The following is a 57,671-nucleotide window of genomic DNA, read 5'->3' on the forward strand; positions in this document are numbered from 1 at the left end:
TGTTGGGAATTCCTTATTTGTTTAGAGATAAAGAACATTTTTTCAGTGTTTTGGAGGGAAAAATAGGTGAGAAATTATTGGAAAAAGGAGAATATGTATGGTTACGAGGTTTGTGTTTTTACGATGCGGGAAGCCGTAGCTTTTATACTAAAAAGAAACCTGTTAAAAAACCAAGTGACCTTGAGGGGTTAAAAATCAGGGTGATGGGAGATAGAATTTCAGTGTCATTAGTGCAATCTTTGGGGGCGGCTCCTACCCCGATGGCTTTCGGTGAACTTTACACGGCTCTGCAACAAGGAGTTGTTGATGGTGCTGAAAATAATGCCCCGTCATTTGTTACTTCAATGCATTTTGAAGTGTGTAAGTATTATTGTTTGGACGAACATAATTACTTGCCTGATGTGGTTCTGATAGGGACAAAGACGTTGGAGAAACTCACATCTCAAGAACAAAAATGGGTTTTTGAAGCAGCGAAGTTGTCAGCTCAGCAACAAAAGAAGTTTTGGGAAGAAGCTGAAATTGAAAGTATGGAAATTCTAAAAGCATCGGGAGTGGAATTTTTCTTTCCAAATAAGGATTTATTTCGTGCAAAAACAGAATTTTTTAAAACGGATTTCTTCAAAGATGAAAAAAGATTGAAAATTATTGAAGAAATTGAACAGTCAAAATAAAATGATTATGGAAAAATTGTACAAAACAATAAACCATTTTTTAGAAATACTATTAGTGTTTCTGTTCGTTGTTTTGGTTGCAGATGTGTTGTGGCAAGTTTTCTCTCGGTACAGTGTTGGCAAATCTCAGGCTTTTACGGAAGAATTGGCTCGGTACCTTTTAGTTTGGCTTGCAATTCTTGGTACAGCTTACGTGCGAAGTTATAAAGGAGAAATGGCGATTGATTACTTCTTTAATAAATTGAGTGATACGAAAAAACGAGTGATGAATTTCTTGATTGAAATAACGATTTTATTATTTGCTTTGATAATTATGGTTGTTGGAGGGAGTAATTTGATGTATATCACCTTGAAATTAGGGCAAGTATCTGCTACATTGAATATCCCTATCGGGTACATTTACAGCGTAGTACCATTGAGCGGACTTATCATAATTTTCTATTGTGTGTATCATCTTAGGAGTCTATATAAAGAAGGTAAGCAAGAAAATTTAAAATCTTTTTGAGATAAAAACGTATTGATTTATGGAATTGCTTGGAATTGTTTTTCTTTTTGTAGTACTTTTCATTTTACTGTTTTTGAAAATACCAGTGGCGTACAGTGTAGGAATCGCTACGACACTCACTATGTTGCTTCATCTTCCGTTTTTGCCATCGGTTACTACTGTGATGCAACGGATGACTACAGGGGTGGATAGTTTTGCTCTTTTAGCAATTCCTTTTTTTATTCTCGCTGGTGATATTATGAATCAGGGAGGGATAGCTAATAGGTTGATTGACTTTTCAAAATCATTAGTAGGGAGTTTTCCCGGAGGATTGCTGTACGTCAATATTCTGTCGGCAATGTTTTTCGGAGCAGTATCAGGTTCGGCAGTGGCTTCTGCTTCTGCCATCGGAGGAATTTTAAATCATCGAATGGAACAGGAAGGATATAAAAAAACATTTAGTGCTTCAGTAAACATAACGGCTTCAACTGTGGGGCTTATTATTCCGCCTAGCAATGTTCTTATTGTGTTTGCCTTGGCGAGTGGCGGAGCTGCTTCTATTGAAGCTCTTTTTTTGGCTGGGTATGTTCCGGGCATATTATTAGGAATGGGATTGATGCTAGTGGCGGGTTATTTTGCTGTGAAAAACAAATTTCCAAGTGGAGAAACTGTTAGCTTTAGGAGGTTGTTTAGAACATTTTCTCGTTCATTTTTAAGTCTTTTGCTAATTATTATTGTGGTTGGGGGTATCGTTATGGGGGTTTTTACTGCAACCGAAGGGGCTGTTATAGCAGTTGTGTACGCCTTGTTGTTGAGTTTTTTTTATAGGCAAATTCGACTGAAGGATTTACCAAAAATTATTCTTTCGAGTGCGAGAACCACTGCAATTGTAATGTTTTTGATTTGTACGTCAATGGCGTTATCGTGGTTGTTTGCTTTTAACAACGTTCCTGAACTGATTTCAGAACATTTGCTTGGAGATATCAACAATCCGATAATGATTTTGTTAATTATCAATATTATTTTGCTCATTGTAGGAATATTTATGGATATAACTCCTGCGATTTTGATTTTTACACCTATTTTCTTGCCGATTGTAACCTCTTTTGGGGTTCATCCGGTTCATTTTGGGATTGTGATGGTGCTTAATCTGTGTATTGGGCTGTGTACTCCTCCTGTAGGAACGCTTCTTTTTGTAGGAAGTGGGGTGGCTCGTGTTGAAATGACCAAGGTAATCAGACCTTTGCTACCCTTTTTGGCAGTGATGATAGCCGTTTTATTTATTGTAACCTATATTCCAGAACTGGCGATGTACTTGCCAAAACTTTTTGGAGTTATAAAATTAGTTTGACAATTGTAAACTTACATAAAAATGAAAAAAGTAATCACATTCGGAGAAATAATGCTAAGGCTTTCTCCACAAGGATTTTTGAGATTTTCTCAGGCGAATAGCTTTGACGTGGTGTACGGAGGAGGTGAATCCAACGTATCTGTGTCACTGGCAAATTATGGCATTCCTGTTGATTTTGTGACCCGACTTCCTTTGAATGATATCGGGCAGTGTGCTATGATGGAAATGAGAAAACGAGGCGTAGGAGTAGATAAGATTATTTGGGGAGGCGATCGTCTGGGAATTTATTTTTTAGAAACAGGAGCCGTTTCAAGAGGGTCTAAAGTAGTCTATGACAGGGCTTATTCATCAATGGCGACTATACAACCCGGAATGATTGATTGGGATACTGTTTTTCAAGGGGCGAGTTGGTTTCATTGGACGGGGATTACACCTGCCATTTCACAGGGAGCTGCAAGGGCTTGTTTGGAAGCGGTAAAAGTGGCTGCTAAGAAAGGAATTACCATTTCAACCGACCTTAATTATCGGGCAAAACTATGGAAATATTGTGATGATGGGCAACGTAAAGCCATTATGACAGAACTTACATCTTATTGTGATATCATCTTAGGAAATGAGGAAGATGCCGAGATGCATTTTGGTATTAAGCCTCAGGGAATAAACGTACAAACAGAAGGACATAATGTGAAAGCAGGAGCCTTTCTGTCTGTGTGCCAACAAATGATGCAGAAATTCCCTAAAGCTCAGAAAGTTATAACAACTTTGCGAGGCTCTTTATCTGCATCACACAACACGTGGACAGGAGTTTTATATGATGGTGAAAAAATGTATGAGAGCCGTCAGTATCAAATTACACATATTGTTGACCGTGTGGGAGGAGGTGATTCTTTTATGGGAGGTTTGATTTACGGTCTTCTCACGTATCCTGACAATAACCAGAAGGCGTTGGATTTTGCCGTAGCGGCTTCTTGTCTGAAACACACCATAAAAGGTGATGCCAATCTGGTAACCGTAGCAGAGGTAGAAAAATTAATGGGAGGTGATGCTTCCGGAAGAGTTGTACGTTAAAAGCAAAAAGTTATGGCACGATTCTCAAGAATAGAAGTAGCAAATGTGATGCAACAAACGGGGCTTGTTCCTTTGTTTTTTAGCGATGATATTGATAAAAGCAAAAAAATAATCAGAGCTTGTTATGATGGTGGAGCCAGATTATTGGAGTTTACCGCCAGAGGCGATTTTGCTCACGAAATATTTTCTGAATTGATAAAGTACACAATAAAAGAAATGCCACAGATGATTATGGGAGTAGGTTCGGTGGTTGATGCTGCTCAGGCGAGTCTGTATATGTCATTAGGTGCAAATTTTGTAGTTACTCCTGTACTACGTGAGGATATTGCCCTGATTTGCAATAGACGAAAAATTCTTTGGTCGGCAGGGTGTGGTTCTTTGCAAGAAATTGCCAGAGCCGAAGAGTTGGGCTGTGAAATTGTAAAATTGTTCCCTGGAGGCACTTACGGTCCGTCTTTTGTGAAGGCTATAAAAGGTCCTCAACCTTGGACAAGTCTTATGCCTACTGGAGGTGTTTCTCCCGAAAAGGAAAATCTAAAAGCGTGGTTTGAAGCTGGTGTGGCTTGTGTTGGTATGGGCTCTAAACTAATTTCAAAGGAAATTATTCAGAATGAAGATTATGAAAAACTACAAAGGCTGACGGAAAATACCATTGACATAATAAAAGAAGTAAAACAGAAGAAACTCAGAGCTTAATTTGCTTTTTTAAGATTAATGTTTTGTTAATAAGCAGTTTAAATGTGAGTTGATAAAGTGATTCATTTTTTTGTATTTTTGCCCAAAATTTAAACTGTGGGAAGTAAAAATAAATTAAAACGATTCAAAGAAAACGAAACTTTTGCAAACGTATTGCAACCTAAACGCGACGAGTTATTATCTGAACAGTTCTCTTTCAAAGGTAAGTGGCATTCCGATTATTTTAAGAATAACAACCCTATTGTGTTGGAATTGGGATGTGGAAAAGGCGAATACTCTGTGGGATTAGCAAAGAAATATCCAAACAAAAATTTCATAGGAATTGACATAAAGGGGGCACGGTTTTGGCGTGGTGCGAAAACTGCCATTGAAGAAAACATCAACAATGTGGCATTTTTACGTACTCAAATTGAGCTTATTGAACATTGTTTTGTAAAAGGAGAGGTTAGTGAAATTTGGATTACATTCCCTGATCCACAAATAAAATACAAACGCACGAAACATCGGTTAACTAATGCAGAATTTTTGAGTCGATATAAAAATATTCTTGCTGCTGACGGATGCATACACTTGAAAACAGATAGCGAGTTTATGCACGGCTACACACTTGGGCTGTTGCACGGGTTGGGGCATAAAGTACTGTATGCCAACCATAATATTTATAATAGTGACGGTGTTCCTTCTGAAGTGACTGAAATTCAAACTTTCTATGAGAAATTTTATTTGGAACAGAATAAGCCAATAACCTACATTAAATTTCAAATTTAGAAAAACTGTTTATTTTGTAAGTTGCTGATTTACATTTATTTGAATTTAAAATATTGATTTTAAAAAATTCTTTTTATAATTTTTCTTTTTTAAATAAATTTTTTGAATCTCTTGCTTATGTGTTAAATAGGTGAGGTGGCTTGTTATGATTTAACTTTTTTGTTGCTAAAAGATTGGTTTTGATGGGTTTTTGATGAATTTTGTTTATTTTTTTGTGATTTTATTATTTCATAAAATAGTAGTAATTTTGTTTCAGAGATAAGATTAGTGCAAATAATTTAAAATTACTACAAGATGAGAGGGAAAATATTACTACTTGGGGTGTTGTCGTGTTTTGTATTATGTGTTGGATATGCACAAGTTGGCACTCCTGAAAAGCCATTGAGCAGATTGGAAGATTATCAGTTGAGAGGGAAGGTGAATACTTACAAATTAACGCCTTATCACGTGCTTGATTCTTTTGGAATTATAAAGAAAACAGGAAAACCCGGGTTTTGGAAAGGGGATATCCTTTCTACGTTTGATGACAGAGGCTACAAAGTTGAAAGCAATATGTACAACAAACACGGAAATCTTCAAAATAAGATTATATACAAGTATGACGATAAAAATAAGCGTCTTTCCCGTGATGTTTATGGCGAACGTGGCTACATCAAGAATAAGTATGTTTATATATATGATGAGAAAGGGCATAAAATAGCTTATCATTGTTATAATCCCAGAGGCGAGTTGGTAGAGTCTTGGATTTATAATAATGACGAAAGAGGACGTGAAACAGAGGTGATTTATCAAGTTCCAAAGAGTTCTTCAGAAACTCGTAAATTTCTCTACAAGTATGATAAATCAGGGAATGTGGAAGAACTTTCCCAATATTCAAAAGAAGATGTACCTGAAGTTACTTGGAAGTATGTTTACGACAGAAAAGGTTTGGTAACAGAATTGTACACATACAAAGAGGATAAGCTTTTCAGAAAGAGGGTAACCAAATACGATGCTTATGGCAATCCGTTGAAAATGAAAGAGTATGATAGTGATGGACGTTTTATAGAAGAAACAGATTATGAATACGAATTTGATTCTCACGGAAATTGGGTGCAACGCATTGATTATGTGAATAGTTTTCCGAGAATTATGTACGAGAGAGAGATAACGTATTACTAAAATTGATTATTAAAAACTTGATAATAACGAAGCCGCCTTTCGGGTGGCTTCGTTATTATCGAGTTTTCAGGATTGCATCACTTTTTTTAAATATATGCCTGTGTAGCTATCTGTATTTCGGGCGATTTCTTCAGGGGTGCCTTGTGCGATAATCTTTCCGCCTTTGTCGCCACCGTCCTTCCCTAAGTCAATCACATAATCGGCGGACTTTATCATTTCCAGATTATGTTCAATTACGATAATGGAATGCCCCTTTTCTATAAGTGCCTGAAAGGAAGTCAATAACTTGCGAATATCGTGAAAATGCAAGCCCGTAGTAGGTTCGTCAAAGATGAAAAGTACTTTTTCTTTGCTTTCGGATTTCGCCAAGAAAGAAGCCAACTTGATGCGTTGTGCCTCTCCACCCGATAACGTCGAAGAGGATTGCCCAAGAGTAACATAACCCAAACCGACATCTTGTAATGGTTTTAGTTTTGTGATGATTTTCTGTTGTTTATGTTTTTCAAAAAAAACGATGGCATCATCAATGGTGGTGTTTAACAAATCGTCAATGGATTTTCCTTCAAAAGTAACTTCCAACACTTCTTTTTTAAAACGTTTTCCGCCACAAGCCTCGCACGGCAGATGCACGTCCGCCATAAATTGCATCTCAATAGTAACTTCGCCTTCGCCTTTGCAGACCTCACAACGTCCGCCATCTACATTGAATGAAAAGTGTTTCGGTTGAAAGTTCCGCAACTTTGAAAGTTTTTGTGCGGCAAATAAATTCCGAATATCGTCATAAGCTTTTATGTAGGTAATTGGGTTGGAGCGAGATGACTTTCCTATCGGGTTTTGGTCAACAAACTCCACCGACTGAATGTGCTTGTATTTACCTTCGATTTTTGAGAATTGCCCCGCTTTTTCGCTGTTAATCTCCAATTCTTTAAGCATTGCCGGATACAAAATTCGCTTGATGAGCGTGGATTTTCCGCTTCCGGAAACGCCCGTAACTACCGTGAGCATATCCAACGGAAGTGTAACATCAATGTTTTTCAGGTTGTTTTCCCGACAACCAAGAAGCGTGATGTAATGCGGAGAGGTGCGTCTTTCTTTCGGAAGTTCGATTTGCATTCGTCCGCTGAGGTATTTGCCTGTGAGGGAATCTACTCTGAGGATTTCGTCATACGTGCCTTTTGCCACCACTTCGCCACCGTGCGTTCCGGCTTCGGGACCAATATCAATAATGTAGTCGGCGGCTTTCATAATGTCTTCGTCGTGTTCCACCACAATAACGGTATTGCCCAAATCACGCAATGATTTGAGTACGCCGATGAGCTTTTCGGTGTCTTTCGGATGCAGACCAATGCTTGGTTCGTCCAAAATATACATTGAACCTACCAGACTGCTTCCCAGTGAAGTTGCCAAATTGATACGTTGGCTTTCCCCACCTGAGAGTGTGTTTGATTTTCGGTTGAGAGTCAGATAGTTCAGCCCAACGTCGGCAAGAAACTGCAATCGATTTTCGATTTCAAGAAGCAAACGACGAGCAATGTTTTTTTCGTTGTCGGAAAGTTGTAATTCTTTGAAAAAAATTTGTAATTCCTCTACGGAAATATCCACCAAATCTGAAATACTTTTTCCGTTAATCTTTACATAATCAGCTTCTTTGCGTAAGCGTTTTCCGTCGCATTCGTTACATTTAGTTTTTCCGCGATAGCGTGCCAGCATCACCCGATTCTGTATTTTGTAACTTTTTTCTTCCAGTTCTTTGAAAAAATCCGTCAGTCCGGTAAAAAATTTATTGCCTTCCCAAACCAATTTTTTTTGCTCTTTCGTGAGTTCAAACCACGGCTTGTGAATGGGAAAATCGAACTTATAGGCGTTCAAAACCAGCTGGTCGCGATACCAACTCATCGCTTCGCCCCGCCACGGATAGATGCAATTATCATACACGGAAAGAGCTGTATTTGGGACAATTAGTTCTTCGTCAAGTCCGATGGTGTCGCCATATCCGTCGCACTTTGGGCAAGCTCCGTACGGATTGTTGAAGCTGAACAGATGTACGTTCGGTTCGGAAAATTCAATTCCGTCCAACTCAAATTTATTACTGAATGTCTGTTTGTTTTGAGTTTCAACTTCTTCAATGATGCACTCGCCTTTTCCTTCAAAAAAAGCGGTATCGACAGCATCTGCTAACCGATGGCTAAAATCTTCATCGTGTTGTACAATAATTCGGTCGATAACCAGCAGAAAATCACTGTCGATACTGTTTAAATCGGCTTCATCAATGCGGATAATTTCGCCTTTATGCTGAATGCGGACATATCCTTGCTGTAATAATAATTGGAGTACTTGGGGCGTTTTTCTGCCTTCGGCAATATATACGGGAGCCAAAAGCAGTAATTTCGTGCGTTCGGGATAGTTCAAAACCGCATCAACCACATCACTAACGGAATGTTTTTTTACCTCTTTTCCAGAAATGGGCGAGTACGTCTTCCCGATGCGGGCGAATAAAAGTTTCAGATAATCATAGATTTCGGTGGATGTCCCTACGGTAGAATGTGGATTGGAAGTATTGACTTTCTGCTCAATGGCAATAGCCGGAGCAATTCCTACGATATTATCGACTTTGGGTTTATCAAGTCTTCCTAAAAATTGACGTGCGTAGGAGGAGAGGCTTTCCACGTATCGGCGTTGCCCTTCGGCGTAGAGCGTGTCAAAAGCCAAGCTGGATTTGCCCGAACCCGACAAACCCGTAATCACCACCAATTGGTTACGCGGAATCCCAACTGTGATATCCTTTAAATTGTGGAGCTTCGCTCCTTTTATAAGTATTTCTTTGGTTTTCATTTTTTTATTTATGGAAGTTGGAACACAAGGCAGGCAGTGGAAAATCGGAATGACCAATTGCCTTAAAACCAGATACGCACCGGTTTAGCTCCCTTATCCGGCTCTCCGTTTGCAAAGATAACGAAAAAGAGTCTTATTTTTGTTCTGTAAATCAGAATGTTTTTAAGAGGATTTTTCGCTCGTTTGTAATAAAAAATGCAGAAAGTATTTCTTTCATTTTCTCTGAAAACTCATCCGTTTTTACTTCCAAAGGATTATATTTCTGTCAGATTTGACTTATTGCTACCTTTTCGTTTTATCTTCTTGGCTATGAATTTGTGCAAATCTTTACCTTTAACGGTATAAGTATTCAATAGCAACATTGGAGCAATGACCCCAAAGGCAAGCCCTAAAGTGATAAAACCAGTCTGCAAACCTAACTTGATGGTATCGTAAATAACTTGTGTATGCTGAGTTTCTCCACTCTGAACGGTTACGAGTTTGATGAGCCCCATCATAAATTCGTATCCATATTTTCCTGGAATCATATTAATTACAGCCGGAATTGTAAACACCACCGGAGGCGTATGTACTCTGTGGGCAAAGTACATTCCTAAAAATCCAATAGCACAGGCGGCGATAAACGATGTGAGTACAACCTGTTCGTGCATAAACGTATGCAACAAGATGGCTTTCATTCCCCAGCCGATACCTCCCAAAACGCCCGTTATCCATAAGGCACGACGTGGAATATTGAACAACATCGAAAATCCGACAGAAACCCACATCGACCAAAATATACGCTGCGATAATTCCAATAAAATATCAAAGAAGCTCATAACCGAATAAAAATAAAGAAATATAAAAACCTGATGCAATCATAAAAACTAACACTGCCGAATGTAACAGCTTTGCCCCTCCCGAAATGACACTTCCGGTGAGAATGTCGATAAATCCGTTAATGAGTGGTACTCCCGGAATCAACCACAAAACGCACGAAGCCAATGCGTTGCCATATTGTTCAATGCCAAGTAATCGGAATGTATTGACCACCGAAACCGATACAAAAGCAGCCCAAGCCCAACAAATGTACGGATTGAATTTCCGAAGTTGCAGTAGCCTTCTGCTTGCCAATCCTACAAATGTGGCAACGAACGCCATCACGAATTCAGCATAGCTTCCGTTTTTTCCCCCGAAAATAAAAGCCAAAGCTCCGCCTGCCACAGCCACGAAGAACCACATCAGATACATATTGTAATGCGGCTTGTTTTGAATCAGAGTTACCTCTCTTTCAATTTCTTCTATCGAAAGTTTCTCTTCTACCACTTGCCACGAAAGCACACTAATATCCGAAACAACGCTGAAATTTACTCCGTGATGCGTAATTGAACGTACCAACGTTTCTTTCTCCTTCGTAACTTTGTCATAAACGGTCATAATCACTGCCGAATGCGAGTAAAAAATCTCACAATTGTAACCAAGAGCCTCTGCAATGCGTTCCACATTGCGTAAAACTCTACGTGTGTTCGCCCCACTGCTTATCAAAAGCTCACTGATTTCTACAAAAAGTCTTGACGCTCGTTCTATCTTTTTCATATTCTAAAAAATGAGGTGGTGATGTAAAAAGTATGATACCTTTTAAAAAAGAAGTTTTTTGTCAGGCTGAGCGTAGTCGAAGCCCTGTAATTACGAGGCTTCGACTACGCTCAGCCTGACAATCAGAACTGCCATCATACTTTTTATAACACAACCAAAAATGATTCTCTTCACGCAAAATTGTTTGGGGCTGCAAAGGTAGTAAAAACGAATTGAAATGAGGAATTTTTTTCTTTTTTCTTAAAAAACTTACGGAAAAATTGTCATAAGTTTTTTTGACTGCGATGGATTGGAAACCGTAAGAGGTTATTTTGACTTGGCTTAAAGAAAATTCTTTCTATTATATACAAAGAAAAACCACACTTTAAAGATGTACATAAAGTGTGGTTTATTGTATCAAAAGTAACTTATTAAATACAGCTTATAAAAGTTGATATGCCAACATCGCACTAATGTAGGCAATGCCCGTCATAAAGCACCATTGTAGTGCAGTCCACTTCCAACTGTTGGTTTCGCGACGTACTATTGCCATTGTGCTGAGACATTGCATAGCGAAGGCGTAAAATAGAAGTAGCGAGATGCCTGTTGCAAAGGTGTAAACGGGCGTTCCGTCAGGACGAGTTTCGCTTCGTAATTTATCCAAAATGGTGCGTTCGCCTTCCTCTTCTTCCGTATCCAAATCACCGCCCAAACTGTAAATTGATGATAACGTGCTGATAAAAACTTCACGTGCAGCAAAAGAAGAAAGTACACCAATGCTTATTTTCCAATCATAGCCCAATGGCTTGAATACAGGCTCAATTGCCTTGCCGATGTAGCCAAGATACGAATATTCTAATTGTGCAGATTCGATGAAATGTGCTGTTTGAGTTTCATCCCATTGATGTTGTTGAGCCAAAATTGCTGCTTCGTTCTCGATATTGTTGTACTTTTCACCCATTCCGTGCGAGCCTAAAAACCAAAGAATTACAGAAATTGCTAAGATGATTTTCCCTGCTCCCAGTACAAAACTTTTAGTCTTTTCATAAACGGTAATAGCAACGTTTTGCCACAAAGGGACTTTATAATTAGGCATTTCGGCTATAAAAAAACTTTTTCCTTTTTTGATTGTAAGCATTTTATCCAGTACAAAAGCCGAAAGCAACGCCACGACAAAGCCTAAAACATAGAGAGCAAATAACGTAAGAGCTTTATAACTTATGAACAGAAACTCGCCATCGGGAATTACCAAAGCAATGATAATCAAGTAAACCGGTAGCCGAGCGGAACACGTCATAAAGGGCGTTACCAAAATGGTAATAAGTCGTTCTTTCCAACTTTCGATGTTTCGTGCAATCATTACGGCAGGAATGGCACACGCCGCACCTGATATTAATGGGACAACGCTCTTGCCGTTGAGCCCGAAACGTCGCATTATATTATCCATCAAAAATACCACTCTGCTCATATATCCGCTTTCTTCCAGTAAAGAAATAAAGAAGAAAAGAATAGCGATTTGAGGGATAAAAATCAAAATTCCCGTAATTCCCGGAAGAACTCCCTCAGTTAGTAGTTCGGTCAATGCTCCTTCCGGAAGTTTTTCTGCCGTCCAGCTTGTGAATTTTTCTAAGGAACTTTCAATCCAATCCATTGGGTAACTGCTCCAGTCGTACACGGCTTGGAACACAAGTAGTAACACCATTGCAAAGATTACGTATCCGAAAAAATTGTGAAGAAGCACCTTGTCTAATTTTGCTCGCAATGTTTTGGCTTCAGACAGACTTACCGAATAAGTTTTTTTAAGCACTTCGTTAATTTTTTGATACCGCAAGATGGTTTCCCGTTGCTTCATCCGTTTGATTTCGCTCTCGCTTTTGGTGTTTTTTATGCCCGTAAGGTCAATCTCTTTATGACTTTCGATGAAATCTACATTGTGTGAAATGATGAGCCAGAGTTTGTAAGCGTTTTCTTTGGGAAATAGCGTGTTTAGGTTCTGGAAATATGATGCATCCAACCGATTGACATCAAGAAAAGTTTCAGCAGAGAGTTCTCGGTAGTTTGCCAAAGCGTTTTTTAGTTCATCAAGCCCTTTACGTGTGCGTGTACTGGTGAGTATTACTTTGGTTTTCAGCTCCGTTTCAAGTGCAGGAATGTCAATTTTGATGCCTTTTCGCTGTATTTGGTCTGCCATATTCACAACCAAAACCGTAGGTAGATTAAGGTCTTTTATTTGTGTAAATATGAGCAAATTTTGTTTTAAATTTTCAACATCGGTAATAACGGCAACCACATCGGGATAAAGTTCTTCATTCTTATTTAGAAGAATATTCACTGCGACACGCTCATCCATTGAATTGGCGTTGAGGCTGTACGTGCCTGGTAAGTCAATGATTTTAGCTTTGACATTGTTAGTGAGTTTGCAGTATCCTATTTTTTTTTCGACTGTGATTCCAGGATAGTTCCCCACCTTTTGGTTTAATCCTGTAAGTGCATTAAAAATGGAAGTCTTTCCCGTATTCGGATTTCCGATAAGGGCTACTTTTATATCTCTCATCATTGTAATTTCTCAATTTCAATTAGTGAAGCCATTTCTTTGCGTATGGAAAGGTACGAGTTGTTCATATTCACATAAATAGGATCACCGAAAGAAGCCTTTTGAATAACTTCTACCTCGCTGCCCACAAAACATCCCAATTCTATCAGTTTTAACGGAATGTTCTCAATATCAATGTTTTTTATGATTCCCTTTTCGCCTTTTTTCAGCTGGGAAATGGTGAGTTTGCCTTTGGTTGAAACCTTGTCCATAAGGGTTTTTAATTTAGACTGAATTTAAGGGCAAAGATAGTTTTTTTTACAAAAAAGCGAAATTAGTAGCTGTAAAAGTTTTGTTACAAATAGAAAGGAAGCATAAAGAGGAAAAGAACACAGAAACAGAACGTATTAATGAATTGTTGTGTTTATTATTTAAATGCTTGTTAGTTAGTTAGTTGTTAATTTCAATATCTAATTCGAGAAAATATTTGCTGTAAAGATGTTTTTCAATTGTAAAAATTTGTACTTTTGCTCGAATATAAGTCAAAACAAACGACCTTATGGAATATTTAGATTTTGAATTACCAATCAAAGAATTGGAGGAGCAAATGCAGAAGTGTGCTCTTATCGGTGATGAAAGTAATGTAGATATGACCGATGCTTGCAAGAAGATTGAAAAAAAGCTCAACCAAACAAAGAAAGAAATTTACAGTAATTTGACACCTTGGCAACGTGTTCAAATTTCCCGCCACTTGGACAGACCTTACACACTTGATTATATCAGAGCTCTTTGCGGAGACACGTTTTTGGAACTTCACGGGGATAGAACCGTAAAGGACGATAAGGCGATGATAGCTGGTTTTGGAAAGATTGACAACCAAAGTTTCTTGTTTGTAGGACAACAAAAGGGAGTAAATACCAAGATGCGTCAGTACCGTAATTTTGGAATGGCGAATCCTGAGGGCTACCGCAAAGCGTTGCGTTTGATGAAATCGGCGGAGAAGTTCGGGATTCCTATCGTTTGTTTGGTAGATACGCCGGGTGCGTTTCCGGGAATTGAAGCTGAAGAACGTGGTCAAGGTGAGGCAATTGCTCGTAACATATTGGAAATGTCCCGATTGAAAGTTCCGGTAATTGTGTTTATTATCGGTGAAGGAGCCTCAGGCGGAGCTTTGGGTATCGGGATAGGCGACCGCGTGTATATGCTTGAAAACACTTGGTATTCAGTGATATCTCCTGAATCTTGTTCGTCTATTCTTTGGAGAAGTTGGGAGTATAAAAAAGAGGCTGCCGAAGCACTCAAGCTCACGGCTCCCGATATGAAAAAACTCAAACTGATTGATGAAATCATCAAAGAACCTCTCGGAGGAGCTCACCGTGATAGAGAAACTACATTCCTCACTGTCAGAAAAGTAATTTTGGAAACATATGAAGAATTGAAGAAACTTCCGCCAGAGAAACTCGTTGAAAAAAGAATGGATAAATATCTGAATATGGGAGTTTACAAATAATAAAATTACGAAAGGTTGTCTTAAATATGGCAACCTTTTTTATAAGAATTTCCCCAAAATGAGTAGAGTACTAAATGAAAAATAAAGTAAACCTAACTTCTGAAATTTTAAACAGAAAGGGAGCAACGAAAATTGAAAATATTCCCACAGAGGTTATGCGATTGCTTAACTTAGGACACATTGAAACGGTTAATCTGACTGAATGGTTGGCTATTAATCATACAATTTTGATAGCTTCGGTTTTTCCTGAAATGGTTATTTCTGAGGAAGTTATAAGCGAAGTTGTTTCAAAGCTGAAACAACAGAAAAAGCCTCGGCAATGAATAGTATAAAAATTGTGGGTTCAGTTCTTTATGATGGGTATGCAAATTCTGAACAGTACGCTTTGTTGTTTGAAAAACTCGGTTCGCATCTTTCGGATTCAGTACGTTGTTATGCAACTTATTTTTTAGCTTTGAATGATTCTATCTCTTTGAAAAATAAGCTTTTAAAATTGAAACCATTGGTCGCTGATACGCATTTTGGTGTTCGTGAAGTTGTGTGGATGGCGTTACGCAAAGATATTAGTGAAAATCTTGAGTCTTCTATAAAAATTTTATTAAATTGGGCAGAGAGTGAAAATGAAAACATTCGCCGTTTTTGTACGGAATCCATTCGTCCGAGGGGTGTTTGGTGCTCACACATTGATGAGTTGAAAGAAAAACCTCAATTGGCACTGCCTATTTTGGAAAGACTGAAATCCGATTCTTCCAAATATGTGAGAGATAGTGTGGGAAATTGGTTGAATGATGCTTCTAAAACCCGCCCCGATTTTGTTACGCAACTTTGTGAACGTTGGGAAAAAGAAAGTTCAACAAAAAATACACAATATATCATTAAGAAAGCACTCCGCACAATTTCAAAAAAGTGATTTCTTTTGTAAAAACAGAAAGTTTTCATTAGAAAAATAGTTATCAAAAATACTTTGCTTGAATTTGTATTTTTCCTGCCTCTTGATAGTCAGGATTTGTACTGTTTTTGTGTCATTTGTAAACAGGTTATCAACAGTATATTAACAATGGGTGTTCACATATCTTTTTCAAAGAATCGTTTTTTTTCCTAATTTCGCACTATGAAAGAAGCACAAACATATCCATCTTTACAGATAGAAACCACACCAAGCCCTGCTATGATTAATTTGGAGCGAGGAAAAATACCTCCGCAAGATGTTAATATAGAGCAGGTTGTACTTGGGGCGATGATGATTGACAAAAAGGGAGTTGATGATGTTATTGATGTACTCAGCCCTGAGGTTTTTTATCGAAAACAACACCAACTTATTTACCAAGCTATTTTTGAACTTTTTCAACAGTCGCAACCTATTGACTTATTAACAGTTATGGAACAGCTTCGTAAAAATGGAAATTTGGAAGCTGTTGGTGGCGAATTTTATTTGATTCAGCTTACACAACGCGTGTCATCATCGGCACATATTGAGTTTCACGCACGCATTATTATGCAGAAATTCATTCAACGCCGATTGATTCAAATTTCATCGGAAGTAATTGAAGATGCGTATGATGAAACCAAAGATGTTTTTGATTTGTTGGATTCTGCCGAGTCGAAACTTTACGAAGTTACACAAGGAAATTTGAAACGCTCAAGTGAATCGGCTGGAGATTTGGTTATCAAAGCCTTAAAAAAAATTCAAGACCTTTCTAACAAAACCGATGGTTTCAGTGGCGTTCCTTCCGGATTTACCAAGTTAGATCAACTTACGTCGGGTTGGCAAGCGAGTGACCTTATCATTATTGCGGCACGTCCGGGTATGGGGAAAACGGCTTTGACACTTTCTATGGCACGGAATATTGCGGTAGGACAAGGGATTCCGGTGGCTTTCTTTTCATTGGAAATGTCTTCCGTTCAGTTGATTACACGTTTGATTTCTTCCGAAACGGGGCTTTCTTCCGAAAAATTGCGTACAGGAAAATTAGAGCCTCACGAATGGCACGTACTGAGTACCAGAGTGAAAGACCTTGAAAAAGCACCGCTCTATATTGATGATACACCTTCGATATCAATATTTGATTTACGGGCAAAAGCACGCCGACTTTCCTCTCAATATGGAATAAAGCTGATAATCATTGATTATTTGCAACTTATGACGGCAGGAGGAACAAAAGGTGTAGGAAATCGGGAACAAGAAATTTCAACTATCTCCCGAAATTTGAAAGCTTTGGCGAAAGAGTTGGATATTCCTGTGATTGCTCTTTCGCAGTTATCGCGTAATGTGGAATCACGTCCTGGTCATAAGCGTCCTCAACTGTCAGACTTACGTGAATCGGGAGCTATTGAGCAAGATGCTGATATTGTGTCTTTTATATATCGTCCTGAGTATTATAAAATTACGGAATGGGATGATGAGTCTCAATCTCCGACTGAAAATCAAGGGGAATTTATTGTTGCCAAACACCGAAATGGCGGATTGGATAACATTCGTTTGAAATTCTTGGGTCAGTTTGGTAAATTTGACAATTTAGATGAGTTTGATAGTTCCGGATTCCAGTCTTTTACACAAGAAATTGGCTCGAAAATGAACGATGATTTTGACGTTTCCAAATTGCCATCAGCACAAGAAGCTTTTGGAGATGCTCCTCCCAATTTTTCAAACCAAAACATAGATGACATTCCTTTTTAGTACTATAAAAAATTCTCTTTTTGAGAAAGTTAAAATAAAAAAACATCTGAGAGTTAATTCCCAGATGTTTTCTGTTTTTTTAAGGATTCTATTTTTCTATTTCTCGTAAGTTTTCCATTTTTTTCTTCTGTAAGAAACCATAAATATCTTCCAAGTGTTCCGTTACTTTTCCTCCTCCAAACTCATACACTTTGGTTACAAGCCCGTCCAGAAAATCACGGTCGTGTGAAACTACGATGAGCGTTCCGTCAAAATCCAAAAGAGCCTGTTTTAGAATATCTTTGGTACGCATATCAAGGTGATTTGTAGGCTCGTCCAAGATGAGTAAATTTACGGGTTCAAGCAGGAGTTTTATCATCGCAAGCCGAGTTCGCTCACCGCCGGAAAGTACTTTTACTTTCTTTTCGCTTTCTTCTTTGTTAAACATAAAAGCTCCTAAAATATCGCGTATTTTGGTGCGTATGTCTCCAACAGCAATATTATCAATTGTTTGAAAGACAGAAAGTTCTCCGTTTAACAAGGAAGCTTGATTTTGAGCAAAATAACCAATCTGAACATTATGACCTAATGAGAGCGTTCCGCCGTGGTCAATTTCTTGCATAATACATCTTACAAGCGTTGATTTTCCCTCGCCGTTTCGCCCAACAAAGGCTACTTTTTCGCCTCGTTTGATGGTGAAATTTACGTTTGAAAAAATTTGCTTTTCACCGTAGGTTTTTTCCAAATCTTCGGCTGTGACAGGATAATTTCCCGAACGAGGCGAAGGAGGAAATTTTAATTTCAGGGCAGAGGTGTCTTCTTGGTCAACTTCTATAATTTGCAGTTTTTCAAGCATTTTTACTCTTGATTGTACTTGTAAGGTTTTGGAATAAGTGCCTTTGAAACGTTCGATGAATTCTTTTGTTTCGGCAATCATTTTTTGTTGTTCATCGTATTGTTTTTGTTGTTGAGCACGTCGTTCTTTACGAAGTTCAAGATAATGAGAGTATTTCGCTTTGTAGTCATAAATGCGTCCCATTGTAACTTCAATGGTGCGATTAGTTACGTTGTTTACAAAAGCTCTGTCGTGCGAGATAAGCACCACGGCTTTGGCGGAGTTAATCAAAAAATCCTCAAACCACTCGATGGAGTTAATGTCGAGATGATTTGTAGGTTCGTCAAGAAGCAGTAAATCAGGGTTTTGAAGTAATAATTTTCCTAATTCGATACGCATTCGCCACCCGCCACTAAATTCATTGGTTTGTCGGTGAAAATCTTCCCGAGCAAAACCCAAACCAAGTAGCGTTTTCTCGATTTTTTCCTCAAAATTGGTGTCTTCTATTCCGTAAAATTTTTCACTTAAAGATGAAACTTCTTCAATGAGTTTCATATATTCATCGGATTCATAATCGGTGCGAATGGTAAGCTCCTGATTGATTTCTTCAATGCGTTTTTCCATTGATTGAATAGAAGCGAAAGCCTTTGCAACTTGTTCAAAAACAGTGCAATTATCATCCATAATAAGATGCTGTGGCAAATATGCGATTGTAAAATCTTTGGGCATACTAACGTTACCTCTTGTGGCTTCACGTTCTCCGGCTAAGATTTTTAGTAAAGTGGATTTTCCTGCTCCATTCTTACCCATTAAAGCAATGCGGTCATTTGGATTGATGGCAAAAGAAACATCAGAGAAAAGTGTAGTGCCTCCAAATTCAACACATAAGCTATTTACTGTAATCATTTTTTTGTGTTTAAAATATTGTTATTTAGTTGTTTACAAAATGAATAAGATTTTGTAAATCAAGTGGCAAAGATAGTTTTATTATTCGGAATTAAAAATCAATAAGTAATATCAATTTTGGTATAACTTTTTTCTGTATTTGAAGATGGAGAGTTATCAAAATTTCTGTACATTTGCACCTTGTATTTGTAAGTAAGGTAATTATATGTCAAAAGGAGTTTTGTTGGTTAATTTAGGTTCTCCCGATTCAACTAAGGTGTCTGATGTAAGGCGATATTTAGATGAATTTTTGATGGATAGCAGGGTTATTGATGTCCCATATCTGTTGAGAGCTTTTATCGTTCGTGGAATTATTTTAAGGTCAAGACCTAAAAAAACAGCGAAAGCCTATAAAAAAATATGGTGGGAGGAAGGCTCACCGCTCATCGTTATTACAAAACGATTGATAGCCAAACTGCAGAAGCAAGTTTCAGTACCTGTGGAAATGGCAATGCGTTATGGAAATCCAAGTATTGAATTTGGTTTGCAACAACTTAGAATAAAAGGAGTTACTGAAGTTCTTTTGTTGCCACTGTATCCGCAATATGCGATGGCAACTACGGAAACTGTAGAAGTACTAACGGAAAAACTCATCAAAACGAAGTTTAAAGAAATGACTTTGGTGAAATTTCCGGCTTTTTACAATCGTTCTGAGTACGTGGACGCGTTGGCAAAAGTAACCAAAACACATTTGAATGGTTATAATTTTGACCATTTACTCTTTTCGTATCACGGTGTCCCTGAACGACATCTGTGGAAGACAGTAAAAACAGATAATCATAAAAAAATCACTGAGGGAAGATATTGTTGTGACCCAAAATCGGACGAAGCAGAACGTTGTTACAGAACACATTGCTTCGAAACTACTCGTCAGTTGGTTGAACGCTTACAATTGACCAGAAGCCAGTATTCGCAGGCTTTTCAGTCGCGTTTGGGTGTGGATAAATGGTTAGAACCTTTCACATCAGACAAGGTTGTGGAGCTTGCCCGAAATGGAGTGAGAAAATTAGCCGTGATAACACCCGCTTTTGTGGCAGATTGTATTGAAACACTTGAAGAAATAGAAATGGAAGCCGGAAAAGAGTTCTTGGAGAATGGAGGAGAAGAGTTTAAAATGATTCCGTGCTTGAACGATGATGATGCTTGGGTTTATGCCCTTGCAACGTGGATTCATCGATGGGAAAAACGATAAAAATAAGATTTATATATGGAAAAATCAGTAATTATATATGCTTCTGTAGATGGGCAAACGAAAAAGATATGTGAGCATATCAAGGAGGTTTTGTTGTCAAAAAATCAAAAAGCAGAAATAATCCCTATTGCTGATTTTCGCGAAAATCTCAATGATTTTGATAAAATAATTCTTGCTTCGAGCATTCGGTATGGTAAACATAATCAGGATATTGTAAAGTTAATTGATGAAAATCACGAGCTTCTGAATACTAAAAAATCCGTTTTTATTTCAGTAAATTTAGTGGCTCGAAAAGCTGAAAAAAGACAAGCGGATACAAATCCGTATGTGGTTAAATTTTTGAATAAAACAAAGTGGAAACCAACTCTTGTTGAGGTTTTTGCAGGTAAAATTAATTATAAAATTTATGGTTTTTTTGATAAGCTAATCATTAAGTTGATTATGACTATGACCAAAGGACCTACAAATTCCGATGCAGAAATAGAATACACCAATTGGCATAATGTAACCGCCTTTGCAGAAAGATTTTCTAAAATGTAATGCTTTAATCTTCTCATACTTATAAATTAAAATCAAATTCATATTTAAATTAAATCTAAATAACTATATTTGTGCCGTTAATTTTAAATTGAATGGTGATGAAAAAAGTTATCTTCTCCTTATGTTTTTTTGTATCTGGCTTATTATTAGCACAAAAAAACATTTTTCTTAGTAGTGATTACTGGAAAACGAAGCCTACTGTTGAACAAGTAAAGCAAAAAATAATAGAAGGAAATAATCCCGTTGAGTTGAATGAAAGGGCTTATGATGCTGTTTCGTTGGCAATTAATAACGGAGCTCCTTATGAAACCATACTTTTTTTACTTTCTTTAAAAGGAAATGAAATTAATAAACTTACACACGATAAACGCACTTATTTATTCTGGGCAGCATTTCAAAATAATTTGCCGTTAATCAACTACTTATTGCAAAAGGGAGCAGATGTGAATGTAAAAGATTCCCATTTGTACACGCCTCTTCTTTTTGCTGCTGTACGCGGAAACATAAATCCCGAACTTTATGATATTCTGATAAAAAAAGGTGCGGACATCAAGGAGAAAAATGAAAACGGGGCTAATGCATTGCTTTTGGCAATTCCACATATGAAAGATTTGAAAGAAGCTCAATATTTTACAAGAAAAGGATTGTCGCTTAAAAGTGTTGATAATAACGGAGATAATGCTATTTTCTATGCTGCAAGAAATGGGAATAAAAAAGTAATTGGTCAGTTGATTGAAAAAGGATTAAGTCCAAAGATATTAAACAATAAAGGACAGAATTTGATGTTTGCAGCGGCTGAAGGCTTGAGAATGAAAGTCAATGACTTAGAATTTTTTAAATATATTGAAAGTTTGGGAGTTAATCCTAACCAAAAAGATAAGCAAGGATTAACGCCTCTTTTTATACTTTCAGGTCGTCATAAGGAACTTGCTGTGATAAATCATTTTATTAGCAAAGGAAATTCTGTAAATCAATCAGATAAGGAAGGGAATACACCTTTGATTAATGCTTCTTCCAGAAATACGCTTGAGGTTGTTTCTCTTTTGGCAGATAAAACATCTAATATAAATGAGGTTGATAATCAAGGACGTTCAGCTTTAACTTTGGCTGTTAGCAGAAATATTCCTGATGTAGTTTCTTTTCTGATTAAAAAGGGTGCAGACATAAATATTAAAGATTCCAAAGGAAATTCATTAGTTTATTATTTGTTAGATAGCTATGTGCCAAGAGAAGCTAAAAAATTTGACGAAAAGTGGACTATTTTAGCCGAAAACGGATTGAATTTTACTCAAAATCAGGCAAAAGGGAATAATTTGTATCATTTGGCAGTCGATAAAGGAGACTTAAATTTATTACAAAAAGTAGCCTCATTGAATATTGACATCAATGCAAAAAATCAAGACGGACTTACGCCACTGCACAAAGCCGTGATGATAGCTAAGGATTTTGACATAATAAAATTCTTGATAGAAAAAGGTGCAGACAAAACCATTACAACAGATTTTGACGAAAACGTGTATGATTTAGCCAAAGAGAATGAGGCTTTAAAAGGGAAGAATATTAATTTTTTAAAATAGAAATATATGAAAATCAAATACTTTTTATGGATTTTAGCAGTTATTTTTGTTGGTTTTTCTTTTACAAAACAACAACCTTCCACCAAGTATAAATGTATGATTCAGCTTACAAATTATGACGGTGAGGGAGCTTACATTGTGGCTTCGTTAATCAATCCGCAAGGGAAATATGAAAAAACGTTGCAAGTTTTGGGAGATGACCCCGAATGGTATAGCGATTTGATTGAATGGTGGAAGTTTTATGGCAAGCGTGAAACCATTGATGCTATTACAGGAGCTACAATCAGCGGAGGAGAGAGAGCAGTTAAGGTTATTGAAATTGAAGACGATAAGATTGATAAAGGATATAAAATTCGTTTTGAAACTGCGGTTGAAGATCAAAAATATTACGCAACAGATGTGGAATTTGAACTCACTTCTGAAAGTGTAAAAAGCAAAGTTAACGGGAAAGGTTATATCCGTTATGTGAGAATGATGCCAAACTAAAATTTGAAAAATAAAAAAAATGGGAGCCAAAAATTCAGGACTCCCATTTTTTATTTAACCACCAATAATTATTTTACAAATGTAATAGATTTTATAATAGATTCTAATTCAAATAGATAATCTCTTTTTTCGGTCATAGGAGCCGATACAAAGCCTTCAACAACTACTAATCGGTTATTGGGTTTATCTTCTATAATGTAATTTATGTAAGGACCTCCCAATAGGAAATTTTTAACTTCCCATAAGCCTTTGCTTTCAATAGTTTTTCGGTCTTTAATTGTAGTGTTATAAATGCTTGGTGCGAAAGCAGATTCCGAAACCATATACATTCCTTCCTCTCTTCCAGGGATATAGCGTTTCCCGATGGAATCTCGCATTTTAACAATTCCTTCGGAACGGGCATCGCCCTCAGGAATGCTGTTAGGAGGCATTTCGTAAATGATGATATTGGCTGTCCCTCCTTTGATTTGTCGTTCTATCCAAAAGAAATTGTTTTCTTTTTTTACAATTTTATAAACGGAAGGCATTGTCAGTTTAAAACCTAATTTTTCTTCAATATCTTTTTCTTTATTCAGAGATTTTTGGAAGCGAAGTTGATTTTCTCTAATATCATTTTCTTTAAATTCTCTGACGATTTTTGCAAAATGTTCCTGAATTTCGCACGTAATATCACGGTTTGTTCTTCCTCGAATTACGCCAATTCGCTGAGGTTTGGCAAAAAGGTTTTCTTTTATTACCACGTTATTGATGGAGTCTTTCTCTATGATTAGGATATTTCTGCTATTTCGGGTATTATCAGTAAAAATTTGTGGCGGAATTTGATGTAGCGAAAAAATGGGTTCTTCTGTGGAAAGTCCGTCCACTGGCGAAGCAAAGTATTTACGAATAGTGTCTCCTACCGAGCCTTTCCATAAAGTGTTGTCTATCACTACGGCAAGCGAATTTATTTGTCCGTTGGATTGAGGCAGATAAATCTCCCCGTTGTTTTTATTTTTGTTTGATGTATTTTGGCAGGAAATTAGCAAAAATGTCCCGATGATAAAAAGTACTAATTGTTTCATAAGAGGTCGTTAATTTTATATATTTTTCATAGCTAAAATCGTTCCAAAGTTGATTTTTTGACCCATAATTTACAAAAAAAGTTGCACAAAATATTTTTTTTAATGTTAATTGCTGATTGTTAATTATTTCCTATCTTTGCAGAGTTTGAAAAATAATATAATTTTAGCTGTTTACTGATGAAGATATTACATTCACAGGTTATTGGTCAGGGCAAGCCTCTTTTTATTTTGCACGGTTTTTTAGGAATGTCCGATAATTGGAAAACTTTGGGAATCAAATATGCCGAAGAAGGGTTTCAAGTACATCTGATTGACCAACGAAATCACGGTCATAGTTTTCATTCAGAGGAGTTTAACTACCCTGTTTTAGCTCAGGATTTAAAGGTGTATGCACAATCAAAATCCATTTCTGAATTTGATTTGATGGGACATTCAATGGGAGGAAAAACAGCAATGCTTTTCGCTACGGAAAATCCGCAAATGATTAAGTCGTTGGTTGTAGCCGATATTGCACCAAAATATTATCCGCCACATCACAACGGAATTTTAGAAGGATTGAATTCTATTGATTTCGAAGTGGTTAAATCGCGTTCTGAGGCTGATAGTCAATTGTCTTTGTATGTTAGTGATGCTTCAGTTCGTCAGTTTTTGCTAAAAAATTTGTATTGGAAAACTCGTGAGAAATTAGGATTGCGAATGAATTTGGAGGCTTTGATGGAAAATGAATCCGAAATTGGTGTGGAGTTGCCTGAAAAAAATACCTTTTCAGGAAGAACGCTATTCTTAAAAGGTGAATTTTCAGAATATGTAATGCCTGAAGACGAATCACTTATAAAAGCTCATTTCCCGAATGCAGAAATTGATATGATTTCAAAATCAGGACATTGGCTTCACGCTCAAAATCCAACCGAATTTTTGGCAAGAACTTTGAGGTTTTTCAATTCTTAAACTAAAAAATATTTGATTATGAAGTATGTTGTAAGTTTACTTATCACGGCTGTTATTGTATTTTTATTGGGAAATATTCTTCCCGTTGCCGAAATTTCGGACTATTTTTCAGCTATTTTGGTAGCTTTTGTGCTATCCATTTTAAATGTTTTGGTAAAGCCTGTTTTACAGATTATTTCTATTCCTATCACAATCATTACGTTAGGTCTTTTTCTGTTTGTTATCAATGCAGTGATTATTCTGTTAGCTGCAGAATTGGTACGTGGTTTTGAGGTAAGCGGATTTTTTGGTGCTTTACTTTTTAGTCTTTGTTTGTCATTGGTGCAATCGGTTGCGTTCAAGTTGATGGATAATGATAAATAATGCAGATAAAAAAACAATTTTCTGCCTAAAAAATTAGATTATATGTTAAAAAACATTGTAAAAAATCCAAAGGTAAAAAATGTATTTTTCCATTTGTCTTTGGCTGTTTTGGCTCTTGTGGTTTTAGGATTTCTGGTATTGAAATTCTTGAAAGTATGGACAAATCACGGAGAATACGTAGTGGTTCCTGATTTAACAAAGAAAACACTAACCGAAGTTGAATTTATTTTGAAAGAAAATAATTTGCGTTACGAGGTTCTTGATTCAACAAATTATGACCCGAAATTTCCGGCTTTTTCGGTAATTAGCCAAAGTCCTGAAGCTACCGAACACGTGAAGGAAAACAGAAAAATTTATCTGACAATTAATCCTTCAGGTTACCGGAAAGTAACTGTCCCGAAAGTAATCCAGATTACGCGTCGTAGTGCTGAAGCTACTTTGAAGTCTGTTGGGCTTGATGTAGGGAAGATTACGTATGTTGATGATATAGGGAAAGATATGGTTCTTGAACTTTCATACAAAGGTAAAAAAATCGAGCCGGGGGAGCAACTGATGAAAACCTCAAAAATTGACTTGGTTTGTGGCAATGGGCTGGAAAATATGGGAATTTCGGATTCAATTCCTCCTGCCAATGAAGTTGTTATCCCAATTGAAGATTTAGAATAATGCAAACATTCGACGGAGAATTAGAAAAAGAAGACGAACTTTACGAACATTACAGTTTTAAAGCCGGAAAAGGACAAGAACCACTCAGAGTAGATAAATTCCTGATGAATTTTGTAGAGAATGCTACTCGAAACAAAGTGCAACAAGCGGCAAAGCAAGGAAACATATTCGTGAACGGAGTTGCGGTAAAGTCAAACCATCGCGTAAAAGCTAACGATGAAGTAAAGGTAATGTTCGCCCATCCGCCGCACGAGTATTTATTAACTCCTGAAAATATTCCTATTGATATCGTTTATGAAGATGACCAATTATTGGTAGTTAATAAACCGGCAGGAATGGTGGTGCATCCCGGACACGGAAATTACAGCGGCACACTCATCAATGCTCTGATATATCACTTTGAAAATCTGCCTAATAACAGTAGCAATCGCCCCGGATTGGTACATCGTATAGATAAGGACACCAGCGGACTGTTAGTAATTGCCAAAACCGAAGAAGCGATGCTTCATTTATCTCAACAGTTTTTCTTAAAAACTTCTGAGCGAGAATATGTTGCATTAGTATGGGGAGATGTACAGCAAGATGAAGGAACGGTGGAAGGACACATTGGGAGGCATTTGAAAGACCGCCTTCAAATGGATGTTTTCCCTGACGGAAGCCACGGAAAGGAAGCCATAACACACTACAAAGTATTGGAAAGATTCGGGTATGTAACGCTGATTTCGTGTAAGTTGGAAACAGGACGTACGCATCAAATACGTGTGCATATGAAGCACATTGGGCATACGCTTTTTAACGATGAACGTTATGGGGGCAATAAAATATTAAAAGGCACAACTTTTACAAAGTACAAGCAGTTTGTCGAAAATTGTTTTGAAGTGTTGCCGCGACAAGCTCTGCACGCCAAAACATTAGGTTTTGAACATCCTGTAACAGGTCAGTTTTTACGTTTTGATTCTGAACTACCTGAAGATATGGTTCAATGTATTGAAAAATGGAGAAAATACAAGGCAGGAAATGAGTTTGCAAAATAAAAATTGTTAAAAAAAATTGCTGCTTTACGTTTTTGATTACCTTTGGGGAAAAATTAAATATTATATGAAACTAAGAAAATTTATTCCTATGGCAGCACTACTTCTCTCAGGTGTTGTGTTTTCATCAGGAGAGCTTTATGCTCAGGTTAAAAAGAAAGAAAAGAGCTGTTCAAAAAAAGAATCTTGTGCGAAATCGTGTTCTAAAACAGCAGATTACGGTAAGCCAAGCGATGTAAAAGCCAATGACGGAGCTTTTAAATTAATTCCGCTGAAATACGATTACAATGCGGTAGATTCCTACATTGATGCACAAACTATGTTTGTTCACTTTTCAAAACACTATGTGGGATACCTTAACAATTTAAACAAAGCTGTAGAAGGAAAACCTCAAGCAGGACAATCTATCGAGCAAGTACTTAAAGGCTTGGATATGAGTAACGCTACGCTGAGAAATAATGCGGGAGGATATTACAATCACAATATGTATTTCGATGTCATTTCACCCAATGGGGGCGGACAACCAACGGGAGCTTTAGCCGAAGCCATCAATCGTGATTTTGGTAGTTTTGAAAATTTTAAAAAGTTATTTTCAGAAGCTGGTGCAAAACGTTTCGGTTCCGGATGGGCTTGGTTGGTGGTAAAAGATGGCAAATTGCAAGTAGGAAGCACAGCTAATCAGGATAATCCATTAATGCCGGGTATGGAAATTTCAGGACAACCCATTTTAGGAATGGACGTTTGGGAACACGCCTATTATTTGAAATATCAAAATAAACGCGGTGATTATGTAGCCAATTTCTTTAACGTAATTGATTGGAATAGAGTAGCGGAATTATACAAAGAAGCAAAATAAAAAGTAAAAAAGCGAAAAGAAATTTCTTTTCGCTTTTTTACTTTTAACCTATGATATCCATTTCTTTTCGAGGAAAACGTTACGTCCTCCTTTGGTTTAGTAGGTTTATAAGAACGGATAATCATCACAAGAAAATCATATGTCAAGTTTGCTAATTGATTTATGTGAGTTGATGAAGCGTTTTACCACATTGATATATTATTTTTTATGTTAATGACTCATTTTATTGATAGATATATTTAACTTGTTAGTTGTAATCTAATTAAATAAGTTGCTAATTCCCTAAAAAATAATTATTGTAAAAAATATCGACCTCACGATTATCTATCTCTTCACTCATTTTATCGAAGACTGATTTGTCAAAAATGCTATTCGTTTTTAATATAGTTTTTATCTTGCTATTTTTATCTAACCATTCATTATTCCATAATTCTATATCTACATCTTGTTTCACTATTTTGCATAATTTGTCATCAAATTCAAAATGTTGTAAACTATCTTTCAACATTCTCTGTAGCCAAATTTGTGCAAGTTCAGAGTTAGGAGAGTTCTTTAGCTTTTTATGAATTTTAGTGGATATTTCTAATTTTAATGGATTTTTAATATTCTTTAAAATCTTGCTTATAATAGAGCAACTAATAGGTATTGTTTTAGGATTTCGCTTCATCAAATCTACTAATATACATATGATTTGAATTGAACTTTCATTATCGTCTATTTGCTTATTAAACTCAGATAATGCTTTTACAATACTACCAGAATTAGGATATTCTAAACTATGCTGATAAATTAATAACATCTTTTTTTGAGAATTATGAAAAGTCTCTTTGATTCTAAAATCTAATACTTCATCCTTATTACATTGTAGTTTTAACACTTTCAGATTTAACCATTCAAACTTCAACCATTCCAATTTGTCTTTCTTTACAGAATTCACAATAACATTTTCAGTCTCTTTTGTTTTTGATGAATTTAACTTTAAACCAAATGGAATTAGAATTTCGGATAATGACTTCAATATAGTTTTTCCTACATTGGGATCATTTACGAATATTCTGTAATCATCTCTATATCTTAAAATCTGATAATCGTTTATATCTTTAATCTTCTCTAATAATAGCTCATCTACATACCCCAGAACTATCTCAGCTATAAAATCCATAAGAACAGACCCTTGTGGTATTCCATTGGTTTGACCATATTGAGCCATTTGGATACAGGAATCTATCTTATTTCCTAATAATGATTTAGTATTTTTTTGTTGTTTAGCAACTTCTTTTGTTTCAACAGCCCAAGCTATAGAGTGAGTATAAATTGAACCATAACAATCAGCAATATCTGTATCAAACATATATTCGTATTCCAATGATAGATTTATAGATTCTTGCTCTACTCCTTCCCACCATTGTAAAATTTGTTCTGCTTGATCTGATTGATGAGTCTCTGACTTTACAGGAATACTCAAACACTTAATTTTAGAATTTTCTTGAAACTTTCGAAATCTTTCCAAAAGTTTGTTCCAATTTCCATTTTCAGTTATTTCTCTTACTATAACCAAATAAACAAAGGGATGTATAATCTGTAAAGGACGCCAAGATAAATTTCCATCTTTATTGGCATACAAAGTATAATTTACATTTTCACTCTCTTTGAGTTTTGTAAAATTATACAAATCACTAATATTTGAATATTCATTGCATTTTTCATCCAATTTTTTCAATATATTAGAAAAATTAAAATATTCAGGTAAATTGATATTACAATAAGTTTTTTGTTCTAAAAAAAAATCTTTAGCCTCAATAGCTGACATATCAAGAATTGACTTTTTACTCATAAAGAAAATGTTAATTTATTTATTTCTAATTTCTGATACATAAATGGGTTTGTATTTTTCACAATAAACCTCAATGCCAAACTTGGTAATTAATGCTATAATAGAAGCTATAAGCATTTTAATGCCTATTCCCATATTCATTAAAATTGATACTACTGTACTGATAATATACTTTTTACCCAAAACGACACTCATTCCATTCGTATACCAGATTTTATAGATTTCACTCTCTTGGCTACATAAGGAATTATATATAACCCTTTTAACAGATTCAAAAATAGTTATTCCAACTTCTTTATCTTTAATTTTTTGCTCAGGACTTGGTAATGATAATTTCTCTTTATATGGTAGTTGTTTTAATGAATAGTCGTGTATTAGATATATCAAATCCTTTGTTGAATTAGGAGTTTTTTCTCCCATACTTGCAAAAATTTCATCATCAGATAATGTTTGAATTATCCTTATAACTTCTTTTTCTATCTCTTCTTCATTTATATCATCTGTACCTGAGTTTATTAATGTTACAAGAGCCACTTCTTCATTAAATCTATTGATAATTTCTGAATGAAATATACTTCTTGTTCTTTGTGTTTTGATTACAGTATCATTTTCAAGAACTTCTTTTATATATATCTTTGCATTAATTATATCTCTCATTCTTAAATAACAAATGGCAATCAAAGATATTGTTTCAAGATAAATACGCGTATTGTTATTCAATACCTTTTGATTAGCTAATAACCCTTGCAAAGCTACATCATATTTACTCTGCTCTATTGCTAATTCATAAAGCTTATTTTTTGATTGTATTAGCCTTACAAAATGCCCTGATGGTCTTAAAAGATATTGAAGGTCTAAAACTATTTTTTTTGCTTCTTCAAATTGTTTTGAGTCAATAGCTTTATTGAGTTTTGGTTCTAAAATTCTTAATCTTCCTTTTTGTTTTTCAGTTAGTTTTATCATACTTACTATACATTAACTAATCCACTGATTCTCCCCAAAGTCAGGTTTTCGTTTTTCGAGGAAGGCATTGCGTCCTTCTTTGGCTTCGTCGGTCATATAGGCAAGGCGGGTGGCTTCTCCGGCGAAAACTTGTTGCCCTACCATTCCGTCGTCGGTGAGGTTCATAGCAAATTTGAGCATACGGATAGAGGTCGGGGATTTGGCAAGGATTTCCTGTGCCCACTGGTAGGCAGTCGCTTCAAGCTCAGCGTGAGGCACTACCTCGTTGACCATTCCCATATCGAAAGCCTCCTGAGCGGTATAATTTCTGCCTAAGAAGAATATCTCGCGTGCCTTTTTTTGTCCTACCATTTTTGCCAAATATGCCGAACCGTAACCGCCATCAAAGCTGGTAACATCGGCATCGGTTTGTTTGAAAATGGCGTGTTCTTTGCTTGCCAGAGTAAGGTCGCACACCACGTGAAGCGAGTGTCCGCCACCTACTGCCCAACCGTTTACGGCAGCAATGACCACTTTGGGCATAAAACGGATAAGTCGTTGTACTTCAAGGATATTTAGCCGATGTCTGCCGTCTTCGCCCACATAGCCTTGATGCCCGCGTGCTTTTTGGTCGCCACCGCTGCAAAAAGCGTGTCCGCCGTCCTTTGGGCTGGGACCTTCGCCTGTGAGAATTACAACCCCGATACTTGCATCTTCATACACGTGATAGAAAGCATCATAAAGTTCCGATGTGGTTTTCGGGCGGAAGGCATTACGCACTTCGGGGCGGTTAAAGGCAATGCGAGCTACGCCGTTACATTTTTTATAAGTGATATCTTCGTATTCTTTTACTGTTTCCCAATTCATATTTTTCAGTTAATAATGAACAATTTACAATTAATTTATAATTTAATCAACAATTTTAAGAAGTTATTCTTTATAAAATTGTTCATTGTTAGTTAATTTCCTTTTTTGTAATCTGCTAAAAATTGTGCTAAACCACTGTCAGTTAGCGGATGTTTTAATAAGCCCAAGATAGCCGAAAGAGGTGCGGTAACCACGTCTGCTCCGATTTTGGCACAGTGCATAATGTGCATCGTATGGCGGACAGAGGCAGCCAAGATTTCTGTTTCAAAACTATAATTGTCATAAATCAATCGGATGTCCTCAATGAGATTTAATCCATCGGTTGAAATGTCGTCCAATCTTCCGATGAAAGGCGAAACGTACGTAGCTCCGGCTTTGGCTGCCAATAGAGCTTGTCCGGCAGAAAATACAAGCGTACAGTTAGTTCGTATGCCTTTATCCGAAAAATATTTAATGGCTTTTATGCCGTCTTTTATCATCGGAACTTTTACTACAATTTGCTCGTGCAATGATGCCAGCATTTCTCCTTCTTTTATAATGCCTTCAAAATCTGTGGCGATTACTTCGGCAGAGACATCTCCGTCCACAATGTTACAAATATCAACATAATGTTTGAGAATGTTGTTCGTGCCGGTGATTCCTTCTTTTGCCATAAGCGACGGATTCGTAGTAACGCCGTCCAAAATGCCTAAATCCTGTGCTTCACGGATTTGACTTAAATTAGCTGTATCAATAAAAAATTTCATAATGAATTAGTATATTAGGTAATGTTACTTTGAGTGCATTGCCAAGCGAAGGTAAAATCTCTTTTCAGGGAGATGTAACTTCGCTCAGCCAATGTACTCACTTATATGGATACTTAAAAATTTTTAAAATTTCTATTTAAATGATGAATAGTTCTGCAAATATATTCCTTTTGTTGAGAAAAATACAAGTCGGTTTTGAAATATTCATACACAAAAAGTTAAAATCTGCTTCCTGAAAATGTAAAACAGAGCTTACCTTACTTGTTCAATTTCTTTGTTAATATTGTCGATTAAGTTCTTGTACTTTTCTATCCCATTGATAGTCGCCAAAGCATTGATGTACTGCACTAATTTTTTAAAGCTATCGTACGTTTTTACACGTAATTTCTTAGCCAGCCCTGGTTCGGTGCCAGAAGTTTCATACGTGCGTTCGTTGTAGAGCTTTTCAAACTCCGTGTTCGTTTGGGCAAGATATTTCACCCAGCCGTCAGCCCCAATGTTGCTTAAGTTTTGTTTGTGCGTAGGCGTATCAAGGTCTTTGAGAAGTGAGTTGATAATGGCAGTTTGCTCGGCACGAGGTTTGTCTTGCGGAGATTTGCCAAACTTATCAATTTCAGCTAATAATTCCTTTGCAGAATTCGATTTTTCAGCTTCGGGGAAGAAAACGAACGTGCGGCAATGTTGTGTGAAGTTCACTAAAATCTTGTCGCGTTGATTGTCGGCTTCTTCAATTTTTTCAGTAAGCAAACTTTTTTGCAAAGGTTTGAGAGCTTCTTCAAAAGCTTCTAAATCGGTAACAAATTCAGCTTGAACTGCTTCCAAGCCTAATGAAGTTGCATCTTCTTTCGCTAAATGATTCTTGACGTTGGTCATATGTGCCAAGAATGCCATCTGTGGGATTCTTCCCAAATTAAAATTTCTAATCATATTAATTGTGAATTAAAATTTATATTCTTTTTTTAAGATGTTTTCTTATATTCTATGCCGAAAACTGACAAAATTTACAAGTTTTTGTAAGGTTATGTACTTGTTTCTTGTTATTTTCTGACGGATTATTTCAATTTAAGCTGAAAATACTCTGTTTTTTACGAGCAACAGCTCCAACCGATGCCGGTTCTTACTGTTGATTGCGAACAACAGCGTCTTTAGGTGCCGTTTTTGCCTGTTGTCTGCAAAAAACACTTCTATCGACTGCAGGTTTAGTCTGTTTTTCACGAGCAACACCTTCAACCGCCACTGGTTGGAGCTGTTATCTGAAATATTTGCTTCTTTTTGTGAAAATAAAGTACTAATCTGGGGTAAATGTACAAAAAAAGTCGATAAGTTCATATTATTTTGAATGAATTATCGACCTTTAAGACAAGCATTATTGGTAAATTTTGCCGAAAATCTTTAAAAAGGAGCTTACATTTTATAGTGATTCATCAGCATTTTTTCGTACGTTTTGCTCGGTAAGATACGCTTTAGAACGATGGAGAATTTCTGTAAGAAACTTCCCTGTTTGTAATGCACGTCGGGATGTTTTGTGCATATGATTTGAAAGATTTTTTCAGCCATTTCTATCGGATTGCCTCCTGAATCCACGTGCTGGTTCATCAAATCCAATGACTTTTGGTAGATTTCCGCATACGCTGAATTTTCCTTCACGGGAGCGTGGTATCTGCGTGAAGCGATGTCGGTGGCGTAATCACCCGGAGCTACTGTAGTTACTTCAATCCCAAAGTTTTTGACTTCCATACGCAGGGCTTCGGATATGAGCATTAAGGCACCTTTACTGGCGGAATAAGCTCCCCGAAACGGCAGCCCCATATATCCCGCAATGGAGGTAACATTGATGATGCGTCCGCTTTTTTGTTCCCGCATCGATGGTAAAATGGCTTGCATCAGGGCGATGGCTCCGTAAAAATTTGTGGCGAACACATTTTGGAGTTCTTCCATAGGAATTTCCTCAACGGCTCCGGTAATGCCCACGCCGGCATTGTTGATAAGGATGTCTATCTTTCCGGCTTCTGCGAGAATGGTTTTCACGGCTTGCGAGATGCTCTCTTGGTTGCGTACGTCCATTGCGAGCAACTTAAAGGGCAGTTTTTTGCCTTCAATGTTTCGGGCTGTACCGTAAACAGTGAAGCCTTTTTCTGTGAGCAACAAGGCTGTTTCTTTCCCAATCCCCGAAGTAGCTCCCGTAATTAGAACAATTTTTGAACGATTCATCGAATTTCTTTTTTGGGCAAAGATAGAAATATTAAAGGAGAGAACGAAAAGTATTTATTTCAGTTCAAACTCCAGCTCGTTGGTATTGTCGGCAGCGTGTTGAGCTACCCACAGCTTAAATTTCCCTGCTTCGGCTTTTCGTTCCATCGTAATATCGAAAAACGCCAAATCTTTTTCAGTAAGGCTGAACTGAATTTGTTTGGATTCTCCTGCTTTCAGAGCGGTTTTCTGAAAGCCTTTCAGCTCTTTTACCGGACGCGTTACGCTGGCTACCAAATCCCGAATGTATAGCTGCGTAACCAATTCGCCGTCAACGTTTCCTGTGTTGGTGATTTTGGCTGTTATCGTGATTTTTCCGCCACGCTCCATAACGGTTTTGTCTAATTTTACATCGGAAATGGAAAAAGTAGTGTAACTTAACCCATAACCGAACGGATACAGAGGTGTAATGGGAGAGTCCTCATACTTGGAGCGGTAATCTCCTTGCGGATTATCAAAATTTACGGGTCGCCCTGTATTTTTTTGATTATAATAGACGGGAATTTGCCCCACATTTCGAGGGAAAGACATTACCAAACGTCCCGACGGATTGTAATCGCCTGCCAAAACATCGGCAATCCCTCTTCCTGCCTGTGTGCCGGGAAACCAAGCCTGCAGAATGGCATCGATGTTTTCATTTTCCCAGCTCAAATCCAACGGACGACCACTGAACAATACCAATGCAATCGGTTTTCCCGTATTTTTTAAAGCCTGAAGCAGCTCGCGTTGCGCGGCGTGCAAACGAATGTCAGTCAGACAAGCAGCTTCGCCCGACCAATTGAAATCTTCTCCTAAGGCTACTAAAATTAAGTCCGAATTTTTAGCAACGGCAACTGCTTCGTTAATACTTTTTGAGGAAATTTCATTAAGCGTACAACCTTGTGCATACGAAAATTGCACGGCACTATTCTGATAGACTTCCTGAAGACCTTTAAAAAGAGAGACGGATTGATTACGGTCGCCTCTACCTTGCCATTCTCCGTTAAGATTGATGGAATCCTTCATCATTGCCCCGATGAGAGCTACTTTTTTTGGAGAATCCTTTCTGATGGGGAGCAAATTGTTGTTATTTTTCAAAAGCACCGCTGACTCGGATACTGCTTTTCGTGCAGTTTTCATAAATTCAGGCTTCTGGATGGTAGCTTTGGAACGATTTTCATCTAAATATCGGTACGGGTCATCAAATAATCCGAGCAAAAATTTCATTTCCAGAATCCTGCGAGCGGCATTATCAATAGTTTTTTCAGAAACCTTTCCTTCTTCTACCAATTCTTTGAGATATTTGATGTACGTGGAGCCCGTCATATCCATTTCAACGCCTGCATTTACGGCTAATTGAGCTGCGTGTTTGTCGTCTTCGGCAACACCGTGCGGAACGAGTTCATTAATCCCCGTGTAATCGGAAACTACAAAGCCTCTGAAATCCCATTCTTTGCGTAATATGTCGGTCATCAGCCATTTGCTGGCTGTTGCCGGCACGCCGTTCATATCATTGAATGAAGCCATATAGGTTGCCACATTCGCCTCTTTGGCTGCTTCATATGGAGGAAGATAGACGTTGCGTAGTGTGTGTTCGGAAAGTTCGGCAGTGTTGTAATCTCGCCCTGACTCGGCGGCACCATAAGCGGCAAAATGTTTTGCACACGCCAATACGGTATTTGTTTCTTTCAGTGAACGCCAATCGGTTCCGCCTTGAAATCCTTCAACTCGGGCCTTGGCGATGGCACTGCCTAAGAAAGGGTCTTCACCGGCACCCTCCATTACGCGTCCCCAACGAGGATCGCGACTAATATCGACCATCGGAGCAAAAGTCCAATGCAGACCATCGGCTGCGGCTTCTTCGGCTGCAATTTGTGCAGTTCGTTTTATTAATTCCAGATTCCAAGAACAGGCTTCGCCCATCGGCATTGGAAAAATGGTTTTATATCCGTGAATAACGTCATAAGCGAACAAGATGGGGATTCCCAAACGAGTTTTTTCAACAGCAATTTCTTGCATTTTCCGAATGCCATCAATTGTAACGGCATTGAAAATACTTCCAACCAGCCCTTTTTCCAAATACGGTTGAAAATCATCAGGCATCACGGGACCTGTTACCGACCAATTAGCCGAAAATTGTGACATTTGCCCGATTTTTTCTTCCAAAGTCATCAAACTTAGCACAGAATCAACCTTATGCTCAATATTTTTGTCTCCACTGAAGCTTTTCCAGCCTGACTTTGGCGATGATGAATCTGTACTACAATTAACTAATATTACAGTTAAGATGAGAATGTTTATGAATTTTAGTTTTGCCATAACTATTTGTGTTTTTTTAATGAAAGACATACGAGAAACAAAGATATGAAAAATTATATTGATGAAACGTTGAATCCCAGTTTCTTTAATCCTTCTTGTACTTCAGGACAGCTCATAAATAACCTCCATAAAAGTCCCGTGCGATGATTTTCAATCATTGGGGCAATGGTAAGCTGGTCAATGGCTAAATACCGATTAGGAAACCAATTGTGTTGTTCACTAAAAGCATCGTAAAAGCCGTATTTTCCCCAGATTTTATCTCCTAAATTAAAGTAGAAATGTTTTAATGCCTCCATAGATTCTTCGGGAGTGTACGGAAAACTGGAAAGTGCCGCAGTAGGCGTAATTACTGCTTTATCATTAACTACCGGATGATGAGCGGAGTATCCGTTTATTGAATAGCTGGCAGTAAGTCCCCAGCAGTTTTTTCCATAGCCTTTAAATTTATTCGGATTCTCGACGCAATAATTATAGTTTATCAAAGTGTGATTTCGGTTTAGTTGCCAATAGTCGGCATATTTGTCGGTCAATCCCTTTGGATTTAGCCCAATGTAGGAATAATGAGCCCAAAAAAGCGGTCCTCCGTAGGATTCAGCTCCGTTGTGTTTGAGTATTAGTGGTAGGTTGTAGGCTTTTTTGTCGGTTTTTATGCCTCCGGCACGAGCCCAACCGTTGTGATACGCCGATGCGGGAATGGTGTGTGTAGGAGAGGAAGCCGCTAAAATGTACGTTATCAGACATTCATTATAACCTTCCAGAGGAAAATTTATTTGCCAATCATACTCAGGACTCCAGTGCCAATAAAGAACATCTTTATTATTCAAGTACCACGTCCAGTTCATTTCTTTCCAAAGTGTATCGATGCGATTAGCAAGTTGTTTTTCTGTACTGTTGCCATTTTTGAAATATTGCCGAGCACAAAGTAGCCCTTGCATCAGAAAGGCACTTTCTACTATGTCGCCTCCATTGTCTTTGGTTCCGAAAGGTTTGGTTTTTCCTGTTTTTCCGTCAATCCAATGTGACCAAATTCCGTGATAACGATCGGCTTTTTCTAAAAAGGAGACGATTTTAAGCAAGCGTTCCACAGCTTGTTCCCGTGTAATAAAGCCTCTTTCGATGCCTACCAAAATTCCGGCTATCCCGAAACCACTTCCTCCCGTAGTAATAATATGTTGGTCGTTTGTTGGGTAATTACCGTCAATGTGAATACGTTCGCACGCCAAGCCCGAATTTTCCTCAGCTCCTTCCCACATATAGTTGAAGTGTGTTTTCTGAATGAAATCAAGAAAGTCACTGTCTGAGGCGAATTCCATCGGTCTGTTAGTTTCGTTTTTGGGTGTTTCAATTGGCTCAGGAGTATTTTTCTTTTTGTGATTACATCCTATAAAGCCCAATAACAGAAGTCCTATAAGTATTGTATATCTTTGAGAATTCATAAGCATTCTATATTAATCATTTATAAAATGTTCTTTTTTTGGAAAGATTATTTTTTATTCTGGTATAGCCAAAGTAAAAAATCAGGAGTGTTGAAGGCGGGATGCCAACTGTTATGGTCTGTGCCATAAAACTCGATGTACTCAACCTCTTTTCCGGCGTCTTTTAGAGCTTTGTATGCTTCACGTGAAAAATTAACAGAAACTACAGAATCAAGGTCTCCGTGATAGATTCGAATACGAGTTTTTCCTTTAAATTCTCGAAGTCTGTCGGTATTTACGGCACCACAAATAGCTATCGCTGCTGCAAATCGATTTGGATGACGACAGACAAAATCAAGCGTTCCCATACCGCCCATTGAAAGTCCCATAATGTAAATTTGACTTTCATCTACGGGGTTTTTCTTGATGAAATCGGTAAGTAGCTCTTCAACCAATTTGAGTTGCGTTGAAATCGGAGGATTTTTCTGAAACGGATTTTGGTTTTTGAAGCCTTCTGCGGGGCGTTTATCGATTGGCCAATAAAAATCAGGAGGGCACTGCGGAAACAGAACAAATGAAGGGAATTTTTCTCGATTTACAGGATTTGAGAAAAGCGTACCTCCGTGACGAAGTTGGCTTTCATTATCCGTGCCTCGTTCGCCTGCCCCGTGCAGAAATAACACCAACGGATATTTTTTATTTCGTTCCAATTTTTCAGGACTTAGAAGCCTGTATTTCAAAGAGTCTTTAGTTTTACTGATAAACACTCCTTTGGAATAAGGGTCGTTTTGTGCAAAAAATGATTTCGGAATAATCATCAAAAACAATATTATTATGTACATTTTCATATGAATTATTTTTCAGTTACTATTTTTTTAATTTCAGAATCAGATATGGCTTTGTTATAAAAGAGAAACTCATCTAACAACCCCACGTAATTTTTCGCCCAATTTTGTGCTTCTGTGGCAGAAGTTAAACTTGGTTTGGTTTGGAATTGTAGAGTTCCGATAACTAATTGTCCCATATTGTTATATGTGATTTTACCAAAATCAGGAAAATTTTGATTTATGACGAGTTCTCCGTTTTTGAAAATATTGAGTGATTCGGTTTTAGCATCATACCGGAAAGCTAAGTGTACCCAATTGCCTATGGCTCCTGCTATTTTTGCGTTGCCTACCCATTTTTCGGTGTTTCCGTTGTAAAGGTGCATTTTGAAAAAAGCCTCATCTCCGGTTGATTTTTCCATAAAAATATCCAAGTTTCCCCAAAATTTTTTAGTGTTTGAAATCGAAAAGATACCCGTAGCTGCTTCGGGCTGTTCAGCTTTCATCCAAAAAGCAACCGTGAAACTTCCTAAATTGGCAATTGTGTCACGAACGCTTATATCACCGGGATAAGTGGCAGGATTTGGTGTTATCAAGATGTAAGCATCTTCAGCTCCTTGATAGGCTTTTCCCTTTTTTCCGTCAGCGAAAGTAACTTTTCCAAATGTTTCTGTTTGAATTTTGTAGTTACTTCCGTCTTTGACTCCATCTTCAAAACTTAATGCCAACTTTTGAGGACTATACGCAGGTGGCGGTGGTTGTTGTGGATAGTTAAAGTCGGGATTTTGTTCCAAATCTTGAAAACAAGATTGCGTTGTTAAGGCAATTATAAAGACGATGTAATATATGAGCTTTTTCATTTTGTCTAACGTTTAAAGATTAATAATTCGGATTTTGGATTAATACGCCGTTAGAGCGGTCTATCTCTTTTTGAGGGAGAGGTAAAAATTCGTGTTTGGGCTGATAATTTGTTTTTCCGGCGGCGTGGAGTACTTCTTGAGCGATACCCCAACGCACCAAATCGTAAAAGCGGTCAAACTCCATACCAAGTTCCACGCGGCGTTCGTGACGTATGGCGTTACGTAAATCTACCTGATTAGTGGTAGTTACCTCAGGAAGTATGGAATTGTTTTCCGCTCTGGCTCTGGCTCTTACTTGCTCCAAATAGATAAGTGCTTGTGCCGAATTTCCCAATTCGTTTGCCGCCTCAGCAGCCATAAGAACCACATCGGCATAGCGAATCAGTCGGATATTATGCCAATGTCCAAAACGAGTATATGTATTTCGAAGTGTAGGATTTGTATATACTTTTTTGTTGTAATATTTGTTTACTACCGCGGCATTTGCAATAGGTTTTTCGTTATATGGGGTATTTGCAGGAATGGAGTTTGGGTCTTCTCCTGTTTTGATGAAATACAGTAGTGTTTCGTCCTTTCTTGGGTCATCTTTTTCAAAAGCATCTGCCAACAGTTGTGTGGGAGTATGCCATCCCCAACCCAAATTCCATTCACCAGCACCTCGAACTCCTTGTACTTGAGCAAATTGACTTCCAACTTCATTGGAGCCAGGATGTGTGGCATTGGCAGTGCATTGAATCTCGAAGATGGAACCACTGTTGTTTTCCCCTTCTTCTCTAAAAATCTGATTGTAAGGAGTATTTAGATTGTACAGACCAGAATTGATAACATCAGAGGCTGCGGTAAAAGTATTTTGCCAATCGTTTCGCATTAAATAAGTTTTGGCGTGGAGTGCACGAGCAGCCCCCCAAGTAAGTCTTCCGACATAAATAGATGACCAGTTTTTGGGTAAAAATTCCTCGGCTATTGTTAAGTCTTTATCAATCAGTTTATAAATCTCTGATGTTTGTACTTTCGGTTTGTTGGCTTCTTCTGCGTTTTTCACAGGGAAATCAATCAAAGGAACTTCGCCAAAGGCACGAACCAAGTTGAAATAGGCGAAAGCACGGAAAAAATGAGCTTCAGCCTTATTTATTTTATCGCCGTCAGTGAGCGTATTTTGGTCGGCTTTTTTGATTTTGTCAATTATAGTATTTGTCAGATGAATCACTTCGTAATTTGCAGTATAATAACCGGCAATCATTCCGTTAGTTGCTACATATTCAAAATTATCGAATGTTTTTGCTTGCTCAGCACCATCGGAAGCCGTTGAGCCTTTCTCGGCATCTTCTGAGCGAAATCCGTGTATAGCCAAAGGAGGTAAGCCTGCCGTGAGGTTGTATCCACGTAATTTTCCATAAATAGTAAATACATCGGCTTCGTATGAACCTGCCTTTTGGTCTCCATCAATCCATTCACCTTGAGGTTCTTGGTCTAATAATCCGGAACAATTGATTGAAAGTGAAATTGATATGAGCAATGTTGCTATGGGTAAGATATATTTTTTCATCTTTTTAATTTTTAGAAAGTTATGTTGATTCCGTAAGTCATAATCATCGGCATTGGATAGGTTCCTGTATCAATACCGAAAGCCAAAGCTGAACCGCCTATTTCCGGTGTGTAACCCGTGTTTTTACGCCAAGTTTTCAGATTTTGAATATTAGCATATATGCGGAATTTTTTAAGTTTGAGTTGTTGTGAATATTCTTTCGGAAGGCTGTATCCTAACTGTATATTTCGAATTCTAAAAAAGCTTCCGTCTTCAATGAAATAACTGGAATTCATTCGGTTAATAGCTCGTGAAGGGTCTATAATTGGTTCCCAGTTTGAGGTGCCTTCGCCTCGCCATCTGTTCATTCTTTTGCTCATATAGTTCAAAGTAGCATAACCGACTTCTCCCCAACCTCTGTATATTTCATTACCATAAACTCCCATAAATTCCATTCCGAAATCGAAATTTTTATAACCTACATTTAAATTGAATCCATAGGTAAAATCAGGAGTAGGATTTCCAATCATTTCACGGTCATCAGGTGTGATTTTGCCATCATTGTTGGTGTCGGCAAACTTTAAATCACCGGGAGCAACTGTTTGAAGTTTGTTAGCAGGAGAAGTGGCAATGTCTTGAAAATTTTGATATACGCCTATGACTTTGTATCCAAAGAAATGCCCGATAGGATGCCCTTCCAAAGAGCGGGAAACATCGCCGCTTCCAGCGTAAATAGCATCATCGGGACCTCTTCCTAATGACAGTACCTTATTATCAATCGTTGTGAAATTTCCTGAAATAGAATAATTGAAATCCGAATTTTTCTTTTGGTCAGCCCAAGTTACAGAAAATTCCCAACCCTTATTTCGTATTTCACCCAAGTTTTCCAATGCGTTATTGGCTCCTGCAATTCCTGACAGAAGTACAATTAAATCTTTTGTGTTTTTGTTGTAATATGTTGGTTCTAATGTAAGTCTATTTTTAAACATACGTATTTCCAAGCCGGCTTCCCAAGCGTGAGTTTTCTCCCAACCCAAATTTTGAACAAGATATTTTGGAGCATATCCCGTGATAACTCGGTCACCAAAAACGGCACTTCCGGAATTAATCAGCAGAGGATAAGTAGGATAATTGTATCCGCCCGTATTTTGGCTTCCTAATATTCCCCAAGAGCCTTTAATCTTCAGATAATCAATAAGATTTTGATTTTGCATAAAATTTTCTTGACTTACTACCCAACCGGCTCCGAAAGAATAAAAATTATCCCACGTGTTACCTGATTTTCGGAATACGGAAGCTCCATCACGGCGGAAAGAGGCATTCAATAAGTAGCGATTGTCATAACTGTACAAAACTCGGAATAAGTAGGACATCGTAAAGCGTTTAAACTGAGAAGAACCATTTTCTGAACGGGTTTTATCAATGGAAGAAAGCCACCATTTGTCATCATTATCAGGAATGGAGAAAATGATGTCGTTAAAGTGTTGGCTTCGGCTTCCTGAAATAGAAGAGTGTTCAATATAATTGGTTGTAATTCCGGTAATTGCTGTCAGATTATGCTTTTCTATCTGCTTTTTGTAAGATAAAATATAATCCGATTGAGCGGTTGTTGTAGTTGCTTTGGATTGCGAAATTGATTCATAATCCGAAATTCGCTCTTTTCCTAAAATATCCGGATTATAAACCCAAATAATTGGGCTAAAAGAACGACTTTCACCAACTCGATAATCCATTGAAAAAGTAGTTTTGAATGAAAAATCTTTTAGAAAATCCACTTCACCATATACATTTCCGGCAATCCGATGATTCGTAGCTTTGGTATGATTGGCTTTTGTTTCAACCTCAATAAGTGGATTCCATACTTGAGCTCTTTGAAAATCAGGAAGTGTGTGTAGAAGTCCGCTCGAAGCATCAGATACGGGAGCAATTGGGGCGGCTCTTAAGGCTTCGGAAACACCTTTAGCATCTGCAGGTAGAGTTCTTGCACCATTGATTTGAAAACCTACTCTAAGGAAATTAGTGAGATTATATTCGCTATTGAGATTGAGCGTAATACGTGAGAGTTTTTCGTGCTTGATAGACCCTTCTTCTTTCAAGTAACCAGCACCTAAATAGAATCTGTTTCGTTCACTTGAACCTGAAACGCTAAAATTCTGATTTGAAATCCAAGCTTGCTGAAAAATCTCATCTTGCCAGTTTGTATCTGCTGCCCAACGTGAAAAATCAAATGCAGCCGCTTTTTGGTTAATTAGTTGTTCAGCGTATAATTCTCTAAACTGAGAACCATTTGCCATTTCTATTCGGTCATTGATTGTCTTTAAGCCTAATGATGAATTAATATTTACCGTGGTTTGTCCTTTTTTGGCTTTTTTGGTTGTGATGATTATGACGCCGTTGGCACCACGAACCCCGAAAATAGCCAGAGAAGAAGGGTCCTTTAAAACTTCCATAGACTCAATGTCAGAAGGGTTAAGGTAATTGATATTATCGGTAAACAATCCATCTACTACATAAAGTGGAGCATATCCGTTAATGGAATTTGTACCACGAATCCGGATTTCGGGGTCTTGTCCGGCACGTCCTGTGTTCACGACCTGTACGCCCGCTATTTTTCCCTGTACTGATGCCAAAGGGTTGGTTGAAGGTCGGTTAGCAATTTCTTCTGCTTTTACACTAACTATTGACCCTGTTAAATCGCGTTTTTGGGCAGTTCCATAACCAATAACAATTACCTCTGTGAGTTCTTGAGTGTCTTCGGTAAGGAAAACATCTATTTGAGAACGCCCATTTATAGGGATTTCTTGCGTAACTCTCCCTACATAACTGAACACCAAAACACCGTTAATTGGAACATTTGGTAGCCTATAATTTCCTTCGAAATCGGTTGTTACTCCGATACTGGTACCTTTAATCACTACATTAGCCCCTAAAATGGGCATATTCGTTTCTTTCTCACGTACTACTCCGCTCACTTCTACCTGTTTTTGAGCAAACAAAGAAAGTAGAGAAAAACAAAACGAAAGCATTAGAAGAAATGTTTTTGATTTCATACGCTTCTGTATTTAATGGGTTTATCCTCCGACAAAGTTCGTCATAATAAGGAAAAAGTCAAAAAAAATAGCCTCTTCTAAAATACTTCAATAACAATAAATTACTTTTAAAAGGTACGTCAAAAATACTACATTGAATCATAATTATTTTAAAGTCAATGGGTTGAATTGAAAGTCTTGTGCAAGTAATTTCTCAATCAGGACAGATGAAAGTCTGCAAAATTTTAATCGGATTGCCTTAAAAAGAATGATGATTTAAAAAGAGATTAAAAAATCGGTTAAGGTGTCATTTTCATTAAGGTTGAGCTTTTTGCGTAAGCGATAACGAGCCGTTTCAATACCACGAATTGAAATACCTTGCATAGCAGCAATCTCTTTGGTTGAATAATTTAAGCGAATCAATACGCATAATCTTAAATCTGAGGAAGTAAGATGAGGAAATTCTGATTTTAAATTTCGGAAGAAATTCTTGTGAATCATATCAAAATTTTCTTGAAAAACCAACCATTCATCTTCTTTTGAAATGTTTTCACGGATATGTTGTATAATCGGTTTACTTTGTAATTTTGAAATCTTGTGTTCTTGCATAAAATTTTCCAAGTCGATTATTAATTTTTTTAAAAAATCATCGTGCTTAATGTTCATCATTGTTGCTCCTGCCAAAGCTTTACTTTTGTGTTGCAGTTCTGCTTCAAGCATTTTGTTTTGTAGCTTTGTGATTTCCTTTTCTCGTCCTTCAAGAAGTTGTCCTTTTTTCTTTAGTTTGTACTTGAAATAAAAGAGAATGAGAGAGATACATAGCAAAACGCTAATACACACATATATGACAGAAGCCACAGCGGACTTGTACCAAGGAGTAGTTATCTTGAAAGGAATTTCAATTTCGGAAAGTTTATTTCCCAAATTATCAGTAACTTTTGCTTTTAACATATATTCTCCTTGTGGGAGGTTTTGGTAGCTAACTTTGAAATCGGTTGAAGACTTGTTCCAGTGTCTGTCATAATTTTTTAAATAATACGTCAGTTGTGGAGATTCTTTTGAAAAATGCGGATATGTGAAATTAAAAACTAAACTATTTTGGTTGTAATCTATTGATAAAAAGGAATCTAAATCTTCAAGGTTAAATCTGTCTAACTTACGGTTGTAAGAGCCTATTGACTTAAGAGAGAGTTTATAAGGATTTACTTTTTCAGCTTTGGCAGGATTGTACTTTGCAATACATCCGTTAAGGCAAAAGAAAGATTCGCTTTTTTCACTCACGAAAACGGTAGCACGTTCTTCGTTAGAAGGTTTTTTCAAACTTTTGAAAGCAATTTTGTCTTTAATTTGGTATTTTCCATTTTCATACAAAACTAAATAATAATTTTTGTCGGTGATGAACCAAAATAAATCATTGTTGATGGGGATTATTTTATGGGTTTTTGCAAGGCTGTTTAGGTTTTGGTTTAATGATTTGCACGCAATGATATTTTGTTTTTCTTCGTCATATATGTAGAATTGATTTCCATCGGTAAAAATGATTTTCCCTCTGATTTTCAGTAATCTAAATATGCCTGATTCTTTCTTTGTCTCAAAATGATTGTATAATTTAATTTTCTTGATTTTTTTTAAATCTTCTTCCAGTTCAATGTGATATACGCCTTTATGAACGTGGTCAGCCCAGATGTTTCCCGCGTGGTCTATTTCAATATGTTTAATTAAATCCGAAAAACCTTCAACTATATGGGAATCAATCCATTCTCCATTTGTAGCCTTTTTATAAACCGTTAGAAAAGTGTACGAAGAACCAATCAAAACTTCCTGTCCGTGGATAATCCCTTTTTTAATATCCATTCCTCCAACTCCCACATTTTTAAGTAGTTGCAGTTTATTATTGCTGATGACAGAAATCCCTTTGTTGTGCCCTACAAAAAGCTGATTATCAAATCTTTTTACAAACCAAATCTGTTGGTTGAAATCAGGGATTTTTCGTATGGAATTTTCACTTAAAAAGTAAAGACCCTTGTTTGATGCCAAGTAGATTTTCCCTTCAAAAAACTCCATATCTTCTACTAATTCAATGTCCGAAAGTAAGTTAAAGAAAGATAATTTCGATTGAGTTTCTATGTGTGAAATTCCATTGTCAAGAGCAACCCAAATATTTTTTTCTGAGTCCTCATACAACCCCAGAACGGTATTATTATTCAGTCCGTTTGATTTGTCAATATTCCAAATTCCTTTTCTGTCTTCGAAGTTTATAGCAAAAATACCTTTGTTTAAGCTGCCTAAAATCAGTGTAGTATCAGAGGTTTTTAAAGCTCTATTTAAGGAAATTTTCTTGAATTGTTCATCAAAATCTGTTTTGAAAGGTTTGATTTCTTTGTTTTCAGGGTCGTAAATGAACAATCCGTTCCTAATTGTGATTAAAATTAACTTTTCCTTTCGTGGAAAAACGCCTATGATGTGGTCAAAGTTTATTTTTTCTTTTTCAATGATGGGGATTGGTGTATTTTCGTTATCCAATTTGTAAAAATCATCATTAATTCCTTGCATATATAATGTTCCATTAACAGAATACATCCCAAATGGAGCAGGTTGCGGTTTAAAAGCCGTTATTTTTTTTCCGTCAAAAGTAAAATAGGAAGAAAATGTTTGAAAATAAATAACTTCTTTGTGTTTGAATATTTTCCAAACTTCGTCATTTTGAAATTTGTAATTTGGTACTTTTTCTTTTAGAGAGGTGTATTTCATTGTACCGCGTGCACTTTGTTCAAAATAACCAAATTCTTCAAACGAACCTACATAAATACGGTTTTTGTCTATAAAAATGGAACGAGCAATTTTTTTCTCAGGTAAGTAATGTAATTCCCATTCAGTTCCATTGAATGATAAAACCCCTTGGTTATTAGCTGTGTATATAATTCCGTTTGAATCCTGTGTGATGTCCCAATTCTGTGTGCCTGCATTGTATTCTTTCTGTAAATAACTATGTACGGGAGGAACAAACGGAAGTTTACTCATTTGTGCAAACGAAACCGAATCCACTAAAGCGGAGAAAAATAGTAGAATTAGTAAATGTTGCTTCATTGTTCTTTTAAAGTTTACTATTCTCGGACTCTACAAAAATACAAAAACATTTTGTAAAAATTAGCAAGATGAATGTTGCGGACAAATAAATTTTTCGGAAGTTAGTGTATAAAAAAGTTTAAATGTATAGCGTGATTTTTTCAAAATAATTTGGTTTTTTGAAAAAAATGTGTATCTTTGCAAAGGTAAAACAATTAAATATTAACAAATGAAGAAATTTATTTTAGGAGTTGCTCTTGTATTAGGAGCAGTAATTTTTAACAATGCGAATGCACAAATCCAAAAAGGAAACTGGATGGTAGGTGGTCAGGTGGCTAATATGAAATTCACTAACGGATTGAATATTCATTTGACTCCTCAGGCTGGTTATTTTGTAGCCGATAACTTCGTAGTGGGCGGACTTGTAGATTTAAATGTGTTTAAAGTGAAGGGTTCAAGCGATACACAAACTAACTGGAATGTAGGTGGTTTTGGACGTTACTATGTAGGTAAAGATCATCTAAATCTTTTGAAAAACGGACGTTTCTTCGGAGAAGGAAGTTTTGGTTTTGGAGGAAATAATTCAAGTTCAGGAAGCACTACTAATGGTGTGGATTTGGGAATAGGAGCTGGTTATGCTTACTTCATTACACGTAATGTAAGTTTGGACGCTATGCTTAAATTCAATGCTGTTGTAGGTGGAGGAAACACAAGCGGACAAGGAGATTTAGGACTAAGAATTGGTTTCCAAATTTTCCTTCCTACTTCAAAAGTGAAAGCTGCTTTGAATGACAAATAAGATAATAAGTAGCTCTGAAAAAGAGTAAAACAATTGCCCGATTATGATTAATCGGGCAATTGTTATTTTTAAAATTAATTATGATAGAATCATTTCGTTATAAGAAATAATCGTTGAAAAACCTTTGGCTGAAAAATATTCTTTTACGTATGAAGCCTCACCCACAGCCAGCACAAAATCTCCGCCCCAAGCTCCCAGACTTTTTACAGTCCCCTTAAAGTACGGAAATTCCAAGCTTCTAACAGTAGGAATGTCCAGAAAATTAGCTAAAATTTCTTCGTGTTGCTCCAATAAGGTACAAAATTCTTTTTCGGAAGGAAACCGTAAAAGCTCTTCGGTAATTTCGGTGAGTTGGGAGCAAAGTTTTGCCTTGCCTTTTTTGATGGTTTTGTAATGTGTAATGCCTTCTTTACTATTTTGTTTTCTGTTTAAATGTATAAAAAATAGTTTATTACTAAAAGAAGGATGGAAGTTTATGGGATAAGTTTTTGGCTTTCCTGCTTCTAACTTGTACAAAATGGGCGTGTTGTGTTTTGCACAGGCGATATCATATCCGCTTCCTCCAAAGCTTCTGAATAACAACTCAAACGGACAAACTTCAGCCCATTGTGCAATGTTGTTAATCAGTGTAGAAGAAGAGCCCAATCCCCAATTTCGTTCAAATTCCAAATGCGTTTGAGCCAAGCAATTATTCATTTTTTTTAAAAACGAAGGGTTCATTTCACTCGCTACTTTCAAAATTTTCTTTAAGGTATCAACAATTGGAATGAATTTAACGTTATTTGTTTCCAAGTTTTGAGTTTCGAACCAAATTTTGTTATGAACATCGTAGCTTTTCCAAGTAAATCCATCTGTTTGAGGAATGATATTTAATGTTTGTCCTTGTTTTGTGGGTAAGGCAAGGCTCAAAGCTCCGTCTAAAACAGCATATTCACCTGTAATTAAAAGCTTTCCGTTACTGCGGTATGTTTCCATTTTTTAGAAAATTTTGTTGATTTGAAGTTTTTAAACTTTTTAAATTACGTTTTTTTTGTACTTTTGTTCCCTTGTATTCCACAAATATATAAAATACACGGAATATAATACTTTTTAGAACTATGTATTGCATTTCTTTTTGTTTAATAAATTGATTATTAATTAATAAGAAAGTGATAAAAAATGCGTTTTTATGAAAGATAATTTGGTAAAAGTGGGAATCTCCATTGGTGATATGAATGGAGTAGGGTTGGAAGTAATTCTTAAAACATTTGAAGATTCAAAGATGTTGGAGTTGTGTACGCCAATTATTTTTGCGTCAAATAAAACGGTTTCTTTTCAGCGAAAATATTTTAATGTAAACACAAATTTTCAAGGAATTGATAAAATCGAAAATGCAATACCTGGAAAGCTTAACGTGCTGAATTGCTGGAAAGAATCTCCCAATGTAACCTTTGGTCAAGTTACGGAAGATGGAGGAAAATACGCCTTTATTTCTTTGAAAAAAGCAGTTGAAGCCTTAAAAGAAGGTTTGATTGATGTGTTAGTAACCGCTCCGATTAACAAAAATAATATTCAGTCAGAGGAATTTAACTTTCCCGGACATACGGATTATTTAGCAAAGGAATTGGAAGGGCAAAGCTTGATGTTTATGGTAAGTGAGGGGCTTAGGGTAGGGCTTTTTACTGACCACGTTCCGCTTAAAGATGTTAGTTCACATATTACGGAAGACCTTATTTTTAATAAAATACGTTTAATGAACGAATCATTGAAAAAGGATTTTCGTTTGCAACGTCCTAAGATTGCTGTGCTGGGGCTCAATCCTCATTGTGGCGATGGAGGAGTAATTGGTTCGGAAGATGATGAGGTTATTCGTCCGGCATTGAGAAAATTATTTGAAGAAGACATTTTGGTTTTTGGACCATTTTCTGCCGATAGTTTTTTTGGAACACAAAATTATTGCAATTACGATGCAGTAATAGCACCATATCACGACCAAGGATTAATCCCTTTTAAAACGCTATCTTTTGGAAATGGAGTGAATTACACTGCAGGGCTCAGCAAGGTACGCACTTCGCCCGACCACGGAACGGCTTATGAAATTGCAGGGAAAGGCATTGCTGATGCAGATTCGTTTCGGCACGCAGTTTTTATGGCAATTGATGTTTTTAGAAATAGACTTGAGTATGATTCATTGATGGAAAATCCTCTAAAAACAAAAATTTTAGAAGCAGAGAAATAGTTATTAAAACAGTAAAATTAAGAATAATTTTAAATAGATGTTTTTTTGACTTTTAATAATTCTTTTTTCTTTAATAATCAATTTGTTACAGATATTAACATTTGATGTTTGAAAAAAATATTCTGAAAATTTTCTTAATTCCGTCTGAAAATGTAAATTTGCCGAATTAAGAAAAATATTGTACTGTACTTTTATTAAACCATAATGATAACAAGGAACATAATTCAACATTTTATTTTATCTTTATTATTTTTTCTGCCTTTTCAAGGATTTTCTGCTGAAACTAAGGAGGGAGAGTCTTTTGATCCTGTGGGAATGATTATGCATCACATTGCTGATTCACACGAATTTCATATTTATGGAGAAGGAGAGTCTTCAATTTCATTGCCACTTCCGGTTATTCTTTGGACGGAAAACGGATTAGTAACATTTATGTCAAGTGAGTTTCATCACGATAACGAAGGTAAGGTAATAGTTGAACGTAACGGAATGAAATTCGCTCGTTTTCACGAAGAAATTTTCTATACAAATGTTGACGGAACGCTTAATTTTGATGAAACTGGTCACGTAACTAATAATCGTCCGTGGAATTTTTCAATTACAAAGAACGTATTTTCAATGATTTTGGTTTCATTGTTATTGTTGGCAGTTTTCATCCCGATGGCAAAATCTTACAAAAAGAATCAAAGAGCTCCGAAGGGTGTTACGGCTTTCTTGGAACCGATAGTTCTTTTTGTGCGTGATGACATTGCTATTCCTCAGATAGGAGAGAAAAAGTATGTCCGTTATATGCCTTATTTATTGACGATTTTCTTTCTGATTTGGTTCGGAAATCTTTTTGGATTGATTCCTTTCTTCCCGTTTGCAGGCACTTTAACTAATGATATATTGTTTACCGGATTTTTGGCGGTGGTAACCTTTTTGGTAACATTGTTTAGTAGTAATAAAAATTATTGGAAACATATTTTTGCTACTCCCGGCGTTCCTGTTTGGTTATCTCCAATTATGATTCCTGTTGAGATTTTAGGAATGTTCACCAAGCCATTTGCGTTGATGGTGCGTTTGTTTGCTAACATTACAGCAGGTCACATCATTATTTTGAGTTTAGTGTCTTTAATTTTTATATTTAAAACGCTTGCGGTGTCGCCAGTGTCTGTAGCTTTTGCTTTATTTATCAATGTATTGGAATTATTAGTTGCAGTTTTACAGGCTTATGTATTTACCTTGTTGTCAGCTTTGTTTATAGGACAGGCAGTTGAAGAGGAGCATCATTAACAGTTACACAGATTTGAAGATTTTTTATAATTATATATTTTTTATTAACACTTAATTTTTTTATTATGACTTTAGCTTTAGGAGGAATTGGGGCTGCTATTGCAGCTTTAGCAGCAGGTTTCGGTATTGGTAAAATTGGAGCAGCCGCAATGGAAGGTATTGCTCGTCAGCCAGAAGCTGCTTCAAAAATTCAAACAGCTATGATTATCGCTGCCGCTCTTATTGAGGGTGTTGCCCTTTTTGCTGTGGTAGTTGCGTTAATCGCGAAGTAATTAAAATCAAAAATCATCTTGCAACGGTTGGTTGCAAGGTGGTTTTTATGTAAAAAAGAAATCTAATCACTAAATAAATATTTTTTAAATAATGAATTTTACACATCCTGAAAGTTTCTTGTTTTGGGCAACTGTGATTTTTATCATTTTGCTTTTTTTGTTGTCAAAATTCGCTTGGAAACCAATCCTTTCGGCAGTTAAACAACGTGAAGATTCCATCAACAGTGCATTGGACGCCGCCGAAGAAGCTCGTAAGCAAATGGCGAACCTTAAAGCTGACAATGAGCGTTTGCTTGCTGAGGCACGTGCCGAGCGTGATGCAATGCTCAAAGAAGCGAAAGAATTGAAAGACAAAATCGTTGCTGAAGCAAAAGAAGAGGCTCAAAAAGAAGGTCAAAAGCTAATTGAACAAGCCAGACAAACTATTGATTCTGAGAAAAAAGTGGCTGTGGCTCAGCTCAAAGACCAAGTAGCTTCTCTGTCTATCGAAATTGCTGAAAAAGTAATGAGAAGTGAGCTTTCTGACCAGAAGAAGCAAACCGCCCTAATTGATGAATATTTAAAAGGAGCTACTTTAAATTAAGAAAATATGTACGGATTTAGAGTAGCTAACAGATACGCAAAAGCACTTTTGGAATATGCCTTACAGCAAAATTCTGCTGAAAGAGTATTTCAGGATATGACTTTGATTCACAAAACGATAAGTGCAAACAAGGAGCTGGGTCATCTCTTAGATTCTCCTATTGTAAAAACCGTTGTGAAGAAAAATGTTTTGGAAAAAATTTTTGTGGACATCTCTCCTGAGGTACGCAGATTATTTAAATTACTGATTGAAAATAGACGTTTGTCTATTTTAAATCAGGTTGCTCAAAAGTTTATAATTCAGTATGATGGACATAAAAATAACAAAACGGCAATCGTAACAACAGCAGTTCCTCTTACTGAAACTATGAGAAGTGAGGTACTTCGTAAGATTGAAAGTTTGACACAAAATAGAAATATTACTCTTGAAAATAAGGTAGATGAAAATATCATTGGAGGGTTTATTCTTCGTATAGGAGATATTCAGTACAATGCGAGTATTGCCTATAAACTGAATAAACTAAAACAAGATTTTCAAGAAAAACTTTTTGCTTAATTGTAAACATTTTGCAATTAACATTACTAAAAATGATTTTTTATTATTAAAAGATATAACTTTAAGAAATGGCAGAAATTAAAGCCGCTGAGATTTCAGCAATTTTAAAAGAACAATTAGGAAACTTTGATGCTACGGCTTCACTGGAAGAAGTAGGGACGGTGTTGCAAGTGGGAGACGGTATTGCCCGTATCTTTGGTTTGTCAAACGCACAATACGGAGAATTGGTACAGTTTGATAATGGTTTGAGAGGCATCGTATTAAATCTGGAAGAAGATAACGTGGGTATCACTTTGTTGGGACCCTCTACCGATATTAAAGAAGGGGATACGGTTAAGCGTACAGGGCTTATTGCATCAATAAAAGTAGGAGACGGTATCGTGGGGCGTGTGGTAGATACGCTCGGAAATCCGATAGACGGAAAAGGACCTATTGCAGGGAAGCTCTATGAAATGCCTTTGGAGCGTAAAGCACCCGGAGTTATTTTCCGTCAGCCGGTAAATGAACCTTTGCAAACGGGAATTAAATCGGTAGATGCGATGATCCCTATCGGACGCGGACAACGTGAGTTAGTTATCGGTGACCGCCAAACCGGAAAAACTACCGTTTGTATTGATACCATTTTGAATCAGAAAGAATTTTACGACGCAGGCAAACCTGTGTACTGTATATATGTGGCTATCGGGCAGAAAGCCTCTACCGTAGCGGCAATTTCAAAAACGTTGGAAGACCACGGAGCGTTGGCTTATACCACTATTGTGGCAGCAAATGCCTCTGATCCGGCACCGATGCAGGTGTATGCACCTTTTGCGGGGGCTGCTATTGGGGAGTATTTCCGTGATACGGGGCGTCCGGCTTTGATTATTTATGACGACTTGTCAAAACAAGCGGTGGCCTATCGTGAGGTGTCGTTATTGCTTAGAAGACCGCCAGGACGTGAGGCGTATCCTGGAGACGTATTCTACTTGCACTCTCGTTTGTTGGAAAGAGCTGCTAAAATAATTGCCGATGACAAAATTGCACAGGGGATGAACGACTTACCCGAGAGCATCAAGCATTTGGTAAAAGGAGGCGGTTCGCTTACGGCTTTGCCAATCATTGAAACTCAGGCGGGAGACGTTTCGGCATATATTCCAACCAACGTAATTTCAATTACTGACGGTCAGATTTTCTTGGAGTCCGATTTGTTTAACTCTGGGGTACGTCCGGCGATTAACGTAGGTATTTCCGTATCGCGTGTGGGTGGTTCGGCACAAATTAAGTCGATGAAAAAAGTTGCGGGGACATTGAAACTTGATCAAGCTCAATACCGCGAATTGGAGGCGTTCGCTAAGTTCGGTTCTGATTTGGACGCTGCCACAATGAACGTTATCGAAAAAGGAAAACGTAACGTGGAGATTTTGAAACAATCGCAAAATGACCCATATACGGTTGAAAATCAAATTGCAATTATTTACGTAGGTTCTAAAAACTTGCTTCGTCAAGTACCTGTAAATAAGGTAAAAGAATTCGAAAAAGAATATTTGGAATTTTTGAATCTGCAACATCGTGATATTTTAGATGAGTTGAAAGCAGGTCAGTTTAACGACAAAATCACAGAAATTCTGGAAAAAACAGCCAAAGAAATTGCTGAGAAATACGTGAAATAGTTTTTATACAGACTGATAATGAAAAAAATAATATCTTTAATTTTCTTATTTATTAGTATTTTAACACTACAAGCCCAAAGCAAAAGTTTTGCTATTAAGGGAGGATTAGCTCAGTCTTGGTTACGAGGAAAAGAATTAAATGCAGATTCTTTCGAAAGACGTAATGGTTTCTATATTGGAGCTTTTATGGATCTTATAATAACAGAACAAAGGAATGTAACAATACAACCAGAGGTTATATTTTCAACTGAAGGAGGAACTATTGTTAAAAAGAATTCAGAAAATGATCATTCTTATGAAATAGATATACATTCGAACGTTTTAAGAATTCCTGTTTTGGTCAAAATAATGCCACTCCCAAAATTTTCAATTGAAGGAGGGCCTCAAATAACATACAGATTTTCAGCAAAATCGCTTGATTTTTCAAATGTAAGTGTAAAATCAACTCATAACACTATGGATTTTGGTATTGATTTGGGTGCTACATATCATTTTTCAATGCCTTTTAAACCAGCTTTTTTCATACAAGTTCGTTGGACAAATAATTTTCTTAAAATGCTGGATACTTCAAAAATTGATTCAAGAATTGATTTAAGTGAAAGTAATATTTTGAGAAGTTCGATAGGACAAATAGGAGTTGGGTATAGATTTTAAAAAGAATTATGGCAAATTTAAAAGAAATACGAAGCAGGATTTCATCGGTTAGTTCCACGATGCAAATTACGGGAGCGATGAAAATGGTGTCGGCAGCAAAACTCAAAAAAGCCCAAGATGCTATTTTGGCGATGAAACCCTATGCTTATAAGTTGAAACAATTGCTGGAACAATTGAGTTCGGCTTTGGGAAATGAAAGCGTTTATAATGAACGTTCTGAGGGAGCGAAAAATGTGCTTATAGTTCCAATTACTTCGAACAGAGGTTTGTGCGGAGCATTCAATTCCAATATTATCAAGAAAGTGGTAGAACTTGAAACTGAAGTGTACAAAAATCTGAATGTACGGTTTTACACTATCGGTAAAAAAGGAAATGATGTTTTGAAAAAAACAGAAAAAATATACAAGCACGAAACACATATTTTTGATAATCTGAATTTTGCAGCTGTCTCTGAGTTGGCTTCGGAGTTGATGGAGTTGTACGCTTCGGGTCAATTTGACAAAATTGTATTGGTTTACAATAGTTTTAAAAATGCAGCAACTCAGATTGTTACGGAAGAAACATTTTTGCCGATTCAATCAGTAGAAACAGATAAGGAACAATCATCGGTAGATTATCTTTATGAACCTTCTAAAGAAGAAATCGTAAAGGAACTTATTCCGCGTTCGTTAAAAATACAGATTTTCAAAGCCTTGCGTGATTCGGTTGCGTCTGAACACGGAGCACGAATGACGGCGATGCATAAGGCAACGGATAATGCGAACGAACTCAGAAGTCAGCTTAAGCTAACCTATAACAAAGCACGTCAGGCAGCCATTACAGGCGAAATTCTGGAGATTGTAGGAGGAGCAGAGGCTTTGAGTTAATTTTAAGAGCGGTTGAAATAGTTTATTTGTTTAAAATTTATATTAAGAAAAGGGAGTATTTATTAAATATTCCCTTTTTTTATAAAGTAAAAATGCCTATAATCATTAACTAAGAATTTCATTAATGATTACAATTTTTATTAGTTTAGTTACTTGGAGTAAATTAATTTTGAAAACATTAACAAAGCTTTGGGTTTCTCTTTCCTTTTTTCACTTTTTTTGTCTAACTTTGTCGCTTAAATCCATAAATCAATGATACACTTCTTTAAAAATCCGAAGCAAAATTTATATGCGGTGCAAACCACCGAAAACTTGTCTGAGCAAACAATTTCTAAACTAAATTGGCTTTTTGGTGGAGCTGAAAAAATTGACCAACAGGCACTTAACGGATTCTTTGTGGGGCCTCGTGCAGCGATGATTACTCCGTGGAGTACCAATGCGGTTGAAATTACGCAAAATATGGATATTCAAGGAATTGTTCGTATTGAAGAATTTTCAGAGGTAAATGAAGATTTCACGGATTTTGACCCGATGCTCTTCCAAAAATATAACGGACTACATCAATCTATTTTTACCATAAATATTACACCAGAACCTGTTCTGGAAATTGATGATATAGAAGCTTATAATCAGAAAGAGGGATTAGCTTTAAGTTCGGAAGAAGTAACATATTTACAAAATCTATCTAAAAAATTGGGTAGAAAACTTACTGATTCTGAGGTTTTTGGTTTTTCTCAAATTAATTCGGAACACTGTCGCCATAAGATTTTTAACGGAACTTTTATCATTGATGGAGAAGAGAAACCAAGCTCACTCTTTAAACTTATCAAGAAAACTTCTGAAACAAATCCCAACGAAATTGTATCTGCTTACAAAGATAATGTTGCTTTTATTCAAGGTCCTGTGGTAGAGCAATTTGCTCCAAAAACTTCGGACAAGCCTGACTTTTTTGAAACTAAGAAATTTGAATCTGTTATTTCGCTCAAAGCAGAAACACATAATTTTCCGACAACGGTTGAGCCTTTCAACGGAGCTGCTACGGGTTCAGGAGGTGAAATTCGCGACCGATTGGCAGGCGGACAAGGTTCGTTACCGCTCGCAGGAACAGCCGTTTATATGACGTCTTATTCTCGTTTGGAAGAAAATCGCCCTTGGGAAAAAGCAATGGACGAACGCAAGTGGCTGTATCAAACCCCGATGGATATTCTTATCAAAGCTTCAAACGGGGCTTCCGATTTTGGAAATAAATTCGGACAACCACTCATCGCGGGTTCTCTCTTAACCTTTGAACACGAGGAAACACCCATCTCCTTCGGAGAGGAGAAGGGGGTGAGGCTTGGATTCGATAAAGTAATTATGT

At 36.9% G+C, this 57,671-nt stretch carries 49 protein-coding genes and 1 pseudogene (2 of these 50 cut by a window edge); 29 read left to right on the forward strand and 21 right to left on the reverse strand.

The genetic code is table 11. The features are described from left to right. The 7 genes from GN105_RS09665 to GN105_RS09695 form a co-directional block, all read left to right on the forward strand. Positions 1 to 671, forward strand: partial view of a TRAP transporter substrate-binding protein gene (locus GN105_RS09665; protein ID WP_173014995.1) — the 3' portion only. It extends 319 nt beyond the left edge of the window; only the last 671 of its 990 coding nucleotides appear in the window; the start codon falls outside the window, past its left edge; it ends in the stop codon at positions 669 to 671. A gap of 7 nt (positions 672 to 678) precedes the next feature. Next, positions 679 to 1,176, forward strand: coding sequence for a TRAP transporter small permease (locus GN105_RS09670; RefSeq protein WP_155285191.1), 498 nt, complete (start codon positions 679 to 681; stop codon positions 1,174 to 1,176). Between the two features lie 19 nt (positions 1,177 to 1,195). Next, positions 1,196 to 2,506, forward strand: coding sequence for a TRAP transporter large permease (locus GN105_RS09675; protein ID WP_155285192.1), 1,311 nt, complete (start codon positions 1,196 to 1,198; stop codon positions 2,504 to 2,506). 21 nt (positions 2,507 to 2,527) lie between these two features. Further along, positions 2,528 to 3,574, forward strand: coding sequence for a sugar kinase (locus tag GN105_RS09680; RefSeq protein WP_155285193.1), 1,047 nt, complete (start codon positions 2,528 to 2,530; stop codon positions 3,572 to 3,574). A 12-nt stretch (positions 3,575 to 3,586) separates the two neighbouring features. Next, complete coding sequence (locus tag GN105_RS09685) at positions 3,587 to 4,270, forward strand: bifunctional 4-hydroxy-2-oxoglutarate aldolase/2-dehydro-3-deoxy-phosphogluconate aldolase (RefSeq protein WP_155285194.1); 684 nt, start codon at positions 3,587 to 3,589, stop codon at positions 4,268 to 4,270. A gap of 96 nt (positions 4,271 to 4,366) precedes the next feature. After that, positions 4,367 to 5,038 (forward strand): tRNA (guanosine(46)-N7)-methyltransferase TrmB, encoded by a 672-nt coding sequence (gene trmB, locus GN105_RS09690; protein WP_155285195.1) that lies wholly within the window; start codon positions 4,367 to 4,369, stop codon positions 5,036 to 5,038. A 294-nt stretch (positions 5,039 to 5,332) separates the two neighbouring features. Then, a complete protein-coding gene (locus GN105_RS09695; RefSeq protein WP_155285196.1) occupies positions 5,333 to 6,199 on the forward strand; it encodes a sugar-binding protein in 867 nt (288 codons plus the stop codon). A 66-nt stretch (positions 6,200 to 6,265) separates the two neighbouring features. Here the strand turns inward: GN105_RS09695 and uvrA are convergent, their stop codons facing one another. The 5 genes from uvrA to GN105_RS09720 all read right to left on the reverse strand — a co-directional run bounded on the left by uvrA (position 6,266) and on the right by GN105_RS09720 (position 13,390). After that, positions 6,266 to 9,031: an excinuclease ABC subunit UvrA gene (uvrA, locus tag GN105_RS09700; protein WP_155285197.1), complete on the reverse strand. Its 2,766-nt coding sequence runs from the start codon at positions 9,029 to 9,031 to the stop codon at positions 6,266 to 6,268. A gap of 254 nt (positions 9,032 to 9,285) precedes the next feature. Next, a complete protein-coding gene (locus GN105_RS09705) occupies positions 9,286 to 9,849 on the reverse strand; it encodes a threonine/serine exporter family protein (protein WP_155285198.1) in 564 nt (187 codons plus the stop codon). Beyond that, on the reverse strand, positions 9,836 to 10,606 hold the full coding sequence (locus GN105_RS09710) for a threonine/serine exporter family protein (RefSeq protein WP_155285199.1): 771 nt from the start codon (positions 10,604 to 10,606) through the stop codon (positions 9,836 to 9,838). Before GN105_RS09710 ends, GN105_RS09705 begins: the two co-directional genes overlap by 14 nt. A gap of 421 nt (positions 10,607 to 11,027) precedes the next feature. After that, positions 11,028 to 13,139 carry a ferrous iron transport protein B gene (gene feoB, locus GN105_RS09715; protein WP_227977403.1) on the reverse strand — a complete coding sequence of 704 codons (2,112 nt, stop codon included), beginning with the start codon at positions 13,137 to 13,139 and terminating at the stop codon, positions 11,028 to 11,030. Further along, positions 13,139 to 13,390, reverse strand: a complete 252-nt coding sequence (locus GN105_RS09720; protein ID WP_155285201.1) for a FeoA family protein — start codon at positions 13,388 to 13,390, stop codon at positions 13,139 to 13,141. The genes feoB and GN105_RS09720 overlap by 1 nt, the downstream gene beginning before the upstream one ends. A 287-nt stretch (positions 13,391 to 13,677) precedes the next feature. Here GN105_RS09720 and GN105_RS09725 point away from each other — a divergent pair, with 287 nt between their 5' ends. The 3 genes and pseudogenes from GN105_RS09725 to dnaB all read left to right on the forward strand — a co-directional run bounded on the left by GN105_RS09725 (position 13,678) and on the right by dnaB (position 17,305). Further along, a complete protein-coding gene (locus GN105_RS09725; protein WP_155285202.1) occupies positions 13,678 to 14,628 on the forward strand; it encodes an acetyl-CoA carboxylase carboxyltransferase subunit alpha in 951 nt (316 codons plus the stop codon). 74 nt (positions 14,629 to 14,702) lie between these two features. Then, positions 14,703 to 15,538 (forward strand): annotated as a pseudogene (locus GN105_RS09730) (DNA alkylation repair protein). Positions 15,539 to 15,796: 258 nt separating this feature from the next. After that, the gene (gene dnaB, locus GN105_RS09735; RefSeq protein ID WP_373279400.1) at positions 15,797 to 17,305 is read left to right on the forward strand and encodes a replicative DNA helicase; all 1,509 of its coding nucleotides are present in this window, start codon (positions 15,797 to 15,799) and stop codon (positions 17,303 to 17,305) included. Between the two features lie 88 nt (positions 17,306 to 17,393). On the opposite strand, the gene GN105_RS09740 is transcribed toward dnaB, so the two are convergent. After that, positions 17,394 to 19,025, reverse strand: a complete 1,632-nt coding sequence (locus tag GN105_RS09740) for an ABC-F family ATP-binding cassette domain-containing protein (RefSeq protein WP_155285204.1) — start codon at positions 19,023 to 19,025, stop codon at positions 17,394 to 17,396. Positions 19,026 to 19,230: 205 nt separating this feature from the next. On the opposite strand from GN105_RS09740, the gene hemH reads away from it, so the two are divergent. From hemH to GN105_RS09760, 4 genes are all read left to right on the forward strand, one after another. Next, positions 19,231 to 20,256 carry a ferrochelatase gene (gene hemH, locus GN105_RS09745; RefSeq protein WP_155285205.1) on the forward strand — a complete coding sequence of 342 codons (1,026 nt, stop codon included), beginning with the start codon at positions 19,231 to 19,233 and terminating at the stop codon, positions 20,254 to 20,256. 15 nt (positions 20,257 to 20,271) lie between these two features. Continuing rightward, positions 20,272 to 20,796: a menaquinone-dependent protoporphyrinogen IX dehydrogenase gene (gene hemG, locus GN105_RS09750; protein WP_155285206.1), complete on the forward strand. Its 525-nt coding sequence runs from the start codon at positions 20,272 to 20,274 to the stop codon at positions 20,794 to 20,796. A gap of 98 nt (positions 20,797 to 20,894) precedes the next feature. Continuing rightward, positions 20,895 to 22,373 carry an ankyrin repeat domain-containing protein gene (locus GN105_RS09755; protein ID WP_227977401.1) on the forward strand — a complete coding sequence of 493 codons (1,479 nt, stop codon included), beginning with the start codon at positions 20,895 to 20,897 and terminating at the stop codon, positions 22,371 to 22,373. A 6-nt stretch (positions 22,374 to 22,379) separates the two neighbouring features. Then, entirely contained in the window at positions 22,380 to 22,859 is a 480-nt protein-coding gene (locus tag GN105_RS09760; protein WP_155285208.1) for a DUF2271 domain-containing protein, read from the forward strand. Positions 22,860 to 22,927: 68 nt separating this feature from the next. Here the strand turns inward: GN105_RS09760 and GN105_RS09765 are convergent, their stop codons facing one another. Then, entirely contained in the window at positions 22,928 to 23,920 is a 993-nt protein-coding gene (locus tag GN105_RS09765) for a DUF4837 family protein (protein ID WP_155285209.1), read from the reverse strand. 177 nt (positions 23,921 to 24,097) lie between these two features. On the opposite strand from GN105_RS09765, the gene GN105_RS09770 reads away from it, so the two are divergent. The 5 genes from GN105_RS09770 (at position 24,098) to GN105_RS09790 (ending at position 27,784) form a co-directional block, all read left to right on the forward strand. Further along, a complete protein-coding gene (locus GN105_RS09770) occupies positions 24,098 to 24,868 on the forward strand; it encodes an alpha/beta fold hydrolase (RefSeq protein ID WP_155285210.1) in 771 nt (256 codons plus the stop codon). An 18-nt stretch (positions 24,869 to 24,886) separates the two neighbouring features. Continuing rightward, positions 24,887 to 25,231, forward strand: coding sequence for a phage holin family protein (locus GN105_RS09775; protein ID WP_155285211.1), 345 nt, complete (start codon positions 24,887 to 24,889; stop codon positions 25,229 to 25,231). 42 nt (positions 25,232 to 25,273) lie between these two features. Then, positions 25,274 to 25,897, forward strand: a complete 624-nt coding sequence (locus tag GN105_RS09780) for a PASTA domain-containing protein (RefSeq protein ID WP_155285212.1) — start codon at positions 25,274 to 25,276, stop codon at positions 25,895 to 25,897. Next, entirely contained in the window at positions 25,897 to 26,931 is a 1,035-nt protein-coding gene (locus tag GN105_RS09785; RefSeq protein WP_155285213.1) for an RluA family pseudouridine synthase, read from the forward strand. Before GN105_RS09780 ends, GN105_RS09785 begins: the two co-directional genes overlap by 1 nt. Positions 26,932 to 26,995: 64 nt before the next feature. Continuing rightward, positions 26,996 to 27,784 (forward strand): superoxide dismutase, encoded by a 789-nt coding sequence (locus GN105_RS09790; RefSeq protein WP_306452387.1) that lies wholly within the window; start codon positions 26,996 to 26,998, stop codon positions 27,782 to 27,784. A gap of 274 nt (positions 27,785 to 28,058) precedes the next feature. Here the strand turns inward: GN105_RS09790 and GN105_RS09795 are convergent, their stop codons facing one another. The 13 genes from GN105_RS09795 to GN105_RS09855 all read right to left on the reverse strand — a co-directional run bounded on the left by GN105_RS09795 (position 28,059) and on the right by GN105_RS09855 (position 47,461). Further along, the gene (locus GN105_RS09795; RefSeq protein WP_155285214.1) at positions 28,059 to 29,618 is read right to left on the reverse strand and encodes an RNA-directed DNA polymerase; all 1,560 of its coding nucleotides are present in this window, start codon (positions 29,616 to 29,618) and stop codon (positions 28,059 to 28,061) included. Between the two features lie 15 nt (positions 29,619 to 29,633). After that, on the reverse strand, positions 29,634 to 30,581 hold the full coding sequence (locus GN105_RS09800) for a hypothetical protein (RefSeq protein ID WP_155285215.1): 948 nt from the start codon (positions 30,579 to 30,581) through the stop codon (positions 29,634 to 29,636). A 12-nt stretch (positions 30,582 to 30,593) separates the two neighbouring features. Beyond that, positions 30,594 to 31,427, reverse strand: a complete 834-nt coding sequence (locus tag GN105_RS09805; protein WP_155285216.1) for a 1,4-dihydroxy-2-naphthoyl-CoA synthase — start codon at positions 31,425 to 31,427, stop codon at positions 30,594 to 30,596. A 92-nt stretch (positions 31,428 to 31,519) separates the two neighbouring features. After that, positions 31,520 to 32,173 (reverse strand): fructose-6-phosphate aldolase, encoded by a 654-nt coding sequence (gene fsa / locus GN105_RS09810; RefSeq protein WP_155285217.1) that lies wholly within the window; start codon positions 32,171 to 32,173, stop codon positions 31,520 to 31,522. 252 nt (positions 32,174 to 32,425) lie between these two features. Then, entirely contained in the window at positions 32,426 to 33,100 is a 675-nt protein-coding gene (locus GN105_RS09815) for a DUF6261 family protein (protein WP_155285218.1), read from the reverse strand. 477 nt (positions 33,101 to 33,577) lie between these two features. After that, positions 33,578 to 34,384, reverse strand: a complete 807-nt coding sequence (locus GN105_RS09820; RefSeq protein ID WP_155285219.1) for an SDR family oxidoreductase — start codon at positions 34,382 to 34,384, stop codon at positions 33,578 to 33,580. A 54-nt stretch (positions 34,385 to 34,438) separates the two neighbouring features. Then, the gene (bglX, locus tag GN105_RS09825; protein ID WP_155285220.1) at positions 34,439 to 36,721 is read right to left on the reverse strand and encodes a beta-glucosidase BglX; all 2,283 of its coding nucleotides are present in this window, start codon (positions 36,719 to 36,721) and stop codon (positions 34,439 to 34,441) included. Between the two features lie 53 nt (positions 36,722 to 36,774). Then, positions 36,775 to 38,157 carry a glucoamylase family protein gene (locus GN105_RS09830; RefSeq protein WP_155285221.1) on the reverse strand — a complete coding sequence of 461 codons (1,383 nt, stop codon included), beginning with the start codon at positions 38,155 to 38,157 and terminating at the stop codon, positions 36,775 to 36,777. 47 nt (positions 38,158 to 38,204) lie between these two features. Further along, entirely contained in the window at positions 38,205 to 38,978 is a 774-nt protein-coding gene (locus GN105_RS09835) for a carboxylesterase family protein (protein WP_227977402.1), read from the reverse strand. An 11-nt stretch (positions 38,979 to 38,989) separates the two neighbouring features. After that, the gene (locus GN105_RS09840) at positions 38,990 to 39,820 is read right to left on the reverse strand and encodes a LamG domain-containing protein (protein WP_155285222.1); all 831 of its coding nucleotides are present in this window, start codon (positions 39,818 to 39,820) and stop codon (positions 38,990 to 38,992) included. A 19-nt stretch (positions 39,821 to 39,839) separates the two neighbouring features. Next, on the reverse strand, positions 39,840 to 41,375 hold the full coding sequence (locus GN105_RS09845; protein ID WP_155285223.1) for a RagB/SusD family nutrient uptake outer membrane protein: 1,536 nt from the start codon (positions 41,373 to 41,375) through the stop codon (positions 39,840 to 39,842). A 2-nt stretch (positions 41,376 to 41,377) separates the two neighbouring features. Continuing rightward, a complete protein-coding gene (locus tag GN105_RS09850) occupies positions 41,378 to 44,395 on the reverse strand; it encodes a SusC/RagA family TonB-linked outer membrane protein (protein WP_155285224.1) in 3,018 nt (1,005 codons plus the stop codon). Positions 44,396 to 44,650: 255 nt separating this feature from the next. Continuing rightward, the gene (locus GN105_RS09855; RefSeq protein WP_155285225.1) at positions 44,651 to 47,461 is read right to left on the reverse strand and encodes a triple tyrosine motif-containing protein; all 2,811 of its coding nucleotides are present in this window, start codon (positions 47,459 to 47,461) and stop codon (positions 44,651 to 44,653) included. 208 nt (positions 47,462 to 47,669) lie between these two features. Between GN105_RS09855 and GN105_RS09860 the strand changes: the two genes are divergently transcribed. After that, positions 47,670 to 48,239: a hypothetical protein gene (locus GN105_RS09860; protein ID WP_155285226.1), complete on the forward strand. Its 570-nt coding sequence runs from the start codon at positions 47,670 to 47,672 to the stop codon at positions 48,237 to 48,239. A gap of 78 nt (positions 48,240 to 48,317) precedes the next feature. Here GN105_RS09860 and GN105_RS09865 read toward each other — a convergent pair whose 3' ends face one another. After that, positions 48,318 to 49,214 (reverse strand): GYDIA family GHMP kinase, encoded by an 897-nt coding sequence (locus GN105_RS09865; protein ID WP_155285227.1) that lies wholly within the window; start codon positions 49,212 to 49,214, stop codon positions 48,318 to 48,320. 193 nt (positions 49,215 to 49,407) lie between these two features. Here GN105_RS09865 and pdxA point away from each other — a divergent pair, with 193 nt between their 5' ends. From pdxA to purL, 9 genes are all read left to right on the forward strand, one after another. Beyond that, positions 49,408 to 50,457, forward strand: a complete 1,050-nt coding sequence (gene pdxA / locus GN105_RS09870; RefSeq protein ID WP_155285228.1) for a 4-hydroxythreonine-4-phosphate dehydrogenase PdxA — start codon at positions 49,408 to 49,410, stop codon at positions 50,455 to 50,457. Between the two features lie 204 nt (positions 50,458 to 50,661). Next, entirely contained in the window at positions 50,662 to 51,732 is a 1,071-nt protein-coding gene (gene atpB / locus GN105_RS09875; RefSeq protein WP_155285229.1) for a F0F1 ATP synthase subunit A, read from the forward strand. Between the two features lie 65 nt (positions 51,733 to 51,797). Beyond that, positions 51,798 to 52,004, forward strand: a complete 207-nt coding sequence (gene atpE / locus GN105_RS09880; protein ID WP_018280211.1) for an ATP synthase F0 subunit C — start codon at positions 51,798 to 51,800, stop codon at positions 52,002 to 52,004. 91 nt (positions 52,005 to 52,095) lie between these two features. Beyond that, the gene (locus tag GN105_RS09885) at positions 52,096 to 52,587 is read left to right on the forward strand and encodes a F0F1 ATP synthase subunit B (protein WP_155285230.1); all 492 of its coding nucleotides are present in this window, start codon (positions 52,096 to 52,098) and stop codon (positions 52,585 to 52,587) included. A gap of 6 nt (positions 52,588 to 52,593) precedes the next feature. Further along, positions 52,594 to 53,142 carry an ATP synthase F1 subunit delta gene (atpH, locus tag GN105_RS09890; RefSeq protein WP_155285231.1) on the forward strand — a complete coding sequence of 183 codons (549 nt, stop codon included), beginning with the start codon at positions 52,594 to 52,596 and terminating at the stop codon, positions 53,140 to 53,142. Between the two features lie 68 nt (positions 53,143 to 53,210). Beyond that, positions 53,211 to 54,791: a F0F1 ATP synthase subunit alpha gene (atpA, locus tag GN105_RS09895; RefSeq protein ID WP_155285232.1), complete on the forward strand. Its 1,581-nt coding sequence runs from the start codon at positions 53,211 to 53,213 to the stop codon at positions 54,789 to 54,791. An 18-nt stretch (positions 54,792 to 54,809) separates the two neighbouring features. Then, positions 54,810 to 55,445: a porin family protein gene (locus tag GN105_RS09900; RefSeq protein ID WP_155285233.1), complete on the forward strand. Its 636-nt coding sequence runs from the start codon at positions 54,810 to 54,812 to the stop codon at positions 55,443 to 55,445. 8 nt (positions 55,446 to 55,453) lie between these two features. Then, positions 55,454 to 56,311 carry an ATP synthase F1 subunit gamma gene (atpG, locus tag GN105_RS09905; protein WP_155285234.1) on the forward strand — a complete coding sequence of 286 codons (858 nt, stop codon included), beginning with the start codon at positions 55,454 to 55,456 and terminating at the stop codon, positions 56,309 to 56,311. A gap of 252 nt (positions 56,312 to 56,563) precedes the next feature. Next, positions 56,564 to 57,671, forward strand: the 5' portion of a protein-coding gene (gene purL / locus GN105_RS09910; RefSeq protein WP_155285235.1) for a phosphoribosylformylglycinamidine synthase. Its footprint extends 2,588 nt past the window's final position; the window shows 1,108 of its 3,696 coding nt (coding positions 1-1,108); the start codon lies at positions 56,564 to 56,566; its stop codon lies beyond the right edge, outside the window.

Origin of the sequence: Capnocytophaga felis, assembly GCF_009684755.1 — a bacterium.
Classification (GTDB): Bacteria; Bacteroidota; Bacteroidia; order Flavobacteriales; family Flavobacteriaceae; genus Capnocytophaga; species Capnocytophaga felis.

Bases quoted from the DNA above. Each gene is read 5' to 3' on its own strand.
- GN105_RS09725 (WP_155285202.1), top strand. From the start codon at position 13,678: ATGGAATATTTAGATTTTGAATTACCAATCAAAGAATTGGAGGAGCAA.
- GN105_RS09855 (WP_155285225.1), bottom strand. From the start codon at position 47,461: ATGAAGCAACATTTACTAATTCTACTATTTTTCTCCGCTTTAGTGGAT.
- GN105_RS09755 (WP_227977401.1), top strand. From the start codon at position 20,895: ATGAAAAAAGTTATCTTCTCCTTATGTTTTTTTGTATCTGGCTTATTA.
- dnaB (WP_373279400.1), top strand. From the start codon at position 15,797: ATGATTAATTTGGAGCGAGGAAAAATACCTCCGCAAGATGTTAATATA.
- bglX (WP_155285220.1), bottom strand. From the start codon at position 36,721: ATGGCAAAACTAAAATTCATAAACATTCTCATCTTAACTGTAATATTA.
- GN105_RS09780 (WP_155285212.1), top strand. From the start codon at position 25,274: ATGTTAAAAAACATTGTAAAAAATCCAAAGGTAAAAAATGTATTTTTC.
- GN105_RS09795 (WP_155285214.1), bottom strand. From the start codon at position 29,618: ATGAGTAAAAAGTCAATTCTTGATATGTCAGCTATTGAGGCTAAAGAT.
- GN105_RS09830 (WP_155285221.1), bottom strand. From the start codon at position 38,157: ATGAATTCTCAAAGATATACAATACTTATAGGACTTCTGTTATTGGGC.
- GN105_RS09680 (WP_155285193.1), top strand. From the start codon at position 2,528: ATGAAAAAAGTAATCACATTCGGAGAAATAATGCTAAGGCTTTCTCCA.
- hemG (WP_155285206.1), top strand. From the start codon at position 20,272: ATGGAAAAATCAGTAATTATATATGCTTCTGTAGATGGGCAAACGAAA.
- GN105_RS09900 (WP_155285233.1), top strand. From the start codon at position 54,810: ATGAAAAAAATAATATCTTTAATTTTCTTATTTATTAGTATTTTAACA.
- GN105_RS09705 (WP_155285198.1), bottom strand. From the start codon at position 9,849: ATGAGCTTCTTTGATATTTTATTGGAATTATCGCAGCGTATATTTTGG.
- GN105_RS09790 (WP_306452387.1), top strand. From the start codon at position 26,996: ATGAAACTAAGAAAATTTATTCCTATGGCAGCACTACTTCTCTCAGGT.
- GN105_RS09760 (WP_155285208.1), top strand. From the start codon at position 22,380: ATGAAAATCAAATACTTTTTATGGATTTTAGCAGTTATTTTTGTTGGT.
- GN105_RS09840 (WP_155285222.1), bottom strand. From the start codon at position 39,820: ATGAAAAAGCTCATATATTACATCGTCTTTATAATTGCCTTAACAACG.
- GN105_RS09710 (WP_155285199.1), bottom strand. From the start codon at position 10,606: ATGAAAAAGATAGAACGAGCGTCAAGACTTTTTGTAGAAATCAGTGAG.
- GN105_RS09835 (WP_227977402.1), bottom strand. From the start codon at position 38,978: ATGTACATAATAATATTGTTTTTGATGATTATTCCGAAATCATTTTTT.
- GN105_RS09685 (WP_155285194.1), top strand. From the start codon at position 3,587: ATGGCACGATTCTCAAGAATAGAAGTAGCAAATGTGATGCAACAAACG.
- GN105_RS09775 (WP_155285211.1), top strand. From the start codon at position 24,887: ATGAAGTATGTTGTAAGTTTACTTATCACGGCTGTTATTGTATTTTTA.
- GN105_RS09785 (WP_155285213.1), top strand. From the start codon at position 25,897: ATGCAAACATTCGACGGAGAATTAGAAAAAGAAGACGAACTTTACGAA.
- pdxA (WP_155285228.1), top strand. From the start codon at position 49,408: ATGAAAGATAATTTGGTAAAAGTGGGAATCTCCATTGGTGATATGAAT.
- feoB (WP_227977403.1), bottom strand. From the start codon at position 13,139: ATGAGAGATATAAAAGTAGCCCTTATCGGAAATCCGAATACGGGAAAG.
- GN105_RS09720 (WP_155285201.1), bottom strand. From the start codon at position 13,390: ATGGACAAGGTTTCAACCAAAGGCAAACTCACCATTTCCCAGCTGAAA.
- atpG (WP_155285234.1), top strand. From the start codon at position 55,454: ATGGCAAATTTAAAAGAAATACGAAGCAGGATTTCATCGGTTAGTTCC.
- GN105_RS09670 (WP_155285191.1), top strand. From the start codon at position 679: ATGGAAAAATTGTACAAAACAATAAACCATTTTTTAGAAATACTATTA.
- GN105_RS09770 (WP_155285210.1), top strand. From the start codon at position 24,098: ATGAAGATATTACATTCACAGGTTATTGGTCAGGGCAAGCCTCTTTTT.
- GN105_RS09885 (WP_155285230.1), top strand. From the start codon at position 52,096: ATGAATTTTACACATCCTGAAAGTTTCTTGTTTTGGGCAACTGTGATT.
- atpA (WP_155285232.1), top strand. From the start codon at position 53,211: ATGGCAGAAATTAAAGCCGCTGAGATTTCAGCAATTTTAAAAGAACAA.
- GN105_RS09850 (WP_155285224.1), bottom strand. From the start codon at position 44,395: ATGAAATCAAAAACATTTCTTCTAATGCTTTCGTTTTGTTTTTCTCTA.
- GN105_RS09800 (WP_155285215.1), bottom strand. From the start codon at position 30,581: ATGATAAAACTAACTGAAAAACAAAAAGGAAGATTAAGAATTTTAGAA.
- hemH (WP_155285205.1), top strand. From the start codon at position 19,231: ATGTCAAAAGGAGTTTTGTTGGTTAATTTAGGTTCTCCCGATTCAACT.
- fsa (WP_155285217.1), bottom strand. From the start codon at position 32,173: ATGAAATTTTTTATTGATACAGCTAATTTAAGTCAAATCCGTGAAGCA.
- GN105_RS09695 (WP_155285196.1), top strand. From the start codon at position 5,333: ATGAGAGGGAAAATATTACTACTTGGGGTGTTGTCGTGTTTTGTATTA.
- GN105_RS09865 (WP_155285227.1), bottom strand. From the start codon at position 49,214: ATGGAAACATACCGCAGTAACGGAAAGCTTTTAATTACAGGTGAATAT.
- GN105_RS09765 (WP_155285209.1), bottom strand. From the start codon at position 23,920: ATGAAACAATTAGTACTTTTTATCATCGGGACATTTTTGCTAATTTCC.
- GN105_RS09805 (WP_155285216.1), bottom strand. From the start codon at position 31,427: ATGAATTGGGAAACAGTAAAAGAATACGAAGATATCACTTATAAAAAA.
- GN105_RS09815 (WP_155285218.1), bottom strand. From the start codon at position 33,100: ATGATTAGAAATTTTAATTTGGGAAGAATCCCACAGATGGCATTCTTG.
- GN105_RS09740 (WP_155285204.1), bottom strand. From the start codon at position 19,025: ATGATTACAGTAAATAGCTTATGTGTTGAATTTGGAGGCACTACACTT.
- atpE (WP_018280211.1), top strand. From the start codon at position 51,798: ATGACTTTAGCTTTAGGAGGAATTGGGGCTGCTATTGCAGCTTTAGCA.
- GN105_RS09820 (WP_155285219.1), bottom strand. From the start codon at position 34,384: ATGAATCGTTCAAAAATTGTTCTAATTACGGGAGCTACTTCGGGGATT.
- GN105_RS09860 (WP_155285226.1), top strand. From the start codon at position 47,670: ATGAAGAAATTTATTTTAGGAGTTGCTCTTGTATTAGGAGCAGTAATT.
- atpB (WP_155285229.1), top strand. From the start codon at position 50,662: ATGATAACAAGGAACATAATTCAACATTTTATTTTATCTTTATTATTT.
- atpH (WP_155285231.1), top strand. From the start codon at position 52,594: ATGTACGGATTTAGAGTAGCTAACAGATACGCAAAAGCACTTTTGGAA.
- uvrA (WP_155285197.1), bottom strand. From the start codon at position 9,031: ATGAAAACCAAAGAAATACTTATAAAAGGAGCGAAGCTCCACAATTTA.
- GN105_RS09675 (WP_155285192.1), top strand. From the start codon at position 1,196: ATGGAATTGCTTGGAATTGTTTTTCTTTTTGTAGTACTTTTCATTTTA.